Annotated in this window: 66 protein-coding genes (2 of these 66 cut by a window edge); 29 read left to right on the forward strand and 37 right to left on the reverse strand. The window is 31.6% G+C overall.

The genetic code is table 11. From position 1 onward, the window contains the following. The 8 genes from pcrB to LQ622_RS11295 form a co-directional block, all read right to left on the reverse strand. Positions 1 to 49, reverse strand: the 5' end (the start) of a protein-coding gene (pcrB, locus tag LQ622_RS11260) for a heptaprenylglyceryl phosphate synthase (protein ID WP_159315351.1). It extends 635 nt beyond the left edge of the window; the window shows 49 of its 684 coding nt (coding positions 1-49); the start codon lies at positions 47 to 49; its stop codon lies beyond the left edge, outside the window. A 494-nt stretch (positions 50 to 543) separates the two neighbouring features. Next, a complete protein-coding gene (locus tag LQ622_RS11265; protein ID WP_159315352.1) occupies positions 544 to 1242 on the reverse strand; it encodes a M15 family metallopeptidase in 699 nt (232 codons plus the stop codon). 234 nt (positions 1243 to 1476) lie between these two features. Continuing rightward, complete coding sequence (locus tag LQ622_RS11270) at positions 1477 to 1779, reverse strand: YerC/YecD family TrpR-related protein (RefSeq protein ID WP_025905127.1); 303 nt, start codon at positions 1777 to 1779, stop codon at positions 1477 to 1479. Positions 1780 to 1857: 78 nt separating this feature from the next. Further along, entirely contained in the window at positions 1858 to 3153 is a 1296-nt protein-coding gene (gene purB / locus LQ622_RS11275) for an adenylosuccinate lyase (RefSeq protein ID WP_126477110.1), read from the reverse strand. A gap of 200 nt (positions 3154 to 3353) precedes the next feature. Next, positions 3354 to 3530: an NETI motif-containing protein gene (locus LQ622_RS11280; protein ID WP_049320405.1), complete on the reverse strand. Its 177-nt coding sequence runs from the start codon at positions 3528 to 3530 to the stop codon at positions 3354 to 3356. Next, positions 3520 to 4089 (reverse strand): DUF2179 domain-containing protein, encoded by a 570-nt coding sequence (locus LQ622_RS11285; RefSeq protein WP_025905125.1) that lies wholly within the window; start codon positions 4087 to 4089, stop codon positions 3520 to 3522. Before LQ622_RS11285 ends, LQ622_RS11280 begins: the two co-directional genes overlap by 11 nt. 64 nt (positions 4090 to 4153) lie before the next feature. After that, complete coding sequence (nadE, locus tag LQ622_RS11290) at positions 4154 to 4975, reverse strand: ammonia-dependent NAD(+) synthetase (RefSeq protein WP_037589509.1); 822 nt, start codon at positions 4973 to 4975, stop codon at positions 4154 to 4156. After that, positions 4972 to 6447, reverse strand: coding sequence for a nicotinate phosphoribosyltransferase (locus LQ622_RS11295; protein WP_037589510.1), 1476 nt, complete (start codon positions 6445 to 6447; stop codon positions 4972 to 4974). Before LQ622_RS11295 ends, nadE begins: the two co-directional genes overlap by 4 nt. 144 nt (positions 6448 to 6591) lie before the next feature. Between LQ622_RS11295 and LQ622_RS11300 the strand changes: the two genes are divergently transcribed. From LQ622_RS11300 to LQ622_RS11355, 12 genes are all read left to right on the forward strand, one after another. After that, a complete protein-coding gene (locus tag LQ622_RS11300; protein WP_025905122.1) occupies positions 6592 to 7761 on the forward strand; it encodes an MFS transporter in 1170 nt (389 codons plus the stop codon). A gap of 221 nt (positions 7762 to 7982) precedes the next feature. Next, the gene (locus LQ622_RS11305) at positions 7983 to 8813 is read left to right on the forward strand and encodes an ATP phosphoribosyltransferase regulatory subunit (RefSeq protein WP_037589512.1); all 831 of its coding nucleotides are present in this window, start codon (positions 7983 to 7985) and stop codon (positions 8811 to 8813) included. A gap of 9 nt (positions 8814 to 8822) precedes the next feature. After that, positions 8823 to 9440, forward strand: a complete 618-nt coding sequence (gene hisG / locus LQ622_RS11310) for an ATP phosphoribosyltransferase (protein ID WP_025905120.1) — start codon at positions 8823 to 8825, stop codon at positions 9438 to 9440. After that, complete coding sequence (gene hisD / locus LQ622_RS11315) at positions 9430 to 10686, forward strand: histidinol dehydrogenase (RefSeq protein ID WP_239762560.1); 1257 nt, start codon at positions 9430 to 9432, stop codon at positions 10684 to 10686. Before hisG ends, hisD begins: the two co-directional genes overlap by 11 nt. A gap of 3 nt (positions 10687 to 10689) precedes the next feature. Beyond that, on the forward strand, positions 10690 to 11700 hold the full coding sequence (locus LQ622_RS11320) for a pyridoxal phosphate-dependent aminotransferase (RefSeq protein ID WP_126477112.1): 1011 nt from the start codon (positions 10690 to 10692) through the stop codon (positions 11698 to 11700). Beyond that, entirely contained in the window at positions 11672 to 12250 is a 579-nt protein-coding gene (gene hisB / locus LQ622_RS11325; protein ID WP_126477113.1) for an imidazoleglycerol-phosphate dehydratase HisB, read from the forward strand. The genes LQ622_RS11320 and hisB overlap by 29 nt, the downstream gene beginning before the upstream one ends. Continuing rightward, positions 12250 to 12831: an imidazole glycerol phosphate synthase subunit HisH gene (gene hisH, locus LQ622_RS11330; RefSeq protein WP_126477114.1), complete on the forward strand. Its 582-nt coding sequence runs from the start codon at positions 12250 to 12252 to the stop codon at positions 12829 to 12831. Before hisB ends, hisH begins: the two co-directional genes overlap by 1 nt. Beyond that, on the forward strand, positions 12824 to 13528 hold the full coding sequence (gene hisA, locus LQ622_RS11335) for a 1-(5-phosphoribosyl)-5-((5-phosphoribosylamino)methylideneamino)imidazole-4-carboxamide isomerase (RefSeq protein WP_126477115.1): 705 nt from the start codon (positions 12824 to 12826) through the stop codon (positions 13526 to 13528). The genes hisH and hisA overlap by 8 nt, the downstream gene beginning before the upstream one ends. Then, positions 13525 to 14283, forward strand: coding sequence for an imidazole glycerol phosphate synthase subunit HisF (gene hisF / locus LQ622_RS11340; protein ID WP_126477116.1), 759 nt, complete (start codon positions 13525 to 13527; stop codon positions 14281 to 14283). Before hisA ends, hisF begins: the two co-directional genes overlap by 4 nt. Further along, positions 14280 to 14912: a bifunctional phosphoribosyl-AMP cyclohydrolase/phosphoribosyl-ATP diphosphatase HisIE gene (hisIE, locus tag LQ622_RS11345; RefSeq protein WP_126477117.1), complete on the forward strand. Its 633-nt coding sequence runs from the start codon at positions 14280 to 14282 to the stop codon at positions 14910 to 14912. The genes hisF and hisIE overlap by 4 nt, the downstream gene beginning before the upstream one ends. A 65-nt stretch (positions 14913 to 14977) precedes the next feature. Further along, complete coding sequence (locus LQ622_RS11350) at positions 14978 to 16036, forward strand: nitric oxide synthase oxygenase (protein WP_206166859.1); 1059 nt, start codon at positions 14978 to 14980, stop codon at positions 16034 to 16036. A 14-nt stretch (positions 16037 to 16050) separates the two neighbouring features. Continuing rightward, a complete protein-coding gene (locus LQ622_RS11355) occupies positions 16051 to 16863 on the forward strand; it encodes a prephenate dehydratase (RefSeq protein WP_126477119.1) in 813 nt (270 codons plus the stop codon). Between the two features lie 255 nt (positions 16864 to 17118). On the opposite strand, the gene LQ622_RS11360 is transcribed toward LQ622_RS11355, so the two are convergent. Together LQ622_RS11360 and LQ622_RS11365 are read right to left on the reverse strand one after the other, a co-directional pair. Further along, positions 17119 to 17571, reverse strand: coding sequence for an iron chaperone (locus LQ622_RS11360; RefSeq protein ID WP_308193329.1), 453 nt, complete (start codon positions 17569 to 17571; stop codon positions 17119 to 17121). Positions 17572 to 17585: 14 nt separating this feature from the next. Continuing rightward, positions 17586 to 18692: a glycosyl hydrolase family 28-related protein gene (locus LQ622_RS11365; protein ID WP_126477120.1), complete on the reverse strand. Its 1107-nt coding sequence runs from the start codon at positions 18690 to 18692 to the stop codon at positions 17586 to 17588. Between the two features lie 88 nt (positions 18693 to 18780). On the opposite strand from LQ622_RS11365, the gene LQ622_RS11370 reads away from it, so the two are divergent. The 3 genes from LQ622_RS11370 to LQ622_RS11380 are packed head-to-tail and all read left to right on the forward strand — an operon-like array spanning position 18781 to position 20612. Next, positions 18781 to 19329 (forward strand): cysteine hydrolase family protein, encoded by a 549-nt coding sequence (locus LQ622_RS11370; protein WP_239740495.1) that lies wholly within the window; start codon positions 18781 to 18783, stop codon positions 19327 to 19329. Positions 19330 to 19388: 59 nt separating this feature from the next. Then, positions 19389 to 20315 (forward strand): manganese-dependent inorganic pyrophosphatase, encoded by a 927-nt coding sequence (locus tag LQ622_RS11375; RefSeq protein WP_037589529.1) that lies wholly within the window; start codon positions 19389 to 19391, stop codon positions 20313 to 20315. A 21-nt stretch (positions 20316 to 20336) separates the two neighbouring features. Next, entirely contained in the window at positions 20337 to 20612 is a 276-nt protein-coding gene (locus tag LQ622_RS11380; RefSeq protein ID WP_025905106.1) for a GNAT family N-acetyltransferase, read from the forward strand. A gap of 42 nt (positions 20613 to 20654) precedes the next feature. On the opposite strand, the gene LQ622_RS11385 is transcribed toward LQ622_RS11380, so the two are convergent. Both LQ622_RS11385 and LQ622_RS11390 read right to left on the reverse strand, forming a co-directional pair. Beyond that, complete coding sequence (locus tag LQ622_RS11385; protein ID WP_239762559.1) at positions 20655 to 20957, reverse strand: hypothetical protein; 303 nt, start codon at positions 20955 to 20957, stop codon at positions 20655 to 20657. Continuing rightward, on the reverse strand, positions 20950 to 21924 hold the full coding sequence (locus LQ622_RS11390; protein WP_239762556.1) for a Gfo/Idh/MocA family protein: 975 nt from the start codon (positions 21922 to 21924) through the stop codon (positions 20950 to 20952). The genes LQ622_RS11385 and LQ622_RS11390 overlap by 8 nt, the downstream gene beginning before the upstream one ends. Before the next feature lie 114 nt (positions 21925 to 22038). On the opposite strand from LQ622_RS11390, the gene LQ622_RS11395 reads away from it, so the two are divergent. Next, positions 22039 to 23418 (forward strand): aldehyde dehydrogenase, encoded by a 1380-nt coding sequence (locus LQ622_RS11395; protein WP_481817266.1) that lies wholly within the window; start codon positions 22039 to 22041, stop codon positions 23416 to 23418. Positions 23419 to 23515: 97 nt separating this feature from the next. On the opposite strand, the gene LQ622_RS11400 is transcribed toward LQ622_RS11395, so the two are convergent. From LQ622_RS11400 to pglS, 4 genes are all read right to left on the reverse strand, one after another. After that, positions 23516 to 24274, reverse strand: coding sequence for an ABC transporter permease (locus LQ622_RS11400; protein WP_107576939.1), 759 nt, complete (start codon positions 24272 to 24274; stop codon positions 23516 to 23518). Further along, positions 24271 to 24996, reverse strand: coding sequence for an ABC transporter ATP-binding protein (locus LQ622_RS11405; protein WP_204253052.1), 726 nt, complete (start codon positions 24994 to 24996; stop codon positions 24271 to 24273). The genes LQ622_RS11400 and LQ622_RS11405 overlap by 4 nt, the downstream gene beginning before the upstream one ends. 141 nt (positions 24997 to 25137) lie before the next feature. Further along, positions 25138 to 25914 carry a carbon-nitrogen family hydrolase gene (locus tag LQ622_RS11410; RefSeq protein ID WP_159315367.1) on the reverse strand — a complete coding sequence of 259 codons (777 nt, stop codon included), beginning with the start codon at positions 25912 to 25914 and terminating at the stop codon, positions 25138 to 25140. Between the two features lie 16 nt (positions 25915 to 25930). After that, positions 25931 to 26965, reverse strand: coding sequence for a 6-phosphogluconolactonase (gene pglS / locus LQ622_RS11415; protein WP_204188902.1), 1035 nt, complete (start codon positions 26963 to 26965; stop codon positions 25931 to 25933). A gap of 475 nt (positions 26966 to 27440) precedes the next feature. Here pglS and LQ622_RS11420 point away from each other — a divergent pair, with 475 nt between their 5' ends. Genes LQ622_RS11420 through agrA form a run of 4 tightly spaced genes read left to right on the forward strand, consistent with a single transcriptional unit; the run spans position 27441 to position 30212 of the window. Beyond that, entirely contained in the window at positions 27441 to 28016 is a 576-nt protein-coding gene (locus LQ622_RS11420; protein ID WP_048540629.1) for an accessory gene regulator AgrB, read from the forward strand. Beyond that, positions 28013 to 28153, forward strand: a complete 141-nt coding sequence (gene agrD / locus LQ622_RS11425; protein ID WP_107565491.1) for a cyclic lactone autoinducer peptide AgrD — start codon at positions 28013 to 28015, stop codon at positions 28151 to 28153. The genes LQ622_RS11420 and agrD overlap by 4 nt, the downstream gene beginning before the upstream one ends. A 29-nt stretch (positions 28154 to 28182) precedes the next feature. Beyond that, a complete protein-coding gene (gene agrC, locus LQ622_RS11430) occupies positions 28183 to 29499 on the forward strand; it encodes a quorum-sensing sensor histidine kinase AgrC (RefSeq protein WP_107596810.1) in 1317 nt (438 codons plus the stop codon). Then, positions 29496 to 30212 (forward strand): quorum-sensing response regulator AgrA, encoded by a 717-nt coding sequence (gene agrA, locus LQ622_RS11435; RefSeq protein ID WP_037589542.1) that lies wholly within the window; start codon positions 29496 to 29498, stop codon positions 30210 to 30212. Before agrC ends, agrA begins: the two co-directional genes overlap by 4 nt. Before the next feature lie 60 nt (positions 30213 to 30272). On the opposite strand, the gene LQ622_RS11440 is transcribed toward agrA, so the two are convergent. Continuing rightward, positions 30273 to 30491, reverse strand: coding sequence for a hypothetical protein (locus LQ622_RS11440; RefSeq protein WP_025905095.1), 219 nt, complete (start codon positions 30489 to 30491; stop codon positions 30273 to 30275). A gap of 242 nt (positions 30492 to 30733) precedes the next feature. Here LQ622_RS11440 and LQ622_RS11445 point away from each other — a divergent pair, with 242 nt between their 5' ends. Continuing rightward, the gene (locus LQ622_RS11445; RefSeq protein ID WP_239762553.1) at positions 30734 to 31669 is read left to right on the forward strand and encodes an LPXTG cell wall anchor domain-containing protein; all 936 of its coding nucleotides are present in this window, start codon (positions 30734 to 30736) and stop codon (positions 31667 to 31669) included. Here the strand turns inward: LQ622_RS11445 and LQ622_RS11450 are convergent. Together LQ622_RS11450 and LQ622_RS11455 are read right to left on the reverse strand one after the other, a co-directional pair. Then, positions 31659 to 32231 carry a hypothetical protein gene (locus LQ622_RS11450; protein ID WP_126477626.1) on the reverse strand — a complete coding sequence of 191 codons (573 nt, stop codon included), beginning with the start codon at positions 32229 to 32231 and terminating at the stop codon, positions 31659 to 31661. The two genes, LQ622_RS11445 and LQ622_RS11450, sit on opposite strands and share 11 nt — an antisense overlap. 71 nt (positions 32232 to 32302) lie before the next feature. Then, positions 32303 to 32470, reverse strand: a complete 168-nt coding sequence (locus LQ622_RS11455) for a hypothetical protein (protein ID WP_049320466.1) — start codon at positions 32468 to 32470, stop codon at positions 32303 to 32305. A gap of 245 nt (positions 32471 to 32715) precedes the next feature. Here LQ622_RS11455 and LQ622_RS11460 point away from each other — a divergent pair, with 245 nt between their 5' ends. Together LQ622_RS11460 and LQ622_RS11465 are read left to right on the forward strand one after the other, a co-directional pair. After that, positions 32716 to 33687 (forward strand): bile acid:sodium symporter family protein, encoded by a 972-nt coding sequence (locus tag LQ622_RS11460; RefSeq protein ID WP_126477666.1) that lies wholly within the window; start codon positions 32716 to 32718, stop codon positions 33685 to 33687. A 333-nt stretch (positions 33688 to 34020) separates the two neighbouring features. Beyond that, on the forward strand, positions 34021 to 35058 hold the full coding sequence (locus tag LQ622_RS11465) for a C45 family autoproteolytic acyltransferase/hydrolase (protein ID WP_037589549.1): 1038 nt from the start codon (positions 34021 to 34023) through the stop codon (positions 35056 to 35058). Between the two features lie 43 nt (positions 35059 to 35101). On the opposite strand, the gene LQ622_RS11470 is transcribed toward LQ622_RS11465, so the two are convergent. Both LQ622_RS11470 and LQ622_RS11475 read right to left on the reverse strand, forming a co-directional pair. Beyond that, positions 35102 to 35941 carry a DUF4097 family beta strand repeat-containing protein gene (locus tag LQ622_RS11470; protein WP_159315372.1) on the reverse strand — a complete coding sequence of 280 codons (840 nt, stop codon included), beginning with the start codon at positions 35939 to 35941 and terminating at the stop codon, positions 35102 to 35104. Beyond that, positions 35938 to 36486 carry an HAAS signaling domain-containing protein gene (locus LQ622_RS11475; RefSeq protein WP_204259012.1) on the reverse strand — a complete coding sequence of 183 codons (549 nt, stop codon included), beginning with the start codon at positions 36484 to 36486 and terminating at the stop codon, positions 35938 to 35940. The genes LQ622_RS11470 and LQ622_RS11475 overlap by 4 nt, the downstream gene beginning before the upstream one ends. A gap of 154 nt (positions 36487 to 36640) precedes the next feature. On the opposite strand from LQ622_RS11475, the gene LQ622_RS11480 reads away from it, so the two are divergent. The 3 genes from LQ622_RS11480 to LQ622_RS11490 all read left to right on the forward strand — a co-directional run bounded on the left by LQ622_RS11480 (position 36641) and on the right by LQ622_RS11490 (position 40226). Further along, on the forward strand, positions 36641 to 37678 hold the full coding sequence (locus tag LQ622_RS11480) for a S66 family peptidase (protein ID WP_239775132.1): 1038 nt from the start codon (positions 36641 to 36643) through the stop codon (positions 37676 to 37678). A gap of 81 nt (positions 37679 to 37759) precedes the next feature. After that, entirely contained in the window at positions 37760 to 38311 is a 552-nt protein-coding gene (locus tag LQ622_RS11485) for a thioredoxin family protein (RefSeq protein WP_025905087.1), read from the forward strand. 676 nt (positions 38312 to 38987) lie between these two features. Further along, positions 38988 to 40226, forward strand: coding sequence for an L-lactate MFS transporter (locus LQ622_RS11490; RefSeq protein WP_239775134.1), 1239 nt, complete (start codon positions 38988 to 38990; stop codon positions 40224 to 40226). Between the two features lie 82 nt (positions 40227 to 40308). Here LQ622_RS11490 and LQ622_RS11495 read toward each other — a convergent pair whose 3' ends face one another. The 12 genes from LQ622_RS11495 to LQ622_RS11550 form a co-directional block, all read right to left on the reverse strand. Further along, positions 40309 to 41667, reverse strand: coding sequence for a gluconate:H+ symporter (locus LQ622_RS11495; RefSeq protein ID WP_239775136.1), 1359 nt, complete (start codon positions 41665 to 41667; stop codon positions 40309 to 40311). Between the two features lie 12 nt (positions 41668 to 41679). Next, positions 41680 to 43215 carry a gluconokinase gene (gene gntK, locus LQ622_RS11500; protein ID WP_239775138.1) on the reverse strand — a complete coding sequence of 512 codons (1536 nt, stop codon included), beginning with the start codon at positions 43213 to 43215 and terminating at the stop codon, positions 41680 to 41682. A 9-nt stretch (positions 43216 to 43224) separates the two neighbouring features. After that, entirely contained in the window at positions 43225 to 43932 is a 708-nt protein-coding gene (locus LQ622_RS11505; RefSeq protein WP_037589561.1) for a GntR family transcriptional regulator, read from the reverse strand. A 142-nt stretch (positions 43933 to 44074) separates the two neighbouring features. After that, positions 44075 to 45265: an amidohydrolase gene (locus tag LQ622_RS11510; RefSeq protein WP_239775141.1), complete on the reverse strand. Its 1191-nt coding sequence runs from the start codon at positions 45263 to 45265 to the stop codon at positions 44075 to 44077. Positions 45266 to 45315: 50 nt separating this feature from the next. Then, complete coding sequence (locus tag LQ622_RS11515) at positions 45316 to 45519, reverse strand: hypothetical protein (protein WP_025905081.1); 204 nt, start codon at positions 45517 to 45519, stop codon at positions 45316 to 45318. A 61-nt stretch (positions 45520 to 45580) separates the two neighbouring features. Beyond that, the gene (locus LQ622_RS11520; protein ID WP_239775143.1) at positions 45581 to 46309 is read right to left on the reverse strand and encodes an ABC transporter permease subunit; all 729 of its coding nucleotides are present in this window, start codon (positions 46307 to 46309) and stop codon (positions 45581 to 45583) included. Next, the gene (pmtC, locus tag LQ622_RS11525; protein ID WP_239775144.1) at positions 46306 to 47178 is read right to left on the reverse strand and encodes a phenol-soluble modulin export ABC transporter ATP-binding protein PmtC; all 873 of its coding nucleotides are present in this window, start codon (positions 47176 to 47178) and stop codon (positions 46306 to 46308) included. Before pmtC ends, LQ622_RS11520 begins: the two co-directional genes overlap by 4 nt. 17 nt (positions 47179 to 47195) lie before the next feature. Then, on the reverse strand, positions 47196 to 47861 hold the full coding sequence (gene pmtB, locus LQ622_RS11530; protein WP_239775146.1) for a phenol-soluble modulin export ABC transporter permease subunit PmtB: 666 nt from the start codon (positions 47859 to 47861) through the stop codon (positions 47196 to 47198). Beyond that, positions 47858 to 48514 (reverse strand): ABC-2 transporter permease, encoded by a 657-nt coding sequence (locus LQ622_RS11535; protein WP_239775148.1) that lies wholly within the window; start codon positions 48512 to 48514, stop codon positions 47858 to 47860. Before LQ622_RS11535 ends, pmtB begins: the two co-directional genes overlap by 4 nt. Further along, complete coding sequence (gene pmtA / locus LQ622_RS11540) at positions 48515 to 49390, reverse strand: phenol-soluble modulin export ABC transporter ATP-binding protein PmtA (RefSeq protein WP_037589570.1); 876 nt, start codon at positions 49388 to 49390, stop codon at positions 48515 to 48517. Between the two features lies 1 nt (position 49391). Continuing rightward, positions 49392 to 49769 carry a PSM export ABC transporter transcriptional regulator PmtR gene (gene pmtR / locus LQ622_RS11545; RefSeq protein WP_025905075.1) on the reverse strand — a complete coding sequence of 126 codons (378 nt, stop codon included), beginning with the start codon at positions 49767 to 49769 and terminating at the stop codon, positions 49392 to 49394. 156 nt (positions 49770 to 49925) lie between these two features. Continuing rightward, positions 49926 to 51209: an aminotransferase class I/II-fold pyridoxal phosphate-dependent enzyme gene (locus tag LQ622_RS11550; RefSeq protein ID WP_239775150.1), complete on the reverse strand. Its 1284-nt coding sequence runs from the start codon at positions 51207 to 51209 to the stop codon at positions 49926 to 49928. A gap of 164 nt (positions 51210 to 51373) precedes the next feature. Here LQ622_RS11550 and LQ622_RS11555 point away from each other — a divergent pair, with 164 nt between their 5' ends. Beyond that, positions 51374 to 51550: a hypothetical protein gene (locus LQ622_RS11555; protein WP_037589573.1), complete on the forward strand. Its 177-nt coding sequence runs from the start codon at positions 51374 to 51376 to the stop codon at positions 51548 to 51550. Positions 51551 to 51692: 142 nt separating this feature from the next. After that, positions 51693 to 52211, forward strand: coding sequence for a methylated-DNA--[protein]-cysteine S-methyltransferase (locus LQ622_RS11560; RefSeq protein WP_239775152.1), 519 nt, complete (start codon positions 51693 to 51695; stop codon positions 52209 to 52211). Between the two features lie 31 nt (positions 52212 to 52242). Here LQ622_RS11560 and LQ622_RS11565 read toward each other — a convergent pair whose 3' ends face one another. The 3 genes from LQ622_RS11565 to groES all read right to left on the reverse strand — a co-directional run bounded on the left by LQ622_RS11565 (position 52243) and on the right by groES (position 55021). After that, positions 52243 to 52806, reverse strand: coding sequence for a GNAT family N-acetyltransferase (locus tag LQ622_RS11565; protein ID WP_239775154.1), 564 nt, complete (start codon positions 52804 to 52806; stop codon positions 52243 to 52245). Positions 52807 to 53067: 261 nt separating this feature from the next. Next, entirely contained in the window at positions 53068 to 54693 is a 1626-nt protein-coding gene (gene groL / locus LQ622_RS11570) for a chaperonin GroEL (RefSeq protein ID WP_037589599.1), read from the reverse strand. Between the two features lie 43 nt (positions 54694 to 54736). Continuing rightward, on the reverse strand, positions 54737 to 55021 hold the full coding sequence (groES, locus tag LQ622_RS11575) for a co-chaperone GroES (RefSeq protein ID WP_025905068.1): 285 nt from the start codon (positions 55019 to 55021) through the stop codon (positions 54737 to 54739). A gap of 173 nt (positions 55022 to 55194) precedes the next feature. Here groES and mroQ point away from each other — a divergent pair, with 173 nt between their 5' ends. Continuing rightward, a complete protein-coding gene (mroQ, locus tag LQ622_RS11580; protein WP_025905067.1) occupies positions 55195 to 55965 on the forward strand; it encodes an intramembrane glutamic endopeptidase MroQ in 771 nt (256 codons plus the stop codon). Between the two features lie 520 nt (positions 55966 to 56485). Here mroQ and LQ622_RS11585 read toward each other — a convergent pair. Further along, positions 56486 to 57671, reverse strand: partial view of a phosphate--AMP phosphotransferase gene (locus tag LQ622_RS11585; RefSeq protein WP_239762539.1) — the 3' portion only. Its footprint extends 242 nt past the window's final position; 1186 of the gene's 1428 nt are visible here — the last part of the coding sequence; its start codon lies off the right edge, out of view; the stop codon is at positions 56486 to 56488.

Genomic DNA, 57671 nt, shown 5'->3' on the forward strand with positions numbered 1-57671 from the left:
TCGCTGGATCTAATTTAAATACGTGACTCCACAAATTTATATCGTACATACTTAAACTCCTTTAATTATCATAAGATTAATTATAGCATTTTTAAGTTTAAATTCCGAAATGAAATAGGACAATTATCATAAAAAAAGAAGCGAAAAATTTCGCTTCTTACATTGATTAAGATACGGTTAAGATGAAGATATATATTTGTGAAGTTGCGAGGTGTGAGTTGGGTATCTCTTGGCTTTACTCAGGACTTAAGCCATGACTTTGGCTATCTCTTGGCTTTATTCACCACTTAAGCCAAGACTTCAGCTATCTCTTGGCTTTACTCACTCATTAAGCCACGACTTTGGCTATCTCTTGGCTTTATTCACACATTAAGCCATGACTTTGGCTATCTCTTGGCTTTATTCACCACTTAAGCCATGACTTTGGCTATCTCTTGGCTTTACTCAGGACTTAAGCCACGACTTGAGCGATTTCTTGGCTTTATTCAGCATTTAAGCCATAACTCGGACGATCTCATGACTATATAATCTCATTTATAACTTCTATTTACCGTAATCAAAGTATTCTTCTAATGTTGTGTCTTGCTTATAAATTTTTTCTGCTAATTCTTTACCGACATATCTTAAATGCCATGGTTCATATTGGTATCCTGTTATTTTTTCTTTGCCTAATGGATATCTAATGATAAATCCGTATTGATGTGCGTGTGTTTTAATCCATTTTCCTTCGTTTGTATTACCGAATGACTTTCTAAAATCATCAGTGGCTGAGTTTGAACCTACATCAAATGCTAATCCTGTCTGATGTTCTGATTGTCCTGGTTTAGCACTATATTGGTTGGCCGCTTCTTCACCATCTCTTGCTACATAATCATTATATAGTTGTTTTTGATTTTCATAAGAACGATAGCCGCTTCTAAATACTAAGTCTAAACCTTCATTCGTTCCATCTTGAATCAATTTATTTAATTGATTTCTTGCAGTACTATTTTCACCTGGGGCATAATCATGTGGTAAGCCTACTTTTTTGTTTACAAAAACATGTCCATCAACATAAGTGATGCCATCTTTCTTTGTCACTTTATGTTTCTTTTGTTCTTGCTTTTTAGATTTTTGTGCAGTCTCTTTTTTATCTTTTTGAGTATGTTCTTCTTTAGTTGATTGCTTATCTGTATTCTGATCATCACTACATGCGCTTAATACTATAGTAGATATGCCAATTATTAAAAATAATTTCTTCATGCGTAAAGCTCCTTATTTCATAAAATTTACTATTATTATACGATTTTAACCAATTAAGAGACTGAGACATAATAAAATGTCTCAGTCTCTCTTAGTCATTTGGCAGTAGATGACTGAATTGAAATGCGCTTGTTTCAAGCTTTTTCAACTCTAGCCATCTTTGCCGGGGCGAGACTACGAAATCTTTTTCACAAATTAAATTTCTGTCTCGCTCCCCCTCATACATATTTATGATTATTTTTCGAAGTCAATATTCATTCTTTCAAGAATCATCGTATATGCATCATTACCCCATTGCAATGAGCGTTTAACTCTTGAAATTGTTGCAGTTGAAGCACCTGATTCTTTTTCTATATGAGCATAAGTGTATCCTTGTTTAATCATTTTAGCCACTTGTAATCTTTGTGACAATGACTGTAATTCATTTACTGTACATAAATCATCAAAAAATTGATAACATTCTTCTCGAGTTTCTAGTGTAAGAACTGCATCAAATAGTTCATCTAATGCTTTTCCTCTTAATTTTTCAATTTGCAAAAAATCAACCCCTGTTTAATATAAGTTCATTAATTGCATTTTAACGCACTAACCTATTAAAGTACAGTAAAACGTGTCTTATTCTATACCTGCTCTTCTGAATATTGTATCGACTTGATTTAAATGGTGTTTCTCATTGAAGCATTCATCTAATTCATCAGCACTTAACAAGTTTGTAATTTTTTCATCTTGTTCTACTAATGTTCTAAATGGTGTTTGAGTTTCCCATGATTCCATTGCTTTTGGTTGAACGATATCATATGCTTCTTCTCTTACCATACCTTTATTAATTAACGTTAACATAACACGTTGTGAATAAATTAAACCAAATGTTTTATCGATATTACGCTTCATGTTTTCTGGATATACTGTTAAACGATCGATGATATTAGTAAATCTGTTTAATGCATAATCCAATGCGATTGTTACGTCTGGTAACATAATTCTTTCAGCAGATGAATGTGAAATATCTCTTTCATGCCATAATGGTACATTTTCATAAGCAGTCGTAATATATCCTCTAATCACACGTGCTAAACCTGTCACATTTTCTGAACCAATTGGATTACGTTTATGAGGCATTGCTGAAGAACCTTTTTGACCTTTAGCAAAAGCTTCTTCAACTTCACGAGTTTCAGTTTTTTGTAAACCACGAACTTCTACTGCAAATTTTTCAATAGATGTTGCGATTAATCCTAATGTCGCAATGTAATACGCATGACGATCACGTTGAAGTGTTTGCGTAGAAACTGGCGCACAACCTAAACCTAATTCAGTACATACATACTCTTCAATTTCTGGTGGAATGTTTGCAAATGTACCAACTGCACCACTCATTTTTCCAACTTCAATTTCTTCACGAACTCGTTTAAATCTTTCTAAGTTACGTTTCATTTCTGTATACCATAGTGCCATTTTAATACCAAATGTTGTTGGTTCAGCATGTACACCATGTGTTCTACCCATCATTAAAGTCGTTTTATGTTCAATTGCTTTATTTTTTAATACTTCTAAAAATCTTTCTAAGTCTTTTTCAATGATTTCATTTGCTTGTTTAATGACATAACTTAAAGCTGTGTCAACAACATCTGTTGAAGTTAAACCGTAATGTACCCATTTACGTTCTTCACCTAAAGTTTCAGAAACTTGTCTTGTGAATGCCACAACATCGTGACGAGTTTCTTGTTCAATTTCTTTAGCTCTATCAACGTCGACCTTAGCATTTTGTCTTATAAGCTTTACATCTTCTGCAGGAATGTGTCCTAATTTACTCCATGCTTCACAAGCTAGTATTTCAACTTCTAACCAAGCTTCAAAACGATTTTGTTCTGTCCAAATATTAGCCATTTCTTCTCTTGAATAACGTTCAATCATTGATAAATTCTCCTAACATATTTTAGTCATTTATAGTATAACAGACTTCTTCGAACACGTACATTGTTTATAAAAAATACAAAATTGTTCGTGATTTATAATTTTATTCCTAATATCTTTCATTATATATTGTAACAGTAGGAGAATAAACTAAAAGTAGAAAAAAATCTGGGCCACATTCTCATGTCCCAGATTTATAATCATTCTTTGATTTTCTTACCTACGAATTGTATTTCTTGTTTGAGAACTTCAATGTCACCATTTTCTTTCTCAATAAATACAGGTTTTTCAAATCTTTTTACAGGTGTATAACCTTGAGCTTTCATTCTTTTTAGACACATTTCAATCGTTTCGTTGTCTTCTACTCTAAACTTCATCCGTATCATACGCCTTTAATTTTTTGCTTCGTACACCTTTAACCCAGAATCCACCGTGTATATTCTTAGGTTCATAAGCGATTACAAAGGCTTTAGAATCCAATTGTTTAATTGTATCCATTAATTTTAATTCGAATCTACGTGGTGTTAAAATTTGCATTACTAAGCGATCACCATCTCGTCCTTTAGCAACGTAATGTGTAACACCGTAACCTAAATCTCGTAACGTTCTTGGTAAATCTGTTTCATATTCAGCTGTTGTAACATTTACAACAATATATCCTAATGCAATTTTCTCTTCTATCTTCATGCCGACAATGATGCCTGCAGCAAATCCAAGCGCATAAGCTAATATATTCTGAATTTGGTCAAGACTATTAATTACTAAACCTAACCCGATAACATAAACAACTACTTCAAGTACACTAACAGCAGCGGCCACATATCGATATCCTTTTAATGTTAAAATTGTTCTCATTGTTAAACAGGATACATATACTATATTAATGACAAATATAGATAGCACCATTAACCATGGATTATCTAATATAGCTGACATTTAAACCCTCCATAAATCAAAATACTGGAATCATTTTATCAAGCAAACTTATGAAAGTCACGAATTATTTTGGCCATGTATAACGGTTATAAGGCATTTCTCTTTTATGCGCATTTCTTACATAGTGATTTTGAATAATTTCTTGATCTTTTTCACTGATTTTTTTACCTTCTAAGAAGTCATCAATTGCATCATATGTCACGCCTAACGCTTCTTCATCTGGTAAAGCCGGTTTATCTTCTTCTAGATCAGCTGTTGGTACTTTATTGATTAAATGATCTGGACCACCTAAATATTTTAAAATTGCTTTACCTTGGCGTTTATTAAGTCCGAATAACGGTGCAACATCACAAGCACCATCTCCAAATTTCGTATAGAAGCCTGTAATATTTTCAGCAGAATGATCCGTACCAAGTACAAGTCCGCTATTAGCAGAAGCAATTGAATATTGAACTTTCATACGTTCTCTCGCTTTTTCATTTCCTTTTTGGAAATCAGTTAATTCTACACCCGCTTCTTTCAACGATTGAATACTCGCGTCCACTGCCGGTTTAATATTGACTGTCACACGTTTACTTGGATTGATAAAGTCTAATGCATCTTGTGTATCTTGTTCATCAAATTGTTCGCCATATGGTAATCTTACAGCGATAAATTCATATTGATGATTTTCTTCAGCATTTAATTCATCTACTGTTAATTGCGCGATTTTACCTAATAATGTTGAATCTTGCCCGCCAGAAATACCTAACACTAAAGATTTAACAAAGCTATGTGCTTTAACGTAAGATTTTAAAAACTGCTTAATTTCTTCATATTCCTTTTTGGGATCAATTGATTTTTTAACATTCATTTCTTTGACAATGATTGATTGTAAATCTCTCATGACTCTTCCACATCCTTTATCGCTTCTGCTACTCTTTCAGCTACATCGAATATCTTTTTATTTTTATTATCCCAACATGCTTTACTCAAATCTACTGGATATTCTTCAGGATTTAAGTAACGTTTATTTTCTTCCCATAGTATATCTAAATTATTAAAAGCAAATTCCCTAATTTCTTTAATTTCTGGAAGTGTGTATACACGTTTACCATCTTTAAAAATGTCATGATGTAAATCGACAGCTTTAAAATGTTTGATATATTTCATTTTATAAGTATGAACTGGATGGAACATTTTTAGTCGTTCTTCTTTATTCGGCTCTTCATCTTCTAAAGTAATATAATCGCCTTCAGATTTATTCGTTTTAGTATTGATAATTCTATAAACATTTTTCTTACCTGGTGTTGTAACTTTTTCAGCATTGTTAGAAATTTTGATGCGATCTGATAATTCGCCATTCTCTTCTTCGATTGCTACTAGTTTATATACAGCACCTAATGCTGGTTGATCATATGCTGTAATCAGTTTTGTACCAACACCCCATGCCGTTACTTTTGCACCTTGTGCTTTTAAACTTGTAATCGTTTGTTCATCTAAATCATTTGAAGCGAAGATTTTTGCTTCTGTAAAGCCAGCTTCATCTAACATTCTTCTTGCTTCTTTAGATAAATAAGCGATATCTCCAGAGTCTAGTCGAATACCGATAAAATTAATTTTATCTCCTAATTCTTTCGCTACTTTAATCGCATTTGGCACACCTGATTTTAAAGTATGGAAAGTATCTACTAGAAACACACAATTTTTATGTCTTTCAGCATATTTTTTAAACGCTGTATATTCATCATCGTATGTTTGAACCATTGAATGCGCATGTGTTCCTGAAATCGGAATACCAAATAATTTACCAGCTCTGACATTACTTGTAGAATCAAATCCACCAATCATTGCTGCTCTAGCACCCCAAATCGCAGCATCCATTTCTTGCGCTCTTCTAGTACCAAATTCCATTACTATTTCATCACGAACAACTTGTTTAATTCTACTTGCTTTAGTCGCAATTAACGTTTGGAAATTCACGATATTTAAAAGTGCTGTTTCAATGAGCTGTGCTTGTATAAGTGGCGCTTCTACTCTAATGAGTGGTTCATTATTGAAACAAAGTTCCCCTTCTTTCATTGCTCTAATATTCCCTGTAAATCGCAATGACTTTAAATAATCTAAATAATCATCTTGATATCCAACTTCTCTTAAATATTCAATATCTGACTCTGTAAATTTAAAATGCTCAATAAATTGCACAATTCTTTCTAATCCACTAAAAATAGCATAGCCGCTATTAAATGGCATGCTTCTAAAATACAAATCAAAAATAGCAGTACGCTCATGAATACCATCATTCCAATAAGTTTCACCCATATTGATTTGATATAAATCCGTGTGTAACATCAAACTATCGTCTTCATATTTATACATTATTCAATACTCCTCAGGTTATCTAATTTTATATTATTTTATCATACTTTTTAAATTAAAAATTAAAAAGTAACTTAAATATATCAAGTCATTTACCTCTGTGATAAAATACTAAAGATGTAAAATTTAGAAGGAGGCATACAAATGAAAAATTCTTCATTCAAAAAATTATTTATTATACTTTCAATTATTGTAGCTGTCTCTGGTTTTTCACAAGGAATGCTCTTACCACTTATATCGGTCATCTTTGAACGTAATGGTATTTCAAGTTCATTGAATGGTTTGCATGCAACTTCATTATATATAGGTGTATTCTTGTCATCATTCTTTATCGAAGGGCTTGTTAGAAAGTCTGGGTTTAAATATATGATATTAGTTGGTGGAGCCATAGTTGCCTTATCTTTATTGTTATTTCCAACTTTAAAGACATTATCTATTTGGTTTATTTTAAGACTATTAATTGGAATTGGTGATAATATGTTGCACTTTAGCACGCAAACTTGGTTAACACATATTACACCTAAAGAAAAATTAGGAAGAACGATTTCTGTTTATGGTTTCAGTTTCTCAGCAGGTTTTATGTTAGGGCCCCTTTTAGCTAAACTTGTAGATGTTTCGGAAGCTTTACCATTTATCCTTTCAGCAATACTTTCATTAATAACAATTTCATTAGTCCTTTTAATACACAATGAATTCCCTTCATCTAATGTTAGACCAGTCAGTATATTAAATACGTTAAAAAATTTTGGAGATGTTATAAGAACATCATGGATAGCGTTTATGTTTCCACTATTATATGGATTATTTGAAGCAGGATTACATAGTAACTTCCCTGTTTATGGTTTAAGAAATGGACTTGATGTCACAAGTATTACATTAATCTTACCTGCATTTAGTCTCGGTGCTATTCTTTTCCAAGTTCCATTAGGCATGTTTAGTGACATTCATGGTAGGAAGAAAGTATTAACTGGATTAACATTAATCGGCAGCATCGTGTTTATGTTAGGTGACTTTTTACCAACGAGTACATTTATTATGATGGGATTATTCTTAATTGCCGGATTATTCACAGGATCATTTTATGGATTAGGTGTAAGCTTTATGACAGATTTAACACCAAAGCATAATCTACCAGCTGGTAATTTAATGATAGCCATGTCATTTAGTGTCGGTAGTATCATTGGTCCAATGCTTGGAGGAACGATTATACAATTATCAAACGGCACAATATTCTTTACGATGATTGCTGCATTTGTATTTATCGTGTTTATTCTATTACTTATTCATAGAACACCTACAAAAGTTGAAGCGTAATTTAAGTAATTAATAAAAATTAAAATCGCATCGCTATAATATAATTTAAACCCATAGACTTTGATCAATTCAAATGTCTATGGGTTTATTATTTATATATTTTTTTGATATTTTAAATATTCAGAACTTTCAATTGATATGTTTCGTTATGCATGTTATAGTATCATTTATAATTAAATAAATACTTTAACTTGGTAGAGAGTAAAAGCGAGGTTTATAATATGGATTATGTAAAATACAGAGATGACGTTATTCAAAAGAAAGAAAAAGAACTTAAATTTCTAAAATATTTTAGTGCTCGAGATTTCGAAGTGATTGATATGAGTTTTATAGAAAAACTTCATTGGAAACAATTAACACAAGATGATTTGAATAGTTTAGATACTAGAAGCATTTGGAAAAATGGCGATGCATTTTATAGTTTAAGAAATGATTGGACGGATCAAATCCAACATTATAGTCGTGAATATAACCTTGATGCACGTTCCGTAACATATGCTGGCCCTATCGCAATTAATGAACATATATATACAAATTTAGGTGTTGAAATCTTTAATCCTAAAAGGAATGACATGTTGCAATGTTATGAATATATACATGACTTTATCCAAAATGAACTTGATTTAAATGTTGATTTTGCTGTTATTGGACATTATCAATTATTTGATCTTTTACTTTCTAAAGAAGAACAAAACGAAGAATTATTTACGGCTATTAGTGAAAGAAATATTTCAAAAATTTCTAAACTACTTTCACAAAATCATTCACTCGTACAATTACTTAAAACACCTACTCATCAACAATTAGACTTTTTAACAACTTTTGCTGATACTGACCATCCAACTTATAAATCTTTACAATATTGGAAAGCGACATTAGAAGCATCAGGTATTAACCATATACATTTAGATATAACAACAATGCCCCCAAAATCATATTATGTTGGGAGCTTCATTCAGCTTTATGAAAATAACAATCGAAATCCAATCGCTTCAGGCGGACATTATAATGGTACTTTAGAAGGTTTTGGATTTGGTATTCAACTATCATAGGAGGTCATTATGTTAACAGTTGCATTAAGTAAAGGACGTTTATTAAAAGATTTCATAAAATTCATTGATGAAAATGGCAACCCAAAATGGGCAGACGCATTAAATAATAGAGAACGTAAACTTCAAATTGAAGTTGCGAACGTTAGATTTATTCTTGTTAAAGGAAATGATGTATCAACTTATGTTGAAGAAGGCATTGCTGATATTGGTATTACAGGCAGTGATATACTTGATGAAAAAGATAAACTCAATGTAAACAACTTAGTTGATTTACCTTTTGGTTATTGTCACTTTGCTGTTGCAAGTAAACCTGAAGTAACAGAATACAAAAAAATTGCGACGACTTATGTTAAAACGACGAAAGCATACTTTAAAAATAAAGGTCAAGATGTCTCAATTATTCCATTATCAGGATCTGTAGAATTAGCAGCAGTAGTGAATATGGTTGATGCTATCGTTGATATCGTCCAAACAGGTACGACATTAAAATCTAATGGACTTGTTGAAAAAGAATCTATTGGTGACATCAATGCTAAATTGATTACAAATAAACATGCATTTTTTAGTAAATCAAATATGATTGAATCATTTATAGAAGAAATCGGGGTGTCGATGAATGCTATCTAAAACGGAATTCATAAATAAATTTGAACAAGATAGATTAACAGACGAAAGTAATACTGAAGATGTTAAAAAAATTATCCAGGATGTTAAAGAACAGCAAGATCAAGCTTTATTTCGTTATAACAAGAAATTTGACAATGTTGATTTAGAGCAACTTGAAGTCCCACATTATGATATAAAAAACAGCATCAACCTTATATCAGATACTTTAAGGTCAGCACTTGAAACAAGCTTTGAACAAATTAAAAATTTCCAACAAAAAATTAAACATGAAAATGTAACTACAGGTCAAACTTACCAACTTTATCACCCTATTGAAAAAGTCGGTATCTATGTACCAGGTGGAAAAGCAAGTTACCCATCAACAGTTCTGATGACAGCTACACTTGCTAAAGTAGCAAATGTTCAAGAAATTATTGTTGTTACCCCACCTCAAAAAGATGGTATCGACCCGGCAATACTAGCTGCATGCCATATTACGGGTGTTGATCGTGTATTCCAAGTTGGTGGCGCTCAAAGTATCGCTGCATTAGCTTTCGGTACGGAAACAATTCCGAAAGTAGATAAAATTGTTGGACCTGGTAACCAATTTGTTTCATTAAGTAAACAGTTATTATACGGTGTAGTTGGTATTGATCAAATAGCTGGACCAAGTGAAATTGCACTTATTGCTGATGAAAATTCAAATGTAGATTACATCATTCAAGATATATTAGCGCAAGCAGAACATGATGAACAGGCTAGAACATTTCTAGTTTCAACAGATTCTTCATTCTTAACAAAAGTTCAACAGAAACTACAACAAGCTATAGATCAAGCACCAAGAAAACAGATTATCGAACAAAGTATCAAAAATTATCATTATCCAATTTTAACGCGTGATATTCATGAAACGATAGAAGTCATTAATTATATTGCGCCAGAACATTTATCCATTCAAATGACTGATCCAAGCAAATATATTGGTAAAATTAAATACGTCGGAGCAATGTTCTTAGGTCAATATTCACCAGAAGCAATTGGTGACTATGCTGCTGGACCAAGTCATGTATTACCGACTGATAAAACAGCAAGATTCTCGAATGGCTTAACAGTCAATGATTTCTTAACGAGTCATTCTGTCATTCATTTAGATGAACACACTTATCAAAGTATTGCACCTAGTGCTATAGCTTTAGCTGAACAAGAAGGTTTATATCAACATAAACAATCTTTAGAAGTGAGATTAACAAACAACGAGGAGTCGTGAAACATGATTAGAATAAACAAGAATGAAAGCCCTATTCCTGCATTAGATGATGCAACTTTAAAAAATATTATCGCCAATTCAAATTTTAATTTTTATCCTGATGAGGAATATGATGCCTTTATCAAGTCTTATGCAGACTACTATCAATTATCACCTAACCAAGTTTCTGCAGCGAATGGTTCAGATGAGTGGATTCAAAAATGCATGATTGCGTTACCTGATGGACCAGTCTTAACACTTAATCCAGATTTCTTCATGTATACAGCATATGCACATCAGATTAATCGCCCTATTCATTATGTAGATGCAGAAGATGACTATACTTTTTCGTTAGATAAAATTAAGCAATCAATCCAAAAATTAAAGCCAGCATTTTTCATTATGAGTGTGCCTCATAATCCTTCAGGCATTCAATATCCTAAATCATTTTTAGAAGAAATTGCGAATGAAATGAAGGCAATTGGTGGTTATTTTATTATTGATGAAGCTTATTTAGATTTTGGAGATGCATACGATATTGAATTACAAGACCATATCATTCAAATGCGTACGTTAAGTAAGGCATTTGCAATAGCTGGTTTAAGAGTCGGCATCGTCATTTCAACTGAGAAGACCATTCAAACTTTAAATCGTATCGCACATCCGTATCCATTAAACACATTAACTTTAAATATTGCGACTGAAATTTTCAGTAACAAAGAACTTGTACATTCATTATTAACACAACAAAGACAATTGAGTATTCAATTAAGAAATATTTTTGAACAACATGTGAGCGATGTTATCCATGTCATACCTTCAAAAACAAATTTCGTATTAACTTATGGAGATTTAGCAGAATCATTAGGTCAGTATATTTATGACCATGGCTATTTACCAAGATTTTATGATGAACCAAACATGCAACAAACTGTTAGATACTCTATTGCTACAGAATCTGAATTAAATGAACTTGAAAAAATCGTTAAAGAATGGAGACAAAAATATGACTTATCAAAAAGAAAGATCAACTAAAGAAACAGATATCAAAATTCAACTACGATTAGATGGAGAAGATTCACACATTAATACAGGTGTTGGTTTTTTAGACCATATGTTGACGTTGTTTAGTTTTCATAGCGGTATTGCCTTAAATATAGAAGTAGATGGAGATACACATGTAGATGATCATCATACTGTTGAAGATATTGGCATTGTAATAGGTCAATTACTGCTTGAAGTCGTTAAAGATAAAAAATCATTTACAAGATATGGTTCATTCTATATACCAATGGACGAAACTTTAGCACGAGTTGTAACAGATATTAGTGGCAGACCATATTTATCATTTAATGCGACATTTTCTCGTGAAAAAGTTGGCACATTTGATTCAGAACTTGTTGAGGAATTCTTTAGAGCACTTGTGATTAATGCAAGATTAACAACACATATTGATTTAATTAGAGGTGGCAATACGCACCATGAAATCGAAGCGATTTTTAAAGCATTTGCTAGAAGTCTAAAAATCGCATTAACACAAGATGATTATGCAGGTATTCCTTCTTCTAAGGGTGTGATTGAATAATGATTGCAATCATTGATTACGGACTTGGCAATATTAAAAATATTGAACGTGCCCTCTTACATTTAGGATATGATGCCATATTAACTTCAGATGAAGAAACTATAAAAAATAGTACACATGTCATTCTTCCTGGTGTCGGGCACTTCAAAGATGCTATGACACAATTAACATCAAGTGGTCTAGACAAAGTGATTAAAGATATTAAAGATACGCATAAAATCATTGGGATTTGTTTAGGTATGCAAGTGTTATTTGAATACAGTGCAGAAGGTTCAACAAAAGGATTAAATTTATTGCAAGGGAACGTTATACCTATAGAGAGTCCCTACCCTGTTCCTCATTTAGGATGGAACAATTTACAAAGTGAACATCCACTTCTTGATGGTGATGTTTACTTTATACATTCTTATCATGTCTCTACTGATTTACCTATAGTTGCTACAGCAGATTATGGACAACCAATTACTGCTATCGTGCAACAAGAAAATATTATCGGTATACAATTCCACCCAGAAAAAAGTGGTGATTATGGACTCAAAATACTAGACCAAGCATTGAAAGAAGGTTTTTTAAATGATTGAAATTTGGCCAGCAATAGATTTAATAGACTCCACAAGCGTGAGATTAACTGAAGGTAAATATGATTCTAAAGAATCTATGCCTAGAACTGCTGAAGAAGCAATTGCTTTCTATTCAAAATTTAAACAAGTTTCTAGAATTCATGTTATCGATTTAATCGGCGCTAAAAATCAACAACCAACAGAAGCAGATTACATAGAACAACTCGTCAGTTTAACTCATTTACCAATTGAAGTTGGTGGCGGTATTCGAAGTGTTGAAACAATTGAATCATATTTAAATAAAGGCGTTGAGTACATTATCGTCGGCACTAAAGGCATACAAGACTTAGACTGGTTAAAAGAAGTGACTAATAAGTTCCCTAACAAAATATATTTATCTGTCGATGCGTATGTTGAAAAAATCAAACTAAACGGTTGGCTCGATGATGCCGGTATAGACCTATTTGATTTTATTGAAAAAATCAACACATTCCCTCTCGGCGGAATTATCTATACAGATATTTCAAAAGACGGAAAAATGTCTGGACCAAACTTTGAATTAACAGGTAAATTAGTACAATCTACATCTATTCCTGTCATTGCATCTGGTGGTATAAGAAATAAAGATGACATAGATCAACTGGATGCATTAAATGTGCACGCTGCAATTGTTGGAAAAGCAGCAAATACGGATGCATTTTGGGAGGGTATTGAATGATCAAAAAAAGAATCATCCCATGCTTAGATGTTAAAGATGGACGTGTCGTTAAAGGCATAAAATTTAAAGGTTTGAGAGATATTGGACATCCAGTTGAATTAGCTGAATATTATAATCAAGAAGCGGCAGATGAGCTTGTGTTCTTAGATATTTCTAAGACAGAAAATGGACATCAAATGATGTTAGATATCATATCAGAAACAGCTTCAAAATTATTCATACCACTTACTATTGGTGGTGGTATTAGTACACTTGAAGATATTTCGGTATTACTTAATCATGGTGCTGATAAAATTTCATTAAACTCAAGTGCTTTGCGTAATCCAACATTTATTCGTGAAGCGAGTGATAAGTTCGGAAAACAATGTATCTGTATCGCAGTTGATGCTAAATGGGAAGAAGAACATCAAGATTGGTATTGCTATACTCATGGTGGTAAACAGCGTACAGATAAACGTGTGTTAGATTGGGTTCAAGAAGTTGAAAATCTCGGCGCTGGTGAATTATTAATTACTAGTATGGATTACGATGGCGTTAAACAAGGATTTGATCATCGTTTATTAACTGAAATTAATCAACGGGTTTCTTTACCTGTTATTGCATCAGGTGGTGGCGGTAATAGTCAGCATTTTGTTGATTTATTTAAACAAACGGATGTATCTGCAGGTCTCGCTGCAAGTATTTTTCACGATAAAGAAACAACGATACAAGCAGTCAAAACACATTTATCTAATGAAGGAGTGAATGTACGATGAGTGAATTAGCACCTGATTTTTCTAAAGGTCTTGTACCAGCCATCCTACAACATTACCAAACTGGACAAGTATTAATGTTAGGTTATATGAATGAAGAAGCTTATAACTTAACCATTCAAGATAAAGTCTGTTGGTTTTATTCAAGAAGTAAAGATCGTCTATGGAAAAAAGGCGAATCGTCCAATCATATCCAGCATGTTATCGAGATACAATTAGATTGTGACCAAGATACGATTTTATTACAAGTCAATCCTGATGGCCCTACTTGCCATACTGGATCTGTTAGTTGCTTTAATACTGAAGAACCTTACACGCTTGAATCATTAGAAACGACTATTCAAGAAAGTGTTGATTCTAATAATCCAAAATCATATACAAATTATTTACTTAATAAAGGTATAGATAAAATATCTAAAAAATATGGAGAAGAGTCGTTTGAAGTCGTTATTGCAGCTATGAAAAATGACAAATTAGAACTCACAAATGAAGTCGCTGATGTACTTTATCATTTATTCGTATTACTACATGATAGAGGCGTTAAATTTGAAGATGTCATATCAGTATTGAAAGAACGTCATAAAAAGTCAGGTAACTTTAAAGGTGAACGACAAGACATTAATAATTGGTAAATTGTCATAATTCATATATTGTCAAAAATTAGCAGTCGCTTATACTAGTACATAGAGGTGTATTTATGTTACGAGATAAAGCGACTGCTTTTATTAACGATATGTATAAAGAATTAGAAATATCAGAATTACAAATGAATAAAAGAATACAAGAAATAGAACATGAAATTTCACAAACTGGTACTTATACCCACACTACCGAGGAATTAGAATATGGTGCGAAAGTAGCTTGGAGAAATTCAAATAGATGTATTGGTAGACTATTTTGGGATAAATTGACGGTTAGAGATTTAAGACATATTCAAGATGAACAAACATTTATCGCTTCAATTGAAGATCACATTAAAGATGCTACAAATGATGGAAAAATCAAACCCATGATCAGCATATATAACAACCAAATAGAAATTATGAATGAACAATTGATTAGATATGCAGGATACGGAGATAAGGGCGACCCTAAATCTATTGAAATGACGAAATTAGCACGCCATTTAAATTGGCAAAGTCCTCAAACTGATTTTGATGTACTTCCATTAATGTATCGAATTAATCAACAACGCCCTAAAATCCATCAATATCCACAAGAACTCATTAAAGAAATTGACATCACTCATAAACAGTATCCTAAGTTAGCATCACTACAACTGAAATGGTATGCAGTACCCATCATTTCAAATATGGATTTAGAAATTGGTGGTATATATTATCATACTGCCCCATTCAACGGGTGGTACATGGAAACTGAAATAGGCGTTAGAAATTTTACTGATGAATATCGCTATAATAAATTAAAAGATATTGCAGAAGCATTTGATTTTGATACGACGACAACATCAAGTTACTGGAGAGATAGAGCTTTAGTAGAGTTTAATTATGCTATTTATCATTCGTATAAAGAAGCGGGTGTTGCAATTGTTGATCATTATAATGCCTCTAAACAATTTAAGAAATTTGAAGAAAATGAATGTAAAGCTAATAGAAAAGTGACCGGAAAATGGAGTTGGCTTGCACCTCCTCTTTCACCTTCACTTGTACATAATTATCATAAAGGCTATGATAATGAGATGAGAAGTCCAAACTTTTTATATAGACAAAATCAACAAGGTTGTCCAATGCATTAGAAAGGAAGTCATTTATGAAGTTATATTATTTAGGACCACTAGGTACATTTTCTCATATGGCAGCACTTAAATATAAGCCAGATGAAATCAATGAATATATTCCTAAGTCAAATTTGTATGAAGTGGTTAAAGCAATTGAAGCTGACCCAGAAAACATCGCAATTGCACCAATTGAAAATTCTATCGAAGGTACGATCAACATCATTGCCGATTCATTAACAGAACAGAAAATCCACGTTATAGACGAATTACATCTAGATATATCATTTTCTCTTTATGTTCAAAAAGGCGCAAAATTAGAAGATATTAAAGAAGTTGTTTCTATTGCCCCTGCGATCAATCAAACATCTAAATTTATTAAAAATCATAACTTTGCATACAGATATTCTGATAGTACCGTTCAAAGTTTAGATGAAATAGATGCACATACTGGCGCAATTGCACCAATTGGTTTAGAAAAAACTAATGACGATGTTGAAGCATTGCATGAACACATCGAAGACTATCCACATAATACAACAAGATTTTTAATTTTATCAGCTGAAGAAAAACATGTTGAAAAAGCAACAGATAGTATTTTATTAATTACTCCTGACCAAGATAAACCAGGCTTATTAGCAAGTATATTAAATACATTTGCTTTATTTAATATCAACTTATCATGGATTGAGTCACGACCACTCAAAACGCAACTCGGCATGTATCATTTCTTTGTTCAAGCAGATTGTAGCGCTGAAGATGTAGAAATGAAAAAAGTAATTACAATCCTAAAAACATTAGACTTTAATGTAAAAGTGCTAGGTAATTTTGATAAGCGAATTACATAAATAAATAGTTTGGGATATAATTCCTAACTAAAATTAAAAAACACCTTATTTACTGATTTATTCAGTAAATAGGGTGTTATTTTATAATCTACGATTTTGCTCGTGCATGCTTGCCTAGGGTATGGCTCGAGCCTATAGTCTCTCACTCATACTATTCCCTCAGGCGTCAGCACTTTGCAAAATCGATACAAATCTCCAATTTTATGCATAAAATAAAGCATTCTCGTATAATTCAAGTAATCATCACTAAAACTATTATTTTTGATTTCTATGTCCTGATTCATATTTTTGTATCCATTCATCTACAGTGACTTTTTCACTCAACTCACCTATTAAAGTAAAGGGTATGTTTTTATTGTTTGTGAATCTAATACAACTTTTCCCCATATTTAATTTAGTTGGTACTTGCTCTTTGTATCTGTCTTCAAACCATTCTTTCAATTCTTTCATCCCATATAAGCCCATATGATATAAGGCAATATGATTTTTTTGAGCAGCAAGACTAATGAACGGAAGTGGTTCGTCTGCTCTATTTAAATAACCTTTTGGATATTTATCTAAAGGTACTACAAATGTCGGCATACCGTATTGCATGACTAGTTCATATCCTGGTGGTAAATGTGTTTTGATTGTATCTAGCAAATGAATATATGTTTCTTTTTTCTTTTCATCTATTTGTTCAATATAACGGTCTATGCTATTCATCATGTCCTCCATTTTAATTAAATATGAATAAGATTCTCAACTTGATCTTGTTTGATATTGCTTAAATTACGGTTATTGTATAAATAAATATCTGTCGTCTTAATGAATTTAATATTATTTGAAGATTCTCCTTCAAAATGATTATTATAAATATAAATATCTTTATTCATAACGTCTTCATAACTTTTAATTAAAATACTTGGTTTACTTTTAATATCTTTAAATGTATTATCACCTATCAAAATAGTTGACCCTGCTTGTCCGCCTCTATTTAATTTATGGATATCTACAGAATATTTACCTGTTGGTACTGCTAAATAGCGTATGCCACCCTCACAATTTATAAATTGATTGTTTGTAACAGTTGAATCTTTCGCTTTTAATAAAGTAACTGCGAAATCCCCTAACCCTTCAAAAGTATTATGTTGAATATTTATATTCTCATAAAACACATCATACATACTTGCATGAGATCCGACTGCTCTATTCCAAGGTAACATGTTCGGATCACCTGAATTTCCGAAATAACAGTTTTCGATCAGTGCATTTTTAGTTATCGTACCATCTGTCGCCCCAAATTTAGGAAATGCCCCTTCAGTTTGAATATCTATTTGTACAGCTTCACTAAATAACCTTGTTCCACTATCGTCACGGAATCCAAGGAACTTACATTCATTTACATAAAAGCCATCTAAGCCACATGCATCAATCGCATGCCCACCAACAACATTCTTAAATGTCACATTATGTATTTGAATATTTCGTGCATGACCAATAGACATGATTGTGTTATTTGTATTATTTGTATGTCCATATGCATCAAATGTCCCACCGATAATATTGATATTACCATGACCTTCATAGCCATAGTATTTTTTCAATCTATGTCCGTTTTTCAGCATAGCTGTATGCGATTTTCTGATTAACACTGCTTCATCATGTAAAATAAGCGTTGTATTTTCATATATCACTAATTCATAAATAATATGATAAACACCTTTAGGTATATAAACAGTTACTGGTCCTTTCTTAGCTTGTAACAAAGCTAATTGAATACCAACTGTATCCGTTATTCCACAACCACCTTTAGCACCATAACGATTTACATTAACAATATGCTTCATACTTCATAACCACCTTAATATAGCGTATACTTGCATGTATATTTATATTACACTGAAAACATTTTATAAACAATTAGGGGGAATATAATTGAAGAAAGCACTCATTATCGTTGATTATTCAAATGATTTCGTTGCGACAGATGGTAAGTTAACATGCGGAGAACCTGGTCAAGAAATTGAACAAAATATTCACCACAAAATTGAAACATACAATTCGAATGAAGATTTAATTTTTTATTTAATGGACTATCACCATGAGAATGATCCATATCATCCTGAAACAAAATTATTTCCACCTCATAATATTGTAGGTACAGAAGGTCGAAATTTATATAACTCATTAAAGCCTCAATACGATTCAATCAAACATTCTAATCATGTATTTTGGATAGATAAGACAAGATATAGTGCATTTTTCGGTACAAATCTTGATAGTTTATTAAGAGAACGACATATTGATACTGTTGAAATTGTTGGCGTTTGTACAGATATTTGTGTGTTACATACTGCTGTCGATGCTTACAATTTAAATTATCAAATTATTATACCGAAGAATTGTGTCGCTTCTTTTAATCAAGCTGGACATGAATGGGCACTTACACATTTTGAAAATAGTATAGGCGCAGTTGTAGAATAGACAAGGTGTTCATGTTAAAATAAAGTGACAGAATATTCAAAGCAAAAGGAGAAATTACATTGGTAAACACATTTATATTTGGACATAAGAATCCTGACACAGATACAATTGCTTCAGCATTAGTAATGGAAGATTTACAAAAAGAACTTGGAAATGACGTTCAAGCTGCAAGACTTGGAGACGTTTCAGACGAAACACAATTTGCATTGGATTATTTCAAAGTTCAAGCACCTGCATTGTTAGAAACACCTTTAAAAGATAAAGACGTTATTTTAGTCGATCACAATGAATTCCAACAAAGTGCAGATGACATTTCAGATGCTACAATTACAATGGTTGTTGATCACCACCGTATCAGTAATTTTGAAACAGCAGCACCTTTATATTACAGAGCTGAACCAGTTGGTTGTACGACTACAATCCTTAAAAAAATGTATGAAGAAAATGGTGTTGAAATTAAACCTGAAATTGCTGGTCTTATGATTTCAGCTATTATCTCTGATACATTACTATTTAAATCACCAACATGCACAGAACAAGATAAAAAAGCTTGTGAAGCATTAGCTAAAATTGCCAATGTTGATTTAAATGAATATGGTTTAGAAATGTTAAAAGCTGGTGCTTCAGTAAAAGGTAAATCACCTGAATTCCTTTTAAATATGGATGCTAAATCATTCAACATGGGTGATAAAGTCGTACGTATTGCACAAGTTAATACTGTTGATGTAAACGAAGTTCTTGAAATTCAAGAAGACGTTGAAAATGAAATCAACGCAATTATTGCTAAAGAACAATATGACTTATTTGTATTTGTTATTACAGATATCTTAAACAGTGACTCAACTGCTATTGCTTTAGGTAAAGAACAACAAGTCGTAACAAAAGCATTCAACACTGAATTAAATGGAAATGTCGCTGTATTACCTGGCGTTGTTTCTCGTAAGAAACAAGTCGTTCCACCTATTGATGAATTATTAGGTAAATAATTTATAAGGAGTGTGCTTTAAATGGAAATCAAACAAGGTACAAACAAATTTTATGTAGGCAATTCTGAGAATGATTTTGAAGCAGAAATCACGTATCAAGACTTAGATGGCAAGACACTTGTGGTCGATCATACATTTGTAGATCCTTCACTACGAGGACAAGGTATTGCTAGAAAATTGGTTGATGTTGTTATTGAAAAAGCAAGATCTGAAGAGAAAGTAATTGATCCAGTTTGTCCGTACGTTAAAGATGTTATGACTAAAGATGAAAGCACACATGATGTATTAAAGAAATAATCAAAAAATCCTGACGAAATGATATCATTTCGTCAGGATTTTTTATATTTCTGTACTTTCTAATAACCGTTTAAGCAATGATTTATATTGAGGCTTTGCCTTTTCTTCTGTGCACGTATTCATAGGTGGATATTTTAAATCTTGAGCATCTTTATATGTTACTTCATCGATATAATTTGATGCTTTTTCGTAATCATAACAACTCGGAAATGCATACTTATGATTAAAGTGATCAACGACCACTCTTGATGTCGAAGATGGATTTTGTTTAAATGGCACAAATGCCACGACTAACAGTAAAACGATAATAATCATAGCCGTAATGATGAAGTACTTTTTAGACATTAAATTGAACTCCAATTTGCTGTCTAATTTCATCTAATACTTTAATCGTTTCTAATGATCTTTGATGTGTATTAATAGATGACTCTACCTTATGATTCTGTACACACTTAATAAATTCAATTATTTCATCTTTCATTGTTAACGGTGAATCATTATTATATTCTTTCTGTAATACACCTTCTCTATTAAATACTTTTATATTTGAAGGTGCACTTATTTTATCAATTAATACATAACCATTTTCCCCTACTATTTCTGAAGGACTGGGGCGGTCACATATTTTTGAATAACTAATCGTTGCTTGGAAAGTATGATAATCCAATATCGCATTACCTTGTCCATCTGCTCCAGTATCTAATTTAAAACCATTTGCTTTAATACTTTGTGGCATACCAAACAAATGTATCATCGGTGCTACCGCATAAACACCTAAGTCCATTAAAGCGCCGTTCCCTAACTCAGGTTTAAACGCATTTTCTATGATGCCTTTTTTATAGTTATCATATCTTGAAGAATATTGGTGATAATGAAAATCAGCATATCTTATTTCACCAATATCAATTTGATCATTTGTAAATTCTACAAATGGCGGTAATAATGTTGATTTCATCGCTTCCATAACAGTAACATTATATTCATAAGCAAGTTTAGATAATGCTTCAAATTGCTCTTGCACAATTGTCGCTGGCTTTTCGATCAAGACATGTTTTTTATTTTTAATCGCTATTTCTGCTTGTTCAAAATGGAACGCATTTGGTGATGCTATGTATACCGCTTCAAAATTAGGTGATTGACAAAATAACTCTAAATCTGTGAATGTTTCAGTAAGTTGATGTTTCTCCTTATAATAGTTTGCTCTTTCTTCAGTACGTGAATAGACAGCATATGGTTCAAACGCTTCAACTTCTAAACCATTCTCTATAAATTTATCACTTATCCAATTGGTACCTATAAATCCAAATCTCATATTATTTCACCTTTTCGTTATTTTTTTAAAAATAAAAATTTCATAAATAAACACTTCGCTTTTAATTATAACTATTGTTAAAATATAAACAATAGAAGTATAAAGGAGACATCCATATTGACTATCGCGACTCAATTCGAAAACTTGCAATCACTTTTTGATAGTGATGTAACAAAAGATATTAAATTTAGAAAAAAACAGTTAAGAGCACTGAGAAAATCCATTAAATCAAATGAAAGTGCCTTGATTTCAGCATTGCAACAAGATTTAGGTAAAAATTCTGTTGAATCTTATGCTACTGAAATAGGTTACATTTACAAAAGTATCTCTTTCATGCTAAAAGAAGTCAAGAGTTTAGCAAGTAAAAGAAACGTGAACACACCTGTATTTTTATTCCCAGGTAAAAGTTACACAATTAACGAACCATATGGCACAGTCTTAATCATCGGTCCGTTCAATTATCCGTTTCAACTAGTTATCGAACCTTTAATCGGCGCCATTGCTGCTGGAAATTGTGCAGTTATCAAGCCTTCAGAACTTACACCAAATGTTAGTGTTATTATAGAAAAAATTATACAAGAAGCATTTAACCCTTCATATGTATCTTGTATAACTGGTGATCAAACTGTAACTGAAGAACTGTTAACTTATCCATTCGACTTTATATTCTTTACGGGTTCTACAAAAGTTGGACAAATTGTTTATGAACAAGCTAGTAAACAACTGATTCCAGTAGCACTTGAATTAGGTGGAAAGAGTCCTGCAATTGTAGATAAGACTGCAAATATTAAAGTAGCAGCAGAAAGAATCGCATTTGGTAAATTCATTAATGCCGGTCAAACATGTGTAGCACCAGATTATGTCATCATCGACGCATCGATTAAACAACAATTCATTAAAGCGATTCAAACAACTATTCGAGAGTTTTATACCTCATCAGCACAAAATAGTGAAGATTATGGCCGAATCGTAAATGAACGTCATACAGATCGATTAGTGAATTTACTTAATCAAACTAATGGTGACATCGTTTACGGTGGTAGCTCGGACAGAGAGAATCGCTATATAGAACCGACTATTGTCGATAATGTTAAATTTGATGATATTCTAATGGAAGATGAAATCTTTGGTCCAATATTACCTATTATGACGTATGAAGCATTCGGCGACGCCATTCAATTTATCAAGAATAAGCCAAAACCACTATCATTATATTTATTTAGTGAAGACGAAAATCATACTGATGAAGTCGTCAGAAGAATATCATTCGGTGGCGGTTGTATCAATGACACACTTTTACATTTAGGTAATCATAACTTACCATTTGGTGGCGTCGGTCATTCAGGTATTGGTAAATATCATGGCAAAGCTTCATTTGAACTCTTTAGCAATGAAAAGAGCATCATGTTTAAAACAACTAAACTAGAAACTGGTGTCCTTTTCCCACCTTATAAAGGAAAAGCTATATACGTGAGAGCCATGTTTAAAAAGTAATTCTGAATTGTTACTAATAGCGACAAAACTAAATTTAAGCATATAAAATAAGCATATGGTATAGACATTCTTTAACGTCTTAACCATATGCTTATTTTTATTTATATTGACTTTCAATGAGTTGCTGCTTTTTATTAAATAAAGTTGGATATGACAAGAAGCCTAATATTACACTCGTCATTGTAGCGCTTGTTAATAACATAAATACGATTAATATTTGAAAGAGTACCGCTTCAATTGGATCTGCCCCACCTATAATTTGACCACTCATCATCCCGGGTAATTGAACAAGACCAATTGTCTTTTGTTGTTCTATAGTTGGTATAACACTAGACTGTATAGAAGTGATCAGTTGCTTATGTATAGCTTGTTTAGGAGTTCCTCCCAAACATAGAACAAGCTCTATCACATTTTCATTTTGTTTAACTTCTGACATAAATCTATTTAAGAACAATATACTTAATACCATCGCATTACCAACAATCATGCCACTTATTGGTATGATGTATTGTGCTGTTGGTGGTGTTATTTTAAATCCTAATAAGATACCTTGTGTAATAACTTCTATTGCTACAAAAGCGAGTAATAATTTCCAAGTGATGCCTGGTATTTCCAAACCTTTTTTTCGTGCATTTTGTGTTGCAGCACCTATTATGAGCATGACCATTAAAATGATAAAAATATGGCTCTCTTGATCAAATATAAATTGTAAAATATACCCTACAATTAATAATTGAACAAATGATCGAATAGCTGCAATTAATGTATCTTTCTCTAAGCCTAAATTAAAACTTTTCGAAATAACGATCGGAATAATTATAAAAATAAACATTAACACGATTGATGTTATACTCATATTAATTTTTCTCCTATAAAGCTTCTGACATTTGGTTGTTCTGAATTTTTAACATTTTCAGTTGTATCAGCTTGTGCAACTTCTCCATTGATCATAACCCATATGTAATCGCTCATTCTAAAGGCTTGATTAATATCATGTGTAATCCATATCATCGTAACTTCGTGTTCTTTAATAATTTTTTTTAATAGCTCTTCAATTGCACGCTTTGAGTTTCTATCTAATGCCGATGTCACTTCATCTAGCAATATCACTTTAGGTTTATTAACGAGTGATCGTGCTAATGATAACTTTTGTTTTTCTCCACCTGATAATTCTTTACTATTTTTATTCAAGAAAGTATCTGGCAAATCGACTATCTTCAAATAATATTTAGCTTCTTCATCTGTCATTTTTTTATTTTGAAGTATTAATGGCAGTTCTAAATTATCTTTTACAGTTCCTTTAATCATCGTCGCTTCTTGAGAAACCAGTTGTACTTTTCTTCTAAGTTCCATTGGATTATATGTTTGAATAGATTGTTGATCAATGAATATTTCGCCACTTGTACTAGACTTTAACAAATTAATTAAAGAGAGTAGTGTTGACTTTCCTGCACCTGATGGCCCGATTATAGAAGTGAGTTTACCTTTATAAATGTCACCTGTAACACCTTTTAAAATACGAGACTGTTCTATTTCATATTCTACATTTTTAAATTGGACTGCTATACTACTTTCCAAATAGATCATCTCCATGCCTTAACTATTTTCTGTCTTATAATTGATTTTATACTTTTTCTACAAATGTTCAATATGACATTTGTAAGATAATAATAAGAGACTGGAATATCATATAATATCCCAGTCTCTAACTACATCTACCTAATATAAATCTGTTCTTAAACTATTGAAAATAGGAATAGCTTCTCGAATTTTTTCTTGCGAATCAAAGTCTATATCTACGATTAATGTATCTTCATCATAGTATAAACTATCAATTAATGTACCATCTGGTGCATATGCTAAACTATGCCCACCAAATTCGTTATCATCACAAGTCCCCACACTATTACAAGCAATAATATACACTTGGTTCTCAATTGCTCTAGCACGTAATAATACTTTCCAATGATCAATTCTTGATTTCGGCCATTGTGCCGGAACAAAAATTACTTTTGCATCTTCTAAAGCTAATGAACGTGTTAATTCTGGGAATCTTAAATCATAACAAATAATCGTTCCCATCTCTATTTCATCTAACTCATATACAGTTGATTTCTTACTACCTGAAGTTAAGAAATGATGTTCATTAAACATTGGTACAAGATGTGCTTTGTCGTAAGTATTAATGCACTTTCCTTCGTTATTGACGACAATTGTTCGATTATAAATTTCATTTCCTTTTTTATATGCAATTGAACCAGCCACAATATGTTTATGGATTTCTTTTGCTTTTTGCTCTAAGAAAGGTAAAATTCTTTGACCATCTTCATCAGCAAGTTCGGTTAACTCATTTAATCGATAAGAAGTGTTCCACATTTCAGGTAACACTGCTATGTCAATTTCATCATCTAACTCATCTAACCATTGATTAATTTTTTCAATATTTTTTTCAGGCTCTCCAGGTATTACATGCATCTGATATAGTGCTATTTTCAACGTTCATCACCTACCATTATATAAATTGAACACAAACGCCTTCTGCAGCTTTTTGTTCATTCTCTATTTCTGTCAGCTTACCAGTTTCTTTATTTCGACTAAATAATACTAAATTATATGAATGTTCATGTGCAACAACTATAAATGAATCACTTGGTGTGATATTTAAATCTCTAGGCCAAGTTCCACCACTTGTTACAATTTCAACTAATTCAACATTTGCACCATCACCTAATATTTTATAAACAGCTATACTATTATGTCCTCTGTTAGAAACATAAATAAACTGACCATCATGACTTAATCTAACAGCAGCAACTTGTGAATTTAAATCAAAGTCTTCTGGAATCGTTAATAGTGCTGGACTGATTGTCGCAAACACTCCATTTTTATATGACAACACTTGAATCGTATTGCTCAGTTCATTTACTAAGTATGCGTAAACACCACTTGGATGGAACGCAATATGTCTTGGACCGCTTCCAGCTTGGACTTCTAACGTTTCATATAATTCCAATCCTTCATCAGAGAATTTAAATGTTCTGATCACATCTGCACCTAAATCAACTGTAACGATATAATCTAAATCTGGTGTCTGTTCTGCAAAGTGTATATGGCTACCTTCTTGTCTTGCTTCATTTGGTCCATGACCTTCACCTTTATACACATCTATTAATTCAATAATTTCGCCATTTTCAGCGTTTAATTTATAAAGTCTTACATAACCACTACCATAAACAGCTTCAAATAAATATTGACCGTCTTCAGAAACTGAAATATGACAACCCGTTCCTTCTTGTGAAGCTAAGCAATCATTTATATATGTTAAACTACCATCTTCATTAATATTAAAACTTGCAACACCGCAATCATCGCCATCTCTTTTAATAGCATATAAAAATTGACCATGTTGTGTTAAATATGTAGATGCTTCAATTTCATAACCAACTTCAACCTTCTCGATTGTTTGATCATTCTCATCAACATCAAAACGATAAATCCCTTTTCCTTCTTTCTTCGTATAACTACCAATATAACCTTTCGTTTTCATAAAATTAAATTCCTCCCTAATTTGTTCTTTAATATCATTCTACATGAAAACGCTCAATAACTATAATAAAAACGCATACCAAATGGTACACGTTAAAATATTTATTATATGAATAACCACGTATCAATCACAGCAGATATTTAAGTAAACAACCCATTAAAAAGTTCCACTAACCAATTAAAAATACTACAAATAGCATTGACGATATCGCCTGCCATAAAGGATCCTCCTTTATATTTAAACTTTTTAATTTATCATAAAAAATTAAATATTCACTAAATATATTATAGTATTTCAATAATAGAATTTTATATTTTCCCTAAGTCGTTAATTTAAGTTCTTAACTGCATTAAAATTATGTTAAAATACAAATATATTATAAATTCAAACAGTTAGGCATTGAAATAATACAGTTAGGCAAAAGAAGTAAAATGTAAATCAATATGTTCTATAATCATAATGAAGGAGGGGCGCTATGTATCAACCTGTCCAAACACAAATAGATAAAATTGCTGCAAGTCTTCAAAATTCAAATAATCTAGATCATGTTAGTTATTTAAAGGTAAAGTATGGACTAGAAGTATTTGTAGGGAATATGATGAAGACCATAGTTATATACGGCGCTGCCCTTCTATGCCATATATTTTTATACACACTTATTGTACATCTTAGTTATTTTGCCATTCGATATTTCGCGTTTGGCGCGCACGCTAAGTCCACATTTCTATGTACGATACAAAGCCTAATCATGTTTGTCGTTGCACCACTTATAATTATAAATACCAACATACCCTACTGGCCATTCTTAGCCATAGCGTTAGTCGGTTATCTTATCATTATAAAGTACGCACCAATGCAAACAAAGAAACACCCAATATTAGGCAAATGGAAAAAAGGACTTAAACTAAGATCAATCCTAGCAGCAACAATTTTGATAGTATTAACTTTATTCCTTAAAGAACCCTATCAACAATTAATATGTTTAGGATTAATCTTTGAAGCAGTATCACTATTACCTATATTTTACAAAGAGGAGGAAACATTATCATGAATTTATTATCTAGCCTATTTTCAAAATCAGTATCAAATATCCTTTCAGCAATCGGTGAAAAAGCGGTAATTAGAGGTTGTAACGTATTCTTAGATGAAACAGAAGTACCACAAGAATTATTAAACGAAAAACAATAAGTAATATATAATTTGGGAAGTGTAAGTATATGGCACAATTATCAATTACAGAGACTATTATATATGGTTTGTTTCAAACATCATTATTTGTAGTTTTATTAGCACTAACTCAAAACTATCGATATTCAAAAAGGGATTATGTCATCCTATTATTAGGGTACATGATCCCTTCTCTTGCTTTATATTTTATAGTTGGTGTAGCATCTATAATATTTGTTATAACTTTTTTGGGAGTCTTTTTCTACTTTAAATTTAGAATATTTGGGATTATAAATACATTACTGGTCATAATCATTTCAGTAGTTTCAGATTATTTATCATCCTTATTAATTAGACTCATCTTTAATATAGAACCTTCTGCAATATCAACACATGTATTTTATTTTGTCTTTCATTTTATAATCTCAGTATCAATAGCGATTATAATAAGACAATTAATGAATAGACTTAAATTAAGCTATTTATATAACAACCGTATTTACCTACTATTGTTAGCAGCGTTTTTAGGTCTTTCATTTACGGTGTTCTATGTATACATGCCAAAGTCTTACAATACTGAAAAAGAGTTTGAATTCCAAACTTTATTTTATGTGATTTATGTATGTGTTGCGGCTATTTTTATTATTTTAATTTCTTTCACGGTTATTAGAGAGATGGCTTTGCAGCGTACGAAGAAAGAAATTAATCAGTATTATAAGTATACGTTGCAGATTGAGCAGATTAATAATGAGATGCGTAAGTTTCGTCATGATTATGTAAATATTTTAGCGACGTTATCTGAATATATTAGAGAAGATGATATGGATGGTTTAAGAACATACTTTGACCAAAATATTGCACATCTTCATGATGATATGAAATTAAATGCGATAAAAATTAATGGTCTTCAAAATTTACACGTTAGAGAAATTAAGGGTTTATTAACGACGAAAATTATTCAATCTCAAGAACAGAATATCAATATTAGTGTTGAGATTACTGAACAGATTGATCATATAAATATGAACATTGTTGAATTAAGTAGATGTATTGGCATCATTATGGATAATGCAATTGAGGCTTCTGAGTTTGTTGATAATCCAACGATTCAAATTGCATTTATTAAAAATGAGGAATCGATTTTACTTGTATTCATGAATAAATGTTCTAAAGATACGCCTAAGGTACATAAACTATTTGAAAATCATTATTCTACTAAAGGTCGTAAGCGTGGTATAGGGTTAACTACGTTGAAAGAAATTACTGAGAAGACAGACCATGTTTTCTTAGATACTTTTATTAATAATCAATACTTTATTCAAAAGCTTGAAATTTTAAATGATAGCAATGAGGAAGTGATTCAATGAAAATCATCATTTGTGAAGATGACCCGAAACAATTAGAGCGCATGCAGACGATTATCAATAATTATATTATGATTGAAGAAAAAGAAATGTCTATTGAACTTGCAACACGTGATCCGTACGAATTGTTGGAGCACGTTAAATCTTCAAATGATATAGGTTGTTACTTTTTAGATATTCAATTAGACGCTGATATTAATGGTATTACATTAGCAAGTGAAATACGTAAGTATGATCCTATTGGTAATATTGTTTTTGTCACAAGTCACAGTGAACTGACTTATTTAACATTTGTTTATAAAGTTGCTGCGATGGATTTTATTTTTAAAGATGATCCAGATCAACTGAAGACTAGAGTGTTAGATTGTTTAGACACTGCATACATAAGATTAGGTATGCTTTCAAAAAATACAAACGTTGAAAAGATAGAATTAACGAGAGGTAGCAATTCTGTATATGTTCAATATGATGACGTTATGTTCTTTGAGTCATCATCAAAATCACATCGACTAATTGCTCATCTAGACAATAGACAAATTGAGTTCTATGGAAGTTTAAAAGATTTATCTAATTTAGATGACCGCTTCTTCAGATGTCATAACAGCTATGTCATTAATCGTAATAACGTTGATACTATTAACACGAAAGACCGTGCAGTATATTTTAGTAATGGTGAGCATTGCTATGCATCTGTACGAAATATTAAAAAAATATAAACAAAACAGCGTACATGATTTTTTCAAATGTACGCTGTTTTTTATTAATGATTTTCTTTTTTATTCATGGTTAATAGCATTTCTAAATGATTCAATATCTTCTATGTAATATTTCACTTCGCCGCATTGTAAACATACTGCTGCTTTCGGTATTGCAATCGCTTTGTTTAAAATATCTTCATTCTCTTCTTCTTTTATTAATCTAACATCAACTAGAGTGCCTGGAACATTCGTACGAAGATCATCTACCATTTCTTGATTACAACTTGCACATTTCATATAAGACATCCCCTTTTAGATTATGCTCTTTCTGATTATATTTTACTCTTTTATTTTATCACTTGCAAAAAGATTCAAACGTCCATTCACAAAAATTTTGAATGACATATATATAGGAAGATTTTAGTTGTATTAAAAATTTTATATAAAAAGCATAAAATAATAGTGGCATATCACTTGAGTTTATGGCATAATGATATCAGATGATCATCTAACCATTAATAAGATGAAAGGAGGTCAATATGAAACCTTTCCCAATCTTTTTATTTAGTATTGTTTGTATAGTCGCTACTTCATTCAATACGTCACGAACTGCACACGCTCATAATGATATGACACCTATTGGTTTTCAATTTTATGCTTCTGATAATACCCCGATATCTAATGAAACTTTCCAATTACAGTTAGATCAAGAAGTTAAATCATTAACAACTAAATCTGATGGTTTAGCATTTATAGAAATTCCTAATAAGAATATTAAACCTCATTACACTTTAACCACTTCAAATAATCAAACTTTTACTGTTGAACCTAATAAGTTATATAGATTAACTTCTTCTAGCAATATCCAACGCAATATAACAAATACAAATAATCAATTCATTTCAATTAATGTACTTTCAAAGACCTATCACCCTTTAAATAATGTCGAAGTTAAACTCATTGCAGATAACCAAGAACTTTCTGGCATAACAGATCAGAACGGTAATACTTCAATCAATATACCCACTACATTTACTAAGTCTACTAAATTTAATGTGAAGATTAACGGCGTAGATAGCCACTCAACAATTTCACTAGGAGAGGATAAATATTATACATTTAATTCTGACGACAGGACTACTTCAACTTTTGAACAAAGTACAAATCAACCTACTCAAATAGATCAAGGACAACAAAGTCAAAGTCAAATTACTGATAATCCGAATTCTAATCATATTCCAAGTCAAAATCAGACATATCAAATCTCAGTTATTAAAGACTCTTTAATTCCAAACCCTAATAAACTTACTAACGATCACACTAATAAAGAAAAAAAGACCAAATCAGAAACATCAAAGCTTCCTGAAACTGGTCAAAGTTCAAAACATTTCTTGAATTATTTAATAAGTGCATTACTCATATGTATTTCATCAATTCTATTTTTTATATTCAAAAAGAAGCGGTCTAAACAATAGCGTTGAATTTTGAAATGATTTTACCATCTTCGATTATTATTGGTTTACCGAGATGATTGATACTTTTAATATGTTCGAAATACTTTTCACCTACTATTTGAAACATCGTTTGGGACAATAACGCATTTGAACAATATGTTCGATTAGCATCCCAATTTTCAAATCTATATAATCTTTTTAACAAATTGCAGAAACCTATATGAGATCCTAATATTATCCACGCATCTGGTTCATACTTCATAAATTTATCAACATATTTTTTAGAAGAACCAACATGATTCTTCCAAATGACGATATTAACATATACTTCAGATTTTTTTCGTTCGTACCACATATACTCTATGATTGCTTTTAAATGAAATGCTGTATTAATCATCTCTTTTTCATTACTCGTTCCAATTGTAATCGATTTTAAAAATGGTTGGTCATATTCAATGCTTTCAAGTATGGCATATAATTCATCTTCGCTTGGTACTTTGAGATTATGAGATAAAGCTTTTAATTGATGACATTTGTCATTTTCTAGTCTTGGGGATATTAAAACATTACGCTCATATCGCAAATATAAACCCTCCTAATTTTTAAATATAAAAAAGGGAGCAATCACAGAAATATTGTGATTGCTCCTTTATTTTAATTATTAGATTCGATTTCAGATACAATTTCTTTTGTTTTTTGTTCTAATTCTTCAAAGTCTTTTTTAAACACAAATGCTAAGACAGCAATACCTGCCCCAACAGCAACTGTTGTTATAGCAATTAAGATGAAAAAGAATTTGAATATCCCTTTAATACAATCCATTGAAGTCACCTCATTCATCATTTTCTACCTCTTTCATCATAACATAATATTTAAAATACATAAAAGATATTATCCTTTTCTAAGCGAGATATTATCGATATATAGATATTTTAGTATAATTTCACTTAATATATGTATCATTTCATCATTAATAAGTGAAATAAATAATTAATTCAAATAAAGTATTGAAAAATTTTTGTATTATTGTTAATATTCTGATTATTATTTAATTGGAAGGTGTATATATGAGTAATATTAAGAAGTTCAGTCAGTTTATCAATAAAACATTTGTATTTTGGATGCTTTTGGCAGCAGTGCTAGGGTTTAGCTTTCCAAATGCCATTGCTCAAATAGCACCTTACATTCCTTATTTATTAGGAATTGTAATGTTTGGAATGGGCATGACTATTTCTACAAATGATTTTAAAGAAGTATTTAAATCACCCAAAAGCGTATTAATTGGTGTTATTCTTCAATATACCGTAATGCCTGTCACTGCTTATTTAATCGCTAAAGGGCTTAATTTAAGTCCTGACGTAGCATTAGGCGTTATCTTAGTAGGTTGTTGTCCAGGTGGAACTGCATCAAATGTTATTAGCTATTTAGCTAAAGCAAATACTGCGTTATCCGTTTCTATCACAACTGTTTCTACATTATTAGCACCTATTGTTACACCTAGTTTAATATATTTATTTGCAAGAGAATGGTTACAAGTATCATTTGCATCTATGTTTATATCAGTAGTTCAAGTTGTATTGATTCCAATTATTTTAGGTTTCATCGTTCAAAGATTCTTTAAACCAGTAGCTGAAAAATCTATTGATATTTTACCTATTATTTCGGTTGTATCTATTTCACTTATTCTTGCAAGCGTAGTCGCAGGTAATAAAACACAAATCATTGAAACTGGTCTTATTATGTTCGGCGTTGTTTTACTTCATAATGTCAGTGGTTTAACAATCGGATACTTATTAGCTAAATTATTCAAACTTAACAGACCAGATAAACGAGCAATTTCTATAGAGGTTGGTATGCAAAATTCCGGACTAGCTGTGTCACTCGCAACAGCACATTTCAATCCCCTATCCGCTGTTCCAGGTGCAATATTCAGCTTTATCCACTTAATCACCGGACCTACAATTGCTATTATATGGTCTAACCAAACTAAAAAGACAAACAAAGCGCAATCTTATAGAACATCAACAGATCAAATATAAAAATTTAGGAGCAAGAGACATTAAATCGTCTCTTGCTCCTTTATTTCAAAAATATATATTCTAGCTGTTCTATAAGCGTCATTTAATAGATTATCTTCTATACCATTCTTGCCATATTTTCTTTACGTAAATATATCCTTGATTCCACATTTTACATACCCCCTTCTCACATAATCTGTGAGATAATTGGTAATTCAAATATAACATGGTAATAAATTACATAGGTTAAGCGATTATTACAATCTCTTTAACATCATATTTCCAATTATATGAGAGGATTTACGTGACAAAGTTCATAAGTTCAATCAAAATAAATATAAGAGGAGTGATAATGTGCAAAATGTTAAGATGCAAACATTAGAGTTTAGAGGTAACCATTATGATTATGGTGTTGCCCAAGCAGAATGGTTAAAGTCTACTAAAATGTTGCAAAATAGAGAAAAAGAATGGCGAATTAGAAGACCCCGCTTCGATATTAATATAGATGAAACAAAAAATATATATCAAAAATTCGCACCAAAAATTTGGGACGAACTGATGGGTATTCAAGATACATTAAAATTCCCGTTAGAAACAATCTTGTTAAACTACGGTCATTATAGAGTTTATGCTAAAGATAGTGGTTGTTCTATTTTCTTAGGAGAAGATTATATGGTTAGAAACTATGATTATAGTCCAGCTACATATGATGGTAGATTTAGTCTATTTCAACCTACAGATGGTGGATACGCACAAATCGGCCCTACTTCTAGAGTAACTGGCAGAATGGATGGCATGAATGAACATGGTCTAGCAATGGGCTATAATTTTATGCATCGTAAAAAACCTGGTGATGGATTTGTATGCTATATGATTGGAAGACTGATCTTAGAAACATGTAAAGATGTCGATGATGCTGTTAGACTATTAAATGAAATTCCTCATCGCAGTTCATTTAGCTATATTTTAATGGATAAAACAAACAAGAGAATTACTGTAGAAGCGACACCAAGAGAAGTTGTGACTAAACAAAACAATTTATGTACTAATCATTTTGAAATATTAAGTCATGAGAATCGAAATTATATTAAAGAGTCTGTCGAAAGATATAATCGAATTGACCAAATCACAAATGATCAAATGTCTTTAGAAGATGCTTTTCGATATTTTAATGATCCTCAATATGAAATTTACAGCAAGTTATTCAAAAGTTGGTCAGGTACGATACATACATCAGCATATATACCTAGCCAATTAAAAATGAAAATTGCTCTTGGTGAAAATGGCACCATACATACATTTGATTTCAAAGAATGGTTAGATGGTAAATCCATTACCCTCCCTACAATAACAGGTCAGATTGATTCAGACATTCTATTTGCTAGTGAGTGAATGAAAATAGGCTGAGACTTAGAAGTCTCAGCCTATTTTCATATTATTTTATATAAATATCTCCATTATCTGTATAACTTTCAATAACGTGTTTCCCTTTACCTACTTTTTCGCCATTAAATGCTTTATTTTCAATTTTTGTATTTCCAGATTCAGATTGAAGTTGTAATAAAGTATTCTTAGGTGGATTCATATAAGAAATTGAAATATCTCCATCTTCTGTTGAAGATTTAATATCGCATTCATTTTTCAGTTGTCTAATATTTATATTACCTAATGATGTAATCATTTCACTATTAACGAGACTACTTTTATCTACAGATATATTACCCGTTTTAATTTCGCCTGTGAATTCCGTTAAATCTGAATGTTTAACTTTAACACTACCTAAATCAGTCATCGCTTTAGCATGTTTCAAGTTTACATTATGATAAACAATGTCACCTGTATCCGTAATCATATTACTATTGTTGCTTTTAGCGTCACGTACTGAAATGTTTCCAGTATTCGTAGTAATGTTAAATGATTCGTAATTTTTTGGTGGTAGTGTGATCACTAAGTGATTGACCGTCTTTCTAAATGGAATAAAATTAGCATTAAATTTGTATTTATTTTTTCTCTCCGTAAAATGCAATAAATTATTTTCTATGCTCGCATTTACGTCTTGATTACCATTATATTTAATACTTAAATATTTCCCTTTCTTAACTTCAACATTTGTATTTTGCCCGTTCACGATAACTTGTTCTATTTGATTGTTTTTATATACTTTTTCATACGTTTCTTGCTTTTCATATTTATTATTAACCGTAAACCAAAGTATCGTTCCTAAAATGCCAAAAATTAAGAAGATGCCTAGACCAGATAAAAATAACTTCTTCATGATTCAGCACGCCCCTTAACGAGTTTCACACACCATCTTAAATATTTTAAGATGCCTTTGTAACTCACTTCTATTAATTTAAGCCCTGCTACTAACAACATCAGTCCTAATCCTAAGAAAGAGATTGAAAAAATAATATTAGTAATATCTACCCAATAAAAACCGTGAACAAATACATTAATCACACTAACGATAGGACCTAACATCATTAAAGCGCCGATTACAACTACAATTAGCAGTACAAAGGCAATGATAAGAAATGGAATAATTATAAAAATTATATTAAAAAAGCTCAATCCTAATGTAGCTAAAATTGCTTGAAATACATTCTTAAAATTGGGTGATAACTCTGCATCATGAATGGCACTTGTTGCATATATTTTCTTGGCGATTGCTTTAGGTTCACCAAGTTCTTGTATTAAACTTTGTTCATCTTCTGATTCAAAAAATTTCGTTTCATATTCGTACATTATTTTATCTCGTTCTACTTTTGGCAGTCGAGATAATTCATCCTCAAGGTAATTAAGGAAGGTTATTTTATCCATAGAAATACCCCTTATTTTCTGAAGTTAACCTTACATTATTCATTATTTTACCATTCTTTTTACAAACAAACTTATATTATCATTTGAATTATTTGATTTCAAGTTATACCCGTATGCTATACTAATTTCAATATACAAATAAGGGGGTAATGATGTGAAAGAATTAATAAAACCGAGTAAGCTTTCTAAAGGTGATACTGTAGCAATTGTCTCTCCTTCTTCAGGATTAGCTGGCGAAAAAGACATATTATGGAGAACTGAAGTTGGTATACAAAGATTAAAAGATGATTTCGGATTAAATGTCAAAGTCATGCCACACGCATTAAAAGGTGCTGACTATACATATAACCATCCAGAAAAACGAGTAGAAGATTTACATCAAGCACTTCAAGACCCAGAAGTTAAAGCTATTATCTGTACATTAGGCGGAGACGATTCTGTTCGATTGTGGCCATACATAGACTTAAATATTATTAAGGATAACCCTAAAATTTTCAGTGGCTATTCTGACACGACTGCACTTCATTTTATGTTTTATCAAGCAGGTGTTTCTAGCTTTTACGGACCATTGTTATTAACTGATTTTGCCGAAAATGTTCAAATGGATGACTACACTGTTCAATCGATCAATCAAACGTGGTTCCAAAATGGAATTGTCGGTAATGTACCTACTTCACCACAAATTAGAAAATACGGTTTACAGTGGGATGAAAAGAATAAAAATATTAACCGCGAATCTTTTGATAATAATGGATATGAAATTCTGAATGGTTCTGGCAAAGCTACTGGACATCTTATTGGCGGTTGTATGGAATTATTCCATTCATTAAAAGCTACTGACGTGTTCCCTAATAATGACGTCTTTGATGGTGCTATTCTTTTCATTGAGACTGCTGAAGTTCATGCCCCACCTTGGTTAATGGAAGATTATGTTCGTGCATTTGGTTCTATGGGTATTTTTGATAGAATTAATGGCGTTATTATCGGAAGACCTCAAGACGACGTATATTATGAAGAATATAAAGAAGTCTGGGTTAAAATGTTAAAAGAGTGGCATCAAGAAGATATGCCCGTTTTCTATAATGCTAGTTTTGGACATAATGAACCAAAATGCATTATTCCATACGGTGCACAAGCTGAATTAGATGTCGATAATAAGACATTTACAATAATCGATAATGCTGTAGATTAATTATTCATTTTAAAGTATTGTACTTTGCGAAATATTTCAGAATTGTTATAATATTAAGTATATCAAAGGGGGATTTTTACAATGACAAAGTTAGCTACATACTATGAACAGGCACAACCCATTAAAGAATATGTTAATGAGATGACAACAAATAAAGAGCAATTACTCGATATTTATCAATCTTTCCAATTACCTAAAAATGATGAACGATTAGATAAAATTAAAGATAAAAATTATAAAGTACTTGTGATAACTGAAGATTGGTGTGGAGATGCAATGATGAACATACCTGTTCTATTAAACATTGCTGATTACGCTAATATAGAAGTGAAAGCTTTCCATCGTGATGAAGATACAAATTTAATTGATCAATACTTAACAAATGGTACTGCTCGCTCTATACCTATTTTTGTATTTTTAAATGACAAACATGAACAAGAACATGTTTGGGGACCAAGAGCAATCAGCGTCCAAAAATTTGTAGAAAATATTCGTAAAGATTTACCAAGTAAAGACGATCCAACATATGCTGAAAAAGAAAAAGAAGTACATCATAGCATCCATGAAACTTATCAAAATAAAACTGAATTTTGGGATGACGTATACGAATCAATCGTTAGTTCAATTTCATAATCAAACGTATAAAGGCTCGGACATTTAGTCCGAGCCTTATTTATGTATGAATGCCCCTATTCACTTAGGAGAATTTCTCGCCATCCCCATGGCTACTAATATAACTATACTTCAAATCAATAAAAACTGAAAATTCATGTTATTAAAGTTAACATGTAAAAATTGGCAAGTGAAAAGCGCTCGTCCGGGAATTAACGAGCGCTTTTCGGGGAAGGGTTATTAATTAAGGAAACATGTATTTTTATAAAGCCGGGAAACTTTATAAAAATATCTTGAATCATTTTATGATCCATTTCAACGTTACAATTACAGATAACTATCAAAACACGTTCTACACAAAGTCATTTACAATCATGAAAAAAACATATACGAAATAGTTTTGAGGAATTGAATGGATTGTGCTTCGTGTTGTGTTATCTATGACTAAAGTATATCAGTGAGATAGGAATTTTTGTTGATTCATTCTTAACTCAAATATTTCATTTCTTAAGTGTATTTTACAACTATTTTTTTAACAGTTAGGAATGCCTAACTGTTAAAAAGGCGATGAAATCAACATGCATTCATGCTGCCTAACTGTTCAATAATGTCACTTTTTTCAAAATTTTGATTGCTGAATATTCTGAATTTAGCTATAATGACATAAATTGGACACAATTACTATAGGGGGAATATGATGAACAAGAAAATTAAAAACAGGTGGCTCATTGCTGTTGCAGCTGTTGGAATACATATTTCAATAGGGTCTGTTTATTCATGGAGTGTATTCACGAAACATATTCAAAATGATTTAGGCTTTACTTTAAGTGAAGTATCAAGAATATTTAGTATTGCAATATTGTTTTTAGGACTTTCTGCAGCTTTTATGGGTCATTTCGTTGAGAAATTTGGTCCACGTTTATCCGGACTCGTTTCTACGATATTTTTCATATCAGGATTGTTACTTTCTAGTTATGCGATTTCCGTTCAGAGCTTGCCCTTACTTTACTTAGGATATGGTGTATTATCAGGTATTGGACTTGGTATTGGTTATATTGCACCTGTATCTACATTAGTAAAATGGTTCCCCGATAAGCGTGGTATGGCTACAGGATTAGCCATTATGGGATTTGGATTCGCATCAATGATCGCCAGTCCAGTTATAGAATTTCTCATTACACATTTTAATCTTGTCTCGACTTTTATCATTTTAGCAGTCGTGTATTGTATTATCATGCTGATCTCTAGTTTATATTTAGAAAGACCACCGGAATATTATAGACCTAATAGTTTTAATCCTCAAAAAGATAAAAAGAAAAAACCAGACTTAGTTCAAATGTCTGCCAATGAGGCCGTTAGAACTAAAAGGTTTTATTATTTATGGTTAATGCTCTTTATTAATGTTACTTGTGGTATAGCGATTTTATCTGTCGCAAGTCCAATGGCACAAGAAATTGTAAACTTAACACCTGCAAAAGCTGCCACAATGGTTGGTATTATCGGTGTGTTTAATGGTCTTGGTCGCCTCATTTGGGCAAGTATATCTGATTTTATTGGCAGAACAAATGTCTATACAATTTTCTTTGTCATACAAATCGCATTATTCTTATGGTTACCAATCGTTGATAATTCAATGCTATTTCAAATTATTCTGTTCATCATCATTTCTTGTTATGGCGGTGGTTTCTCTTCTATCCCCGCTTATATCGGTGATATATTTGGTACGAAACAACTTGGTGCCATACATGGCTATATATTAACGGCATGGGCAGCAGCTGGATTGGTTGGACCTTTTATATCAGCAACTGTCAGAGAAGTTACACAAAGTTACATGGCAACGTTATATATTTTCGCAACATTCTTTGTAGTAGCTTTAGCGATTTCATTCTTAATCAGAGTAGATATTAAAAGAATTAAAGAAATGCAAGCACAGTAAACATCAAATAAAACCACATAACAAAACCTCCAAATCTTTAAATAAACAGATTTGGAGGTTTTTATATTCATATTTAAATATATTATACAAATAGACTTATAAATAGTATAAAGATAATACCTGAAACTGAGATAACTGTTTCAAGAAGCGTCCATGATAAGAATGTTTCTTTCATCGTTAAACCGAAATATTCTTTAAACATCCAGAAACCAGCATCATTTACGTGTGACGCGATTACACTACCAGCACCAGTTGCTAATACGACTAATGCTAAATTAGCATCTGATGATTCTAATAATGGCATAACAATACCAACTGTTGATATCGCAGCAACTGTTGCAGAACCTAATGCTAGTCTTAGTACTGCTGCAACGATCCAAGCTAATAATATTGGAGACATTGCAGTATCTGTAAATAGTGACTCAACTGTTTTACCTACGCCGCCATCAATTAATATTTGCTTAAATGCACCACCGCCACCGATGATTAAGAGCATCATACCAATTGGATAAATGGCATTTGTTAAGGTATCCATAACTTCTGTAACTTTATATCCTCGTTTAAGACCCATTGAATAAATAGCGAATAATACTGAAATTAACATTGCAGTACCCGCTTCACCAATAAAGCTAATAAAGCCTAAAATACCTTGTGGGTTTTCTGGTGAGCCTGTTAATAAATCTACAATAGTTGAAATAAGCATAATAAATACTGGTAATAAAGCTGTTAAAGCAGAAATTCCAAAGCTAGGTGTTTCGTCTATATTGAATGTTTTTTGTTTACCTAATGAAGCTAAGTCACCTGACTTAGTAAATGCTTCTGGAATTGCTTTTTTTGCAAATCTTGTAAAAATAGGACCTGCAATAATTGTTACTGGTATTGCAACAATAAAGCCGAATAGTAATACTTGACCAATATCTGCACCAAATTCTTTAGCGATCATAACTGGACCTGGATGAGGTGGTAAAAATCCATGTGTAACAGATAATGCAGCTGTCATTGGAATACCTAAGTATAATGTTGAAACTTTAGACTCTTTAGCAATTGTAAAGACAATCGGAATTAATAGTACTAACCCTACTTCGAAGAATAAAGCTATACCAATAATAAATGATGCTGTTACAACTGCCCATTGAATACGTTTTTGACCAAATTTATTAATCAATGTATGTGCAATTCTAGTTGCACCGCCCCCGTCTGCTAATAACTTACCTAACATAGCACCGAGACCAAATATTAAAGCAATGTGACCGAGTGTAGATCCCATACCTGTTTCAATTGTACCGATGACTTTGTTTAGTGGCATACCGAGCATAATACCTGTTAACATAGCTGTGATAATCAGAGATACAAATGTATTAAGTTTTAACCACATAATTAAACCTAATAATATAACAATTGCAAGTGCGACAATTAATAATGGTGCAATATCTGAAAACATATAAACATCTCCTTATGAATGTGTTGATTGAAATTCTGAAATTAAATCGTATTCTTCATTTAATTTACGACTTAAATTGATATATATCGGAATTAACGATTGGTAAATATCGACATTCTCTTGATTAGGTTCATGTTGATATGTTTTACCGACCATTTTGTTTAAAACTTCAAAATCATCTATTTCCCCAATAGCTTTTAATCCTAATATGCAAGCACCTAAACATGAACTTTCGTAACTTTCTGGTACTTCAACAGAAGTATCAAATATATCTGCCATCATTTGGCGCCATACTTCACTCTTAGCAAATCCACCTGTTGCTTTTATTTGTTCAGGTGCTTTATCCATCACTTCTATTAAAGCAAGATACACTGTATATAAATTAAGTAGAACGCCTTCTAACGCAGCACGTATCATATGTTCTTTTTTATGAGACAGTGTCAAACCAAAGTAACTACCTCTTGCATTTGCATTCCATAGCGGTGCTCTTTCACCAGCTAAATACGGATGGAATAACAAACCATTTGCGCCAGGTTTTACTCTACTTGCAATCTTAGTTAAAACATCATATGAATCAACGCCGAGTCTTTTAGCTGTTTCAACTTCACTTGCTAACAATTCATCTCTTAACCATCTTAGAACGACACCACCGTTATTCACTGGTCCACCGATGCAATAATGATCTTCCGTTAATACGTAACAGAATATTCTTCCTTTATCATCTGTCTTTGGTTTATCAATAATTGTTCTAATAGCACCGCTCGTTCCAATCGTTACGGCTACTTCTCCTTCACGATAACTATTAACACCTAAATTGGACAATACGCCATCTGAAGCGCCGATTACAATCGGTGTATCTTCATTGATACCCATAATATCAGCGTAATTCTTTTTAACTTGCTTCATAATATGTGTTGTAGACACTAATTCTGGTAATTGCGTTTCATTAATTTCAAGTAATTTTAAGACATCTTTATCCCAATTTAATGTATTTAAATTCATCATACCCGTCGCTGAACCAATTGAGTGGTCCATAACGTATGTTTCAAATAATTGATAGAATACATAAGTCTTAATATCTATCCATTTCTCAGTGTTCTTGAATATATCGGCATGTTCATGTTTTAACCAATAAATTTTTGATAATGGAGACATTGGATGAATGGGTGTACCCGTTCTTTTATATATTTCTAATCCGTTATGTTCATTATTTATCTTATCTGCGTATTCACTTGCTCTATTATCTGCCCAAGTGATACATTCCGTTAATGGCTGATTATTTTTATCCATTGCTATCAAGCTGTGCATGGCACTACTGAAACTTAATAATTTGATTTCTTCTGGCTTAGCGCCAACTTCTCTAATCACTTTTTTTACTGTAAATAATACAGCGTCGAATATTTCTGCAGGACTTTCTTCTGCAACGCCAATCTCATGGGTCGTCATTGGATATTCTATATTATGTTTTTTCAAAAAGTTCCCTTCGCTATCATAAATAACAGCTTTAGTACTCGTTGTACCAATATCTACACCAATCATATATTTCATTACAAAATCCTACTTTCTATCTATATTAGTTTGAGAATTCCACAAGACATCAATTTGTTCATCAACGTCATCGAAATTTAAATGAAATGCTTCTTTCATTTTATTTCTATCTTTATTTTCAATCGCTTCAATATATACTTTATGGTTGTGTATCACTCTTTTGAAATCTTCTGGTTCATTTTGCATTCTTTTTCTCATCGAAATTAAAACTAAACATTCCATAACTGGCGTTAAATTATGCCATATCATTTCAATATATTGATGGTGAATAGCAGTGATCATTGATTCATGAAATAGTAAATCCAATCTCGTGAATTCATCTGCATCTTCAAATTCAACAGCTACAGTCATCATTTTTAATATTTTATTTAGCTGTTTAATCACTTCTTCATTATTTTCAACTAGTAATCTTTCAAATACAAATGACTCTAACATCAACCTAATGTCATATATTTCTTTTTGGTTTGCTTTAGATAACCCCATAACAACTGCTCCCATACGTTCTAATGATATAAGACCATCTTGTTGCAGGAGTTTAAGTGCATCTCTTACTGGTGATCGACTCACTTCAAATTGTTGAGCAATTTTATTTTCACTTAACTTATCGCCTTCTTCTATAATCTTACTTATAATTGCTAGCCTAAGTTCACTCGCTACTTGCTCTCCCGTTGAACGATGCTTTAACCATTCGCTTGGATAATGATAATGATGTTTCATAAAATACCTCCAAACTTCGTATACTTGTATACAAGTTATTGTAAACGTTTTCGAATTATTTGTAAACGGTTACTGCTTATTTTTTAAAATACAAAAAAGAGTTCAGGATATTTTTTCATCCTAAACTCTCATAAATATAACGCTATTCTATTGATAATCTGTTTAATACAACTTCCCCTAATGCTTTACTCGCCGTTAATAAAGCATCTTCATTAACCACAAATTTCGGACTATGGTTAAAGTGCGCTTTTTCAATTCCATATGGTTTACATCCGACAAAGAAAAATGTACCTGGTATTTTTTCAAGATATATCGCAAAGTCTTCAGAACTCGTTAATTGTTCATGTTCTTTTAAGGATTCAAAATAATCACCTTGACTCGTTGCCAAAATATCTATTAAATAATCTGTTTGTTTATAGTGATTGACTAGTGGAATACAATCTAATTCATATTTAAACTCACATTGAATATTAAAAGTATCTTCTAACCCTTTAATTAACTGCTCGATTTCATCATGGATTTGATGACCTATACGGCTTTCCATATATCTTACATCACCAGCTAATTCCACACTATCTTGGATAACATTTAATGATCCTAAACCATTGAATGAACTAATCGTAACAACACCCATATCAAATGGATTCAACCTTCTCGATACAACGGTTTGAACATTCGTTACGAAAGTACTTGCTGCCATAATTGCATCATTCGCTAGGTGTGGACTTGATCCATGACCACCTTTTCCTTTAACTTTAAGGTGAAATAATGATCGACCACCCATTGTTGGACCTTTCCTATATGAAATAACATCTGGTGTATAATCAGGGAATAAATGAATACCATAGATTTCATCCACTCCATTTAAATATCCTGATTGCACCATGTCAATTGCGCCACCTGGTGCTAACTCTTCGGCATGTTGATGGATAATCATAATCTTACCTGGTAAATGCGCTTTAAGTTCAATCAAACATTCCGCAAGTATTAACAAATATGCAGTATGTGCATCATGCCCACAAGCATGCATCCACCCTTTATTTTTAGAACTAAATGGCAATCCGGTATCTTCAGTAATATTTAACGCATCAAAGTCTGCACGTAATGCAATTGTTCTTCCCGGTAAACTGCCTTCAATTTCTACAATCAGTCCGTAATTACCACCAATACGGTTATGTATTACAACGTCTTTATTTTCATAAAACGCTTCTATATATTGTGATGTCTTCACTTCATTAAATGACGGTTCAGGATATTGATGTAAATATTGATAATGCTTAATCATATCTTGCTCTTTTTGTTCGAGCTTTTTGAATAGTAAACTACGTAACATAGATTCACCCCCTCAATTTCATAAAAAGTAACTACCACAAAATGTAGTAGCTACTTTTTTTCATTTTTATCTTTTAATTTATCTGGATGTTCATCAACTTTATCTTCTTTTTCAAATTTCGCTAATACGGCTGTTAGGAAAAATCCTAGTCCAGCTCCAATCATTAATGAGCTTGGTGTGCCGTGGAAAAAGAAACTTGCAACAATACATATTATACCAATAATGATATAATGTTTAATAAATTTTTTACCCAAAAATATCCCTCATTCTTATGTCTAATAATTTAAATTTAACATAGAAATGAGGGATAAACCATTAAATATTCTTATTTCTTATCATGTAATGATTGATACCTGTGAATACAGCAATACATGCTACAGATATCCAAATTTGTGTTACTTTCATTGAGAGTAAACCTTGATTCAATATTTTTGGTAAAAAGTCTAAAGGATTGTATTTCATCATTTTTGATAAATCTTCGCCTATTTCAGGAATAAAAATCAATGCATCAAAGATGTTAGGTAAAAATAATATTAATATGATGGCAGTAGTATAAACAACTGCTGATTTACCAGTAAGTAAATTAAGGATATTTAATAATGTTCCGTAAAATAGCATGATAAGTAGAAATTCACCAAACATTTTGAAATAGTCAGATACACTTAATTCGCCTGCATCAATTATAGTTGATGCTAATAATGTAAATAGCGTACCTAAAATCGTAAATATAATAACAATGCCGATAATAGATAGTAACTTGCCGTATAAATACTTCACTCTATTTGTTTTAGAGTTTAAGAACAACTGAATCGTACCATACTGCATATCACGTACTATCGTTCTAATAGAGAACATTAATAATACAAGTCCTCCAAATACGAAGAACATAGCCAATACAACTTGTGCATCAAATGGTCCATCTAATGTTTTAACAGAAATCATGATGGCTATTCCTGGAAACAATGAAATAAGAAATCCTAAATAGCCTAATGGACTTTTAAATATTCTCGTTAAATCATATTTTACATGTTGGGCGATATTCATGATACTTCAACTCCTTTGTTAATATTAAAGTATTGATCTCTTAAAGTCGTTTTATTATTTTGAATAAACTTAGGATAAATATTTTTAGCGCTTAATGCTTTTAACACTTCTTGATAATCTTCTAGCGCTTCTACTGAAATAATCGATTCTTGTTTATTACTTGTTACTAATTTGTAATTCATCGTAAGAAGATTAAGTGCTTGATTATAGTTTGAATGATCAAAGATAAATTTAGTCACGTCTTTAGATTGGGCTTTCATATCGTAATCTTCAACGATTGCACCATCTTTCATAAATACTGTTCTATCGCATATTAATTCAATATCTTCTAACTTATGACTTGAAATGAGTACTTTAATATTTAAATCTTTACTTACTTTTTCTAATGTTTTTAAGACATCAATCGAACCGTCTGGATCCATTCCATTTGTCGGTTCATCTAAAATCAAATATTGTGGTTTATTCATAAGCGCAACTGCAATAGATAGCTTCTGTTTCATACCCATTGAATATTTTTTTACTTTTTTGTCGATATAAGGCTTAATGCCAAATGACTCAATTAACATATTGATATAATCATCATCAACATTAGTCCCTAATACATTTCTAAAGAAGTTTAAATTATAATAGCCTGTTTTATTTAAATATAATTTCGGATTTTCTATTAAATAACCCACTTTGTCACTATTTTCTTTGTTAAAATTTCCTTCATACTTCATAATATTCTGGTTCATAATTTTCATTAATGTTGTTTTACCTACACCATTTTTACCGATCAATCCGACTATTTGGCTATCCCCAAAATCAAAGTCGATATTTTTGAGGATATGTTGCTTACCGTAATACTTTTGTATGTTATTTAATTTCACGATTATTCACCTCTCCTTTAAATTGTAATTGCATGCTTTCGTGCTTTAATAATTGAAATGATATAACTCACGATAAATAAAATGATGGAACAGCCTAAGAATATAGACATGTCGTGTGTCTTGAATATATGCGATTGTACTGAGAAGAATTTAAGCACATAATCTATAAACTGAATTGAGTTTGGTACAATCACTCCGACTATTATCATCCAAAATATAATAGGAATTTTGATCAATCTTTTATACTCAGCAAATGGCAAGATTAAACTAATCGTCAATAAATTCCCTGCAATACTTAAACACATGCCTGAAATATCGTATGAAATTTTCATGCCTGGTTCTTGTATTAAAAATGCTACAATCGTACATAAACCAAGTAGTAATTGTGTGAATAAAATAATTATTAATCCTGTTAAATAATGAGCATTAATCACTGTTGATTGCTTAACAGGTAAACTTAGAAATGTATATTCAGAATGATTTTTATTGATTTTATTGAATAGAAAATACATTGGTACTAAGAACACAATATGGATCATAACGACAAGTATGCCTAATATACCTATTTTAATAAAGCCATTAAGAGGTAATACGACTATTAATGGTAATAACAATGCTGTAACTAACATTAAATATAGGTATGATTTTGATAAAATTAAGTTTCTATATAAGATTGCCTTCATTTTATACCTCCATAAACCGTAATTTGATCTTGTTTCGCTTGTTTGATAGCTCTGCTAAACTGAATCGACCATATGATTGCAACGATTAACAATATGATTGCTGGTGTATAGTATAAAAATATTTTCCAACCTAAAACTTCAGCAAATTGGCGAGTTCGATTCGAATATATACCAAAGTAAAACATTGTAAATATCCCATACATAGCAACTAATATCCAAGCACCGAACTGATTAATATTTAAATGTGCAAATGTTGGATAAACAATGCTTAACGTAAATAAGTTCGTTGCTACAATAAATAACCCAGCTTGAATAAATATTGTGTCTTGTTTTACGAATGCTATGAACATAATCATGATAAATGAAATACCTGTTACTAATAAGTTATATACATAATGCCCTCTTACAATATCAACTTTAGAAATTGGTAAACTCATATAAAAGATTTGACTACTTTGTTTATTTAAAAATATTGCGTGATTAATACTGTGAACTGAAACGACTGCGACAAAATATACCGCTAATACATTCATGAGTTCTATACTTTGAAAAGACACAGTAAATTTCGTTAACAATACTAATCCGAAACAAATTAAATAAAGTAAGTAATACCCTTTCTCATATTGAAAGTTTCGGTAGAAAACAGCTTTCATTTATACCACTTCCTTATCGAATTGATCTTTCTCAATTCTTACCATGATATCCTCTATTGATGGCGTTTCAACGACTACTTCATTTCCAAATAACTCAACAAATACTGAACTTTGTCTAGTTAATCCTGAGAAACCTGTATTCGTTTCTTTCACACTGATTAATAACGACCTTAATTCATCATCAAGTATAGATTGGTCTCCTTTAATAATTCGATAACCATCTGTTAAATCTTCTACACTTTCATTAATAACAATGGATCCATTTTTTAAATAAACGATATAATCAGCAATTTTCTCTAAATCTGAAATAATATGTGTAGAGAAAAAGATTGTTTTTTCTTCATCTATTAATTCTCTTTGTAAAATTTCAAGCACTTCGTTACGTACGACTGGATCAAGTCCTGCAGTTGGTTCATCTAGAATGTAAAGTTCAGCATGGTGACTTAATGCGATTGCTAATGATAATTTCATTTTCATACCTGTTGAAAATTGCTTAATCTTTTGTTTATAAGGTAATTTAAATTCTTTAATATAACCTTCAAATATTTCGTGATCCCATTGTTTATAATATTTACTGATGACTTTCTCGATTGTTTTAATATTCCATTTTTCATACATATATAATTCAGAATAGACAAAGCCGATTTTATTTTTAATATCAACTGGGTTCTCACTTAAATATTCTCCAAGTATTTTTAAATCTCCACTTTGTTCTTTAAGTAGACCCATAATAATACGAATAATCGTTGTTTTACCTGCACCATTCGCACCAATAAATCCTGTTACATAACCTTTACGTACTTCAAAGTTAACATTTGATAATTCAAGATTTTTATGACTAAAATTTAGATTTTTAACGTCTATCGCATTGTCCATTTTATTCACCTTCCTCATAAATCAAATTAACGATTTCATTGAGTTCTTTAACATCCATTCCGATTAACTTTGCTTGTTTAGTTAAATCTCTTGCTAAATCCTCTATGACAATAAATTGTTTTTCTTTCATGATTGAGGGATCTTGTGATTTTACAAAAGTACCTTTCCCTCTTATCGTCGTGACAAATTGCTCTTGTTCTAAATCAACATATGCACGTTTAGTTGTTATTAAACTGACACCTAAATCACTTGCTAACTCTCTCATAGAAGGTAATGAAGCACCCGGTTCTACTTTACCTTGTAATATTTGTGCTTTAATTTGTTCTTTAATCTGTTCGTAAATTGGCTGATTACTATTATTTTGAAGTAGAATCTTCATGTTTAACCTCCCTCTCTCTAACTGTGTATAAACAGTATATACACTATATACATATTTGTCAAACTCATTTACTAAAAAGCTTATAAATCAATGTTTTAAGACATAAAAAAACAGAGTGTGTATATGAATTGTATATACACACTCTGTTTGATTTTATTATTTTAAGTCATTGATTGCTTTAGCAATAGATTCAAATACATGTTCTATGTCAGATTTTTCAATACAGCTAAATGCAATACGAATATCTGTTTTATTTAAAGCAATAATACCGATACTATACTTATCAATTAAGTGTAATCTCAATTGCTCAGGATCTACATCTAACACTTTAAGTGCCATAAAGTAACCTGAATTAAATGCATATGGCGTCCATAATGATTTAAATTCATCACGATATGCGACTTCTTTCGTTACTTCATATCTTTCTTTTAGAATATTCACATTATGATCAACTTGATCTTGGAAAGAAGGATCTTCCATTGCATGAATAATTGCAGTTTGGCTAGGTAAAGAACAACTTGATAAGTTACTTCTAATTAAACCTTTTAATTTAGCTACTAAGACATCTTTAACAACATCATGTTGACTACCAAATGTTAAGAAACCAACACGGAAGCCCCATGAGAAGTATTCTTTAGTTGCGCCATCAATTTTAACCGGCATAATATTTTCATGATTTAACGCTGTTAATGCTGTAAATACTGATTGTTTATAAACATCTTCAAAGAACAATCCATAATAAGCATCATCAACTAATGTAATGACTTGCGTACCTTTGTCAGCTAATTGTTTAATAGCTTCAACCATTTCTTTAACTTCTTCAACTACTGGTGTATAACCAGTTGGGTTATTTGGGAAGTTTAACACGAGAATAACTTTTTCTTTATTATATTGTTCTAAAGCATGTTTGAAATATTCTAAAGTGTAACTACCATCTTCTTCAAATGCTTTGTAAGTTTCAATGTTCGCACTATGTCTCACACCAAAAGCTAATTTATAGTTACCCCAGTTATGTTCAGGTAATAAAATTGTATCTTGTGCATCTACAAATAAATCTCCAGCTAAAGATAAACCGTGTGTTAATGCGTTTGTTACGACTGGTTTAGAAATATCATCAGCACTTAAATCAGGATTGTCTTTTAAAATTTTCTGTTGCCATAATGTACGTAAACGTTCATCACCTTGTGGCGGTGCATATGGGAATATATCACTTGGATCTTGGTCACCAAATTGATTATATAAAGCATCTGTGTACATAATACCTTCATCAGTAGTTGCCATACCGATTGTTGCATTATACTTTGTACCTTTTGCTTCTCCAGATTGTGATAAAATACCCTTTGGATAATAAATAGATTTACCTAAATCGGAAAGCATATCTAATACAACAGGATATTCTTTTTTCAGTTGTTCATTTAATTCTAATGCTAGTGGGTTCATAGAAAGTCATCCTCTTTCATTGTTATGATACTTCTATACTAGACGAGAATTATGAAAATTAAAAGTGTGTTCACTAAATTTCATCATTTAATTTTAAAAAATCATCCCTTTTTGGATAACAAAGAAATAATTGATATAATAAATCATGTAAAGGAGCAAAACATATGTCTACAATTACAAAAGTTCTCGTTGGGTTAGCTATAATCTGCTTAATTATTGGAATAGGCATTCAAATAAGCGGCAACTCAGGCATTCAATTTACATTCGCATCAATATTATTTTTAATAGCCGCATTTATAAGTAGAAATGGCGACCGAAAAAAAGCTAATAGAAAGAAGTAATACAATAAAGACTAAGATTAATTTGAGATAATCTTAGTCTTTATTTTTACTATCTACAACAACTTGTAAATATAAGCCTTCTATTAGTAATCTAAAGTCAATCAAATTTTTATATGTTAAACTCTCTTTAGGAGTGATGATTATGGCTTTATATCAAAAGTTAATTCAAACGAGCGCTGGTGAAATGTTAGCAATTGCTAATAATGAGTATTTATTAATGTTACATTTTACGAATAAACCTTCGTTAGAAGATGAATTACAAATTGTACGTAAACAACTTAATTCAGAAATTAATGATGAAAGTAACCATGTTTTAGATAAACTTGAGGAAGAATTAGCTCTTTATTTTGAAGGTAATCTTTCTAATTTTACAACACCTATACATTTTAATTTTGGTACACCTTTTCAACAAAAAGTTTGGCGTGCTTTATGTGATATTCCATTTGGCGAGACGATATCTTATAAGCAGTTAGCTGAGAATATTGGTAAACCTACTGCTTTTCGTGCTGTTGCAAATGCAAATGGTAAGAATTTTATTACGATTCTTGTACCTTGTCATCGTGTGATAGCTGCTGATGGATCAATTGGTGGTTATTCTAGTGGCATAGAACGAAAAGAAATCTTGCTTGATATTGAGAAAAATAAAAGTAACATCGGCTAATATTATCAACCGATGTTACTTTTTTAGTTTATTATAATTGTTTAATCATATATTTGTAGTCATGTCCGCTTAGTTTTCGATCATATGATGGTTTAAAGCCAAGTTTTTCATATAGTTTCATTGCACCTTCATTATCAAATTCACAATTTAATGATACTTGCTTAAATCCTCTTTCTTTAGCTCGTACAAAAGCATCTTCTATAAGTTTGGAGGCAATACCTCTACCCCTATATTCTGAAAAGACCGCAACTGAATCAATATATAAATCACCATTATCCGCTTCTTTTTCAGGTAACGGCGTTCCTTCTAATTTAAATGAATCTTTAAATGCAATATTGTGCCAATTTTCTTCAAGTTGTTTTTCGTCACTGCCACTATAGCAATTAAGAAAGCCTGCTACTTCTCCATCAATTTCATATACCTGACTATGTTTATAATGGTTTCTATATTCACTCTCAACACTCGCTTGTTCAAGTAATCTTAAAACAGTCTCCTTATCATTTTGAACAACTAAAGGTAACTCCATATCATGCCAAATCATAAACATTAACTCACTTAATTTTTTCGCATCTTCTTTAACAGCAGGTCTAATCATATTTTCTACTCCTTTAATACAAATTAGATTCATTTTAACATAAAAATCATCCAATTAAATAACCCACCAAGTAAGGTGGGTTTATTTATGTATAAAAAAGAGTGCATACTACTATATATTCGAGGACGGATAACGCCTTTATGCTTCTAAAATGGAGCACGAATTATATAGGTTTACATATGCACTAGAAATCATTTAATTATACCATTTTATGACCAATCATTATTGAAAACATTGATATGACGGCATTTAATGGTCTTTTTACATCATACCTGGCATTCCGCCCATGCCGCCCATATCTGGTGCTGCTGGTTCTTCTTCTGGAATGTCTGCTACTACTGCTTCAGTAGTTAAGAACATTGCTGCTACAGATGCTGCATTTTGTAATGCTGAACGTGTAACTTTTGTTGGATCGACAATACCTGCATCTAACATATTTACCCATTCGTCTGTTGCTGCATTGTAACCAATACCTTCGTCAGCGTTTTTAAGTTTTTCAACTATAATTGAGCCTTCTAAGCCAGCATTTTCAACGATTTGACGTAATGGTGCTTCAAGAGCTTTCAACACAATGTTTACACCAGTTTGTACATCGCCTTTTGCTTCAACTTCAGCTACTTTATTATAAATAGATACTAATGCTGTACCACCACCTGCTACAATACCTTCTTCAACTGCAGCGCGTGTAGAGTTTAAAGCATCTTCAATTCTTAATTTACGTTCTTTTAATTCTGTTTCAGTTGCAGCACCTACTTTAATAACTGCAACACCACCTGCTAATTTAGCTAAGCGTTCTTGTAATTTCGTACGATCAAAGTCTGAAGTTGTTTCTTCAATTTGAGCTTTAATTTGACCAACACGAGCGTCGATGTTTACTGAGTCACCTTGACCTTCAACAATTGTAGTGTCGTCTTTAGTAACTTGAACTTTACCTGCTTCACCAAGCATATCTAAAGTTGTTTCTTTTAAGTCTAAACCTAAGTCATCAGTAATCACTTGACCACCAGTTAAAATTGCTAAATCATCTAACATAGCTTTACGACGGTCACCAAATCCAGGCGCTTTAACTGCTACTGCTGTGAATGTACCACGTAATCTGTTTAATACTAAGTTTGTTAATGCATCTCCATCAACATCATCAGCAACAATTAAAATTGGTCTATTTGTTTGTAAGATTTTTTCTAAGATAGGTAAAATATCTTGGAATGAAGAAATCTTTTTATCTGTAATTAAGATGTAAGGATTTTCTAATTCAGCAGTCATCTTGTCTGAATCTGTCACCATGTATGGAGAAGTATATCCTCTATCAAATTGCATACCTTCAACAACTTCTAATTCTGTGCTGAATCCTTTAGATTCTTCAATTGTAATAACACCGTCATTACCTACTTTTTCCATTGCTTCTGAAATAAATTTACCAATTTCTTCATCAGCAGCAGAAATAGAACCAACTTGTGCAATTTCTTCTTTTTTCTCAACTGGTTGTGAGATATTGTGTAATTCTTCTAAAGCTACTTTAACTGCTTTATCAATACCTTCACGAATACCAACTGGATTTGCACCACTTGTTACGTTTTTTAAACCTTCTTGAATCATCGCTTGAGCTAAGACAGTTGCTGTAGTTGTACCGTCACCTGCAACATCATTTGTTTGGTTCGCAACTTCTGCAACTAATTTAGCACCCATATTCTCATATGGATCTTGTAATTCAATTTCTTTAGCGATTGTAACACCATCATTTGTGATTAATGGTGAAGTGAATTTTTTATCTAAAACGACGTTACGTCCTTTAGGTCCTAAAGTTACTTTAACTGCATTTGCTAATTTATCAACACCAGCAAGCATAGAACGTCTAGCGTCTTCTGAAAATTTTAGTTCTTTAGCCATTTATAAAAACCTCCATAAAATATCTTCAAAAATATTATCTAAATTATTCAATAACTGCTAAAATGTCATCTTCTGAAAGGATAATATATGTTTCTTTATCACGTTTAACTTCTGTTCCTGCGTATTGTTGATATACAACTTGATCACCTACAGCAACATCTACAGTAAGTCTTGTACCATCTTCTAGACGCTTACCTGGTCCAACAGCAACAACTTTTCCTTCGTTAGACGATTCTTTAGCTGAATCTGTCAATACAATCCCGCTAGCTGTAGTTTGTTCTGTTTCTGTTTTCTCAATAATAATTCTATCTCCCAATGGTTTTAACATTTATAAAATCCTCCTTGGCGCTAATAATGTTAGCACTCTTTATACTTAAGTGCTAACTACATTTTTATAATAATCAAATTTGGTCAAAATTACAAGCAATATAACTTAAATTTTTCTCTTTTTCTGCTAAATAAGGTACAATGTTTACATGTTTATTTTTGGAGGAATTGAAAATGCAATTTAATCGATTAACTGTTAATATTGCTACCCTATTACTATTTGGTGTTGTACAAACAATCGCAATTATTCCAAATAGTTTATACGCTGATTCAGGATTATCTAAAGTCACAAGATTAGAAATCAGCTTAACATGGATGGCAACAACAGCTATCATTACTGTTTTATTATTATGGTATATGAACTCAAATATTAAAAATCCAACTCGATTAGAACAACAGAAGAAAGAACCATGGGTATACGTGATTTTCTGGTGTGTTGCAGGTATTATAATGGCCATGCTTGGACAAATCATCGCCGCTTTGATTAATACATATATATTTAATCAACCAGTAGAAAGTGGTAATACTCAAAATCTCATGAAGATTGCACAACAATCACATATATTAATCGTTTATATCGTATTAGCAGGTCCAATATTAGAAGAATTAATATTCCGTAAATTAATTTTCGGAGAAATATACAATATGATTAAAGCACCTAAGTGGTTAAGCTTTATCGTAGCAGTATTAGTCAGTTCTTTTATTTTCTCATTAGCACATTCAGATCCAGAACATACATTAATATATGTTGTAATGGGAACTGTATTTAGCGGCCTTTATGTATTAACGAAACGTATCATCGTACCAATGGTTGCACATATGGGAATGAACGGAATAGTTGTTTTAGGACAAATTGTATTTAAAGATCAAGTAAACGAACAATTAGAGAAACAATCTCAAATTTCACAACTGATATATCATACAATCTTGAGCATGTATAGCTAAGCGTAAATAAATAAGCATATCACCGAACTGAAGAACTCAGTCTTAAGTGATATGCTTATTTTTTTGTATTTGGAGGGCGGCTAACTTCCATTATTCTGAATTCTGGTAATTAGAACACTGTAACTTCCATTATTCCGAATTGTGGTTGTTAGAACGCTGTTACTTCCATTATTCTGAATTGTGGTTGTTAGATGTGCGCTCATTTAGAGACATTTCTCACAATTCTGTCCCTAACGACACTTCTTACGGACATTTCTCGGAATTCTGTCCCTAACTGCACCTCTTACGGACATTTCTCGGAATTCTGTCCCTAACAGCACCTCTTAGAGACATTTCTCGGAATTCTGTCCCTAACTGCACCTCTTACGGACATTTCTCGGAATTCTGTCCCTAACAACGCCTCTTACGGACATTTCTCACAATTCTGTCTCTAACAGCACCTCTTACGGACATTTCTCACAATTCTGTCCCTAACGACAGCTCTTACGGACATTTCTCACAATTCTGTCCCTAATATACTCTAATATTGTTTGACACCCCATAATACTTCTTCACATTTTTTAATAATGTATTTGATAACTTCGATTCTAGCTGATTTTTTATTGTCAGCTGGTACGACAAGCCATGGTGCATGATCTGTGTTTGTGAATTTAATCATATCATGACTTGCTTCGATATATTGATCCCATTTTTCTCTATTTCGCCAATCTTCGTCTGTAATTTTCCATTGTTTTTCTGGTGTTTCTTCTCGTTCTTTAAATCTTCTTAATTGTTCATCTTTATCTAAAGTTAAGAAGAATTTTAGAATAATTGCACCTTCGTCCGTCCACATTTTCTCAAATTGATTGATTTCTTCATAGGCACGTTTCCATTCTTTTTTAGTAGCAAATCCTTCTACTCTTTCTACTAATACTCTTCCGTACCAACTTCTATCGAATATTTCAATGTGGCCGCTTCTTGGCATGTCTTTAGCAAATCTCCATAAGTAATGATGATTCAACTCAACATCTGTTGGGGCACTTATTGCATTTACTTCATAACCAGTTGGATCTAATTTTTCTCTAACTCTTTTAATATTACCACCTTTACCGGCTGCATCCATGCCTTCGTATACTAATATTAACGGAATTTTTCTTTCGTATAATGCAAATTGCAATTCTTTCAGTCTATCTTGTAAGTCACCTATAAGAGATTTATATGTCTTTTTATTTACTTTATCTATAGATTGATCAAATAGGTCTGTTTTAAAATCTTCCGTAAAATCGCCATCAATTACTTTGTCTTTCTTTTTATGTAGTTTAATCGCGTTGTTCAATCGATCGATGATATGTTTATACATCAAATTGATAGCTTCTTCTCTCTCCGTATAATCAATGATTTCCCATTCATCAGGGGAAGCTTTAAGTATTTTATGCATTTCTTTATGATATACATCATCATTAATGGCACTTTCGTATTCTTGCGCTTTCCAACTTGTTAATGGATTTTCTTTCATTTCTTTTAAATGTTCTTTTCTCTTTTTATCGCTAATCTCAATATAAAACTTAATAATTTCGTAGCCATCATCTTGGACCATAGTTTCAAAGTCTTGGATTTGTCTGCGTAAAGCATGATATTTGTTGTATATAGAATGCTTTATTTTGTTTGCTTGATATTCTATATAATATGCATACCAACTTCTAAAATAAATATTGATGTCACCTTTT

Source organism: Mammaliicoccus sp. N-M50 (assembly GCF_022386995.1).
Lineage (GTDB): Bacteria > Bacillota > Bacilli > Staphylococcales > Staphylococcaceae > Mammaliicoccus > Mammaliicoccus sciuri_A.

What these genes read in the sequence shown, in the direction of transcription:
- LQ622_RS11265 (WP_159315352.1), bottom strand. Translation starts at nt 1,242, where the DNA reads ATGAAGAAATTATTTTTAATAATTGGCATATCTACTATAGTATTAAGC.
- purB (WP_126477110.1), bottom strand. Translation starts at nt 3,153, where the DNA reads ATGATTGAACGTTATTCAAGAGAAGAAATGGCTAATATTTGGACAGAA.
- LQ622_RS11280 (WP_049320405.1), bottom strand. Translation starts at nt 3,530, where the DNA reads ATGAAGTTTAGAGTAGAAGACAACGAAACGATTGAAATGTGTCTAAAA.
- LQ622_RS11285 (WP_025905125.1), bottom strand. Translation starts at nt 4,089, where the DNA reads ATGTCAGCTATATTAGATAATCCATGGTTAATGGTGCTATCTATATTT.
- nadE (WP_037589509.1), bottom strand. Translation starts at nt 4,975, where the DNA reads ATGAGAGATTTACAATCAATCATTGTCAAAGAAATGAATGTTAAAAAA.
- LQ622_RS11295 (WP_037589510.1), bottom strand. Translation starts at nt 6,447, where the DNA reads ATGTATAAATATGAAGACGATAGTTTGATGTTACACACGGATTTATAT.
- LQ622_RS11300 (WP_025905122.1), top strand. Translation starts at nt 6,592, where the DNA reads ATGAAAAATTCTTCATTCAAAAAATTATTTATTATACTTTCAATTATT.
- LQ622_RS11305 (WP_037589512.1), top strand. Translation starts at nt 7,983, where the DNA reads ATGGATTATGTAAAATACAGAGATGACGTTATTCAAAAGAAAGAAAAA.
- hisG (WP_025905120.1), top strand. Translation starts at nt 8,823, where the DNA reads ATGTTAACAGTTGCATTAAGTAAAGGACGTTTATTAAAAGATTTCATA.
- hisD (WP_239762560.1), top strand. Translation starts at nt 9,430, where the DNA reads ATGCTATCTAAAACGGAATTCATAAATAAATTTGAACAAGATAGATTA.
- LQ622_RS11320 (WP_126477112.1), top strand. Translation starts at nt 10,690, where the DNA reads ATGATTAGAATAAACAAGAATGAAAGCCCTATTCCTGCATTAGATGAT.
- hisB (WP_126477113.1), top strand. Translation starts at nt 11,672, where the DNA reads ATGACTTATCAAAAAGAAAGATCAACTAAAGAAACAGATATCAAAATT.
- hisH (WP_126477114.1), top strand. Translation starts at nt 12,250, where the DNA reads ATGATTGCAATCATTGATTACGGACTTGGCAATATTAAAAATATTGAA.
- hisA (WP_126477115.1), top strand. Translation starts at nt 12,824, where the DNA reads ATGATTGAAATTTGGCCAGCAATAGATTTAATAGACTCCACAAGCGTG.
- hisF (WP_126477116.1), top strand. Translation starts at nt 13,525, where the DNA reads ATGATCAAAAAAAGAATCATCCCATGCTTAGATGTTAAAGATGGACGT.
- hisIE (WP_126477117.1), top strand. Translation starts at nt 14,280, where the DNA reads ATGAGTGAATTAGCACCTGATTTTTCTAAAGGTCTTGTACCAGCCATC.
- LQ622_RS11350 (WP_206166859.1), top strand. Translation starts at nt 14,978, where the DNA reads ATGTTACGAGATAAAGCGACTGCTTTTATTAACGATATGTATAAAGAA.
- LQ622_RS11355 (WP_126477119.1), top strand. Translation starts at nt 16,051, where the DNA reads ATGAAGTTATATTATTTAGGACCACTAGGTACATTTTCTCATATGGCA.
- LQ622_RS11360 (WP_308193329.1), bottom strand. Translation starts at nt 17,571, where the DNA reads ATGATGAATAGCATAGACCGTTATATTGAACAAATAGATGAAAAGAAA.
- LQ622_RS11365 (WP_126477120.1), bottom strand. Translation starts at nt 18,692, where the DNA reads ATGAAGCATATTGTTAATGTAAATCGTTATGGTGCTAAAGGTGGTTGT.
- LQ622_RS11380 (WP_025905106.1), top strand. Translation starts at nt 20,337, where the DNA reads ATGGAAATCAAACAAGGTACAAACAAATTTTATGTAGGCAATTCTGAG.
- LQ622_RS11385 (WP_239762559.1), bottom strand. Translation starts at nt 20,957, where the DNA reads ATGTCTAAAAAGTACTTCATCATTACGGCTATGATTATTATCGTTTTA.
- LQ622_RS11390 (WP_239762556.1), bottom strand. Translation starts at nt 21,924, where the DNA reads ATGAGATTTGGATTTATAGGTACCAATTGGATAAGTGATAAATTTATA.
- LQ622_RS11400 (WP_107576939.1), bottom strand. Translation starts at nt 24,274, where the DNA reads ATGAGTATAACATCAATCGTGTTAATGTTTATTTTTATAATTATTCCG.
- pglS (WP_204188902.1), bottom strand. Translation starts at nt 26,965, where the DNA reads ATGAAAACGAAAGGTTATATTGGTAGTTATACGAAGAAAGAAGGAAAA.
- LQ622_RS11420 (WP_048540629.1), top strand. Translation starts at nt 27,441, where the DNA reads ATGTATCAACCTGTCCAAACACAAATAGATAAAATTGCTGCAAGTCTT.
- agrD (WP_107565491.1), top strand. Translation starts at nt 28,013, where the DNA reads ATGAATTTATTATCTAGCCTATTTTCAAAATCAGTATCAAATATCCTT.
- agrC (WP_107596810.1), top strand. Translation starts at nt 28,183, where the DNA reads ATGGCACAATTATCAATTACAGAGACTATTATATATGGTTTGTTTCAA.
- agrA (WP_037589542.1), top strand. Translation starts at nt 29,496, where the DNA reads ATGAAAATCATCATTTGTGAAGATGACCCGAAACAATTAGAGCGCATG.
- LQ622_RS11440 (WP_025905095.1), bottom strand. Translation starts at nt 30,491, where the DNA reads ATGAAATGTGCAAGTTGTAATCAAGAAATGGTAGATGATCTTCGTACG.
- LQ622_RS11445 (WP_239762553.1), top strand. Translation starts at nt 30,734, where the DNA reads ATGAAACCTTTCCCAATCTTTTTATTTAGTATTGTTTGTATAGTCGCT.
- LQ622_RS11455 (WP_049320466.1), bottom strand. Translation starts at nt 32,470, where the DNA reads ATGGATTGTATTAAAGGGATATTCAAATTCTTTTTCATCTTAATTGCT.
- LQ622_RS11460 (WP_126477666.1), top strand. Translation starts at nt 32,716, where the DNA reads ATGAGTAATATTAAGAAGTTCAGTCAGTTTATCAATAAAACATTTGTA.
- LQ622_RS11470 (WP_159315372.1), bottom strand. Translation starts at nt 35,941, where the DNA reads ATGAAGAAGTTATTTTTATCTGGTCTAGGCATCTTCTTAATTTTTGGC.
- LQ622_RS11475 (WP_204259012.1), bottom strand. Translation starts at nt 36,486, where the DNA reads ATGGATAAAATAACCTTCCTTAATTACCTTGAGGATGAATTATCTCGA.
- LQ622_RS11485 (WP_025905087.1), top strand. Translation starts at nt 37,760, where the DNA reads ATGACAAAGTTAGCTACATACTATGAACAGGCACAACCCATTAAAGAA.
- LQ622_RS11490 (WP_239775134.1), top strand. Translation starts at nt 38,988, where the DNA reads ATGAACAAGAAAATTAAAAACAGGTGGCTCATTGCTGTTGCAGCTGTT.
- LQ622_RS11495 (WP_239775136.1), bottom strand. Translation starts at nt 41,667, where the DNA reads ATGTTTTCAGATATTGCACCATTATTAATTGTCGCACTTGCAATTGTT.
- gntK (WP_239775138.1), bottom strand. Translation starts at nt 43,215, where the DNA reads ATGAAATATATGATTGGTGTAGATATTGGTACAACGAGTACTAAAGCT.
- LQ622_RS11505 (WP_037589561.1), bottom strand. Translation starts at nt 43,932, where the DNA reads ATGAAACATCATTATCATTATCCAAGCGAATGGTTAAAGCATCGTTCA.
- LQ622_RS11510 (WP_239775141.1), bottom strand. Translation starts at nt 45,265, where the DNA reads ATGTTACGTAGTTTACTATTCAAAAAGCTCGAACAAAAAGAGCAAGAT.
- LQ622_RS11520 (WP_239775143.1), bottom strand. Translation starts at nt 46,309, where the DNA reads ATGAATATCGCCCAACATGTAAAATATGATTTAACGAGAATATTTAAA.
- pmtB (WP_239775146.1), bottom strand. Translation starts at nt 47,861, where the DNA reads ATGAAGGCAATCTTATATAGAAACTTAATTTTATCAAAATCATACCTA.
- LQ622_RS11535 (WP_239775148.1), bottom strand. Translation starts at nt 48,514, where the DNA reads ATGAAAGCTGTTTTCTACCGAAACTTTCAATATGAGAAAGGGTATTAC.
- pmtA (WP_037589570.1), bottom strand. Translation starts at nt 49,390, where the DNA reads ATGGACAATGCGATAGACGTTAAAAATCTAAATTTTAGTCATAAAAAT.
- pmtR (WP_025905075.1), bottom strand. Translation starts at nt 49,769, where the DNA reads ATGAAGATTCTACTTCAAAATAATAGTAATCAGCCAATTTACGAACAG.
- LQ622_RS11550 (WP_239775150.1), bottom strand. Translation starts at nt 51,209, where the DNA reads ATGAACCCACTAGCATTAGAATTAAATGAACAACTGAAAAAAGAATAT.
- LQ622_RS11555 (WP_037589573.1), top strand. Translation starts at nt 51,374, where the DNA reads ATGTCTACAATTACAAAAGTTCTCGTTGGGTTAGCTATAATCTGCTTA.
- LQ622_RS11560 (WP_239775152.1), top strand. Translation starts at nt 51,693, where the DNA reads ATGGCTTTATATCAAAAGTTAATTCAAACGAGCGCTGGTGAAATGTTA.
- LQ622_RS11565 (WP_239775154.1), bottom strand. Translation starts at nt 52,806, where the DNA reads ATGATTAGACCTGCTGTTAAAGAAGATGCGAAAAAATTAAGTGAGTTA.
- groL (WP_037589599.1), bottom strand. Translation starts at nt 54,693, where the DNA reads ATGGCTAAAGAACTAAAATTTTCAGAAGACGCTAGACGTTCTATGCTT.
- groES (WP_025905068.1), bottom strand. Translation starts at nt 55,021, where the DNA reads ATGTTAAAACCATTGGGAGATAGAATTATTATTGAGAAAACAGAAACA.
- mroQ (WP_025905067.1), top strand. Translation starts at nt 55,195, where the DNA reads ATGCAATTTAATCGATTAACTGTTAATATTGCTACCCTATTACTATTT.